Source organism: Cupriavidus sp. IDO, assembly GCF_000812465.1.
Lineage (GTDB): Bacteria > Pseudomonadota > Gammaproteobacteria > Burkholderiales > Burkholderiaceae > Cupriavidus.
The window spans coordinates 57,672-114,711 of the sequence record NZ_JWMA01000027.1 but is presented as its reverse complement, the minus strand read 5'-3'; the positions used below and the strand labels follow the sequence as shown (position 1 = coordinate 114,711).

Annotated in this window: 51 protein-coding genes (2 of these 51 only partly in view); 20 read left to right on the top strand and 31 right to left on the bottom strand. The window is 65.6% G+C overall.

What is annotated here, in order from left to right; translation table 11 throughout:
- Positions 1–591 carry the end of a glycogen/starch/alpha-glucan phosphorylase gene (locus RM96_RS08890; protein WP_039009812.1) on the top strand. 1,947 nt of this gene lie to the left of the window's left edge, so 591 of the gene's 2,538 nt are visible here — the last part of the coding sequence; its start codon lies off the left edge, out of view; the stop codon is at positions 589–591.
- Positions 592–645: 54 nt separating this feature from the next.
- Here RM96_RS08890 and RM96_RS08885 read toward each other — a convergent pair whose 3' ends face one another.
- The gene (locus RM96_RS08885; RefSeq protein WP_039009811.1) at positions 646–897 is read right to left on the bottom strand and encodes a DUF1488 domain-containing protein; all 252 of its coding nucleotides are present in this window, start codon (positions 895–897) and stop codon (positions 646–648) included.
- 454 nt (positions 898–1,351) lie between these two features.
- Between RM96_RS08885 and RM96_RS08880 the strand changes: the two genes are divergently transcribed.
- Positions 1,352–2,212: a transglutaminase-like domain-containing protein gene (locus RM96_RS08880; protein WP_039009940.1), complete on the top strand. Its 861-nt coding sequence runs from the start codon at positions 1,352–1,354 to the stop codon at positions 2,210–2,212.
- A gap of 21 nt (positions 2,213–2,233) precedes the next feature.
- On the opposite strand, the gene RM96_RS08875 is transcribed toward RM96_RS08880, so the two are convergent.
- Both RM96_RS08875 and RM96_RS38535 read right to left on the bottom strand, forming a co-directional pair.
- On the bottom strand, positions 2,234–2,548 hold the full coding sequence (locus RM96_RS08875) for a hypothetical protein (RefSeq protein ID WP_039009809.1): 315 nt from the start codon (positions 2,546–2,548) through the stop codon (positions 2,234–2,236).
- Positions 2,549–2,659: 111 nt separating this feature from the next.
- The gene (locus RM96_RS38535) at positions 2,660–3,079 is read right to left on the bottom strand and encodes a hypothetical protein (protein WP_152624069.1); all 420 of its coding nucleotides are present in this window, start codon (positions 3,077–3,079) and stop codon (positions 2,660–2,662) included.
- Positions 3,080–3,154: 75 nt separating this feature from the next.
- Here RM96_RS38535 and treZ point away from each other — a divergent pair, with 75 nt between their 5' ends.
- Positions 3,155–5,074: a malto-oligosyltrehalose trehalohydrolase gene (gene treZ, locus RM96_RS08870; RefSeq protein ID WP_039009807.1), complete on the top strand. Its 1,920-nt coding sequence runs from the start codon at positions 3,155–3,157 to the stop codon at positions 5,072–5,074.
- Positions 5,071–7,728, top strand: a complete 2,658-nt coding sequence (gene treY, locus RM96_RS08865) for a malto-oligosyltrehalose synthase (protein ID WP_052279402.1) — start codon at positions 5,071–5,073, stop codon at positions 7,726–7,728. The genes treZ and treY overlap by 4 nt, the downstream gene beginning before the upstream one ends.
- A gap of 3 nt (positions 7,729–7,731) precedes the next feature.
- Here treY and RM96_RS08860 read toward each other — a convergent pair whose 3' ends face one another.
- A complete protein-coding gene (locus RM96_RS08860; protein ID WP_039009805.1) occupies positions 7,732–8,301 on the bottom strand; it encodes a hypothetical protein in 570 nt (189 codons plus the stop codon).
- 446 nt (positions 8,302–8,747) lie between these two features.
- On the opposite strand from RM96_RS08860, the gene RM96_RS36265 reads away from it, so the two are divergent.
- From RM96_RS36265 to RM96_RS08845, 3 genes are read left to right on the top strand one after another with little or no spacing between them, the layout of a single operon-like run.
- Positions 8,748–9,122, top strand: a complete 375-nt coding sequence (locus RM96_RS36265) for a BON domain-containing protein (protein WP_238587171.1) — start codon at positions 8,748–8,750, stop codon at positions 9,120–9,122.
- A gap of 32 nt (positions 9,123–9,154) precedes the next feature.
- A complete protein-coding gene (locus RM96_RS08850) occupies positions 9,155–9,376 on the top strand; it encodes a hypothetical protein (protein WP_039009803.1) in 222 nt (73 codons plus the stop codon).
- Between the two features lie 9 nt (positions 9,377–9,385).
- Positions 9,386–9,715 (top strand): hypothetical protein, encoded by a 330-nt coding sequence (locus RM96_RS08845; protein WP_052279401.1) that lies wholly within the window; start codon positions 9,386–9,388, stop codon positions 9,713–9,715.
- 80 nt (positions 9,716–9,795) lie between these two features.
- Here the strand turns inward: RM96_RS08845 and RM96_RS08840 are convergent, their stop codons facing one another.
- From RM96_RS08840 to RM96_RS08830, 3 genes are all read right to left on the bottom strand, one after another.
- Positions 9,796–10,587, bottom strand: a complete 792-nt coding sequence (locus RM96_RS08840) for a BON domain-containing protein (RefSeq protein WP_039009802.1) — start codon at positions 10,585–10,587, stop codon at positions 9,796–9,798.
- Between the two features lie 116 nt (positions 10,588–10,703).
- The gene (locus RM96_RS08835) at positions 10,704–11,495 is read right to left on the bottom strand and encodes an endonuclease/exonuclease/phosphatase family protein (RefSeq protein WP_238587170.1); all 792 of its coding nucleotides are present in this window, start codon (positions 11,493–11,495) and stop codon (positions 10,704–10,706) included.
- Between the two features lie 84 nt (positions 11,496–11,579).
- The gene (locus RM96_RS08830; protein WP_039009801.1) at positions 11,580–11,918 is read right to left on the bottom strand and encodes a hypothetical protein; all 339 of its coding nucleotides are present in this window, start codon (positions 11,916–11,918) and stop codon (positions 11,580–11,582) included.
- Positions 11,919–12,152: 234 nt separating this feature from the next.
- Here RM96_RS08830 and RM96_RS08825 point away from each other — a divergent pair, with 234 nt between their 5' ends.
- On the top strand, positions 12,153–13,196 hold the full coding sequence (locus tag RM96_RS08825; RefSeq protein WP_039009800.1) for a Bug family tripartite tricarboxylate transporter substrate binding protein: 1,044 nt from the start codon (positions 12,153–12,155) through the stop codon (positions 13,194–13,196).
- Between the two features lie 31 nt (positions 13,197–13,227).
- Here the strand turns inward: RM96_RS08825 and uvrA are convergent, their stop codons facing one another.
- The 4 genes from uvrA to nthA form a co-directional block, all read right to left on the bottom strand.
- Positions 13,228–19,101, bottom strand: a complete 5,874-nt coding sequence (gene uvrA, locus RM96_RS08820) for an excinuclease ABC subunit UvrA (RefSeq protein ID WP_039009799.1) — start codon at positions 19,099–19,101, stop codon at positions 13,228–13,230.
- A 346-nt stretch (positions 19,102–19,447) separates the two neighbouring features.
- A complete protein-coding gene (locus RM96_RS08815) occupies positions 19,448–19,849 on the bottom strand; it encodes a nitrile hydratase accessory protein (RefSeq protein WP_052279400.1) in 402 nt (133 codons plus the stop codon).
- On the bottom strand, positions 19,833–20,504 hold the full coding sequence (gene nthB, locus RM96_RS08810) for a nitrile hydratase subunit beta (protein WP_039009798.1): 672 nt from the start codon (positions 20,502–20,504) through the stop codon (positions 19,833–19,835). Before nthB ends, RM96_RS08815 begins: the two co-directional genes overlap by 17 nt.
- Complete coding sequence (gene nthA / locus RM96_RS08805; protein ID WP_039009797.1) at positions 20,501–21,172, bottom strand: nitrile hydratase subunit alpha; 672 nt, start codon at positions 21,170–21,172, stop codon at positions 20,501–20,503. The genes nthB and nthA overlap by 4 nt, the downstream gene beginning before the upstream one ends.
- Before the next feature lie 232 nt (positions 21,173–21,404).
- On the opposite strand from nthA, the gene RM96_RS08800 reads away from it, so the two are divergent.
- Positions 21,405–22,136 carry a S1 family peptidase gene (locus RM96_RS08800; protein WP_039009796.1) on the top strand — a complete coding sequence of 244 codons (732 nt, stop codon included), beginning with the start codon at positions 21,405–21,407 and terminating at the stop codon, positions 22,134–22,136.
- An 82-nt stretch (positions 22,137–22,218) separates the two neighbouring features.
- Here the strand turns inward: RM96_RS08800 and RM96_RS08795 are convergent, their stop codons facing one another.
- The 3 genes from RM96_RS08795 to ribA form a co-directional block, all read right to left on the bottom strand.
- The gene (locus RM96_RS08795; RefSeq protein ID WP_443112248.1) at positions 22,219–23,523 is read right to left on the bottom strand and encodes a serine hydrolase domain-containing protein; all 1,305 of its coding nucleotides are present in this window, start codon (positions 23,521–23,523) and stop codon (positions 22,219–22,221) included.
- A 105-nt stretch (positions 23,524–23,628) separates the two neighbouring features.
- A complete protein-coding gene (locus RM96_RS08790) occupies positions 23,629–24,108 on the bottom strand; it encodes a MarR family winged helix-turn-helix transcriptional regulator (RefSeq protein ID WP_039009794.1) in 480 nt (159 codons plus the stop codon).
- A gap of 813 nt (positions 24,109–24,921) precedes the next feature.
- Positions 24,922–25,518, bottom strand: a complete 597-nt coding sequence (ribA, locus tag RM96_RS08785; protein ID WP_039009793.1) for a GTP cyclohydrolase II — start codon at positions 25,516–25,518, stop codon at positions 24,922–24,924.
- A gap of 260 nt (positions 25,519–25,778) precedes the next feature.
- Here ribA and RM96_RS08780 point away from each other — a divergent pair, with 260 nt between their 5' ends.
- Complete coding sequence (locus tag RM96_RS08780; RefSeq protein WP_039009792.1) at positions 25,779–26,309, top strand: hypothetical protein; 531 nt, start codon at positions 25,779–25,781, stop codon at positions 26,307–26,309.
- Positions 26,310–26,358: 49 nt separating this feature from the next.
- Here the strand turns inward: RM96_RS08780 and RM96_RS08775 are convergent, their stop codons facing one another.
- Positions 26,359–26,829 carry an Lrp/AsnC family transcriptional regulator gene (locus RM96_RS08775; RefSeq protein ID WP_039009790.1) on the bottom strand — a complete coding sequence of 157 codons (471 nt, stop codon included), beginning with the start codon at positions 26,827–26,829 and terminating at the stop codon, positions 26,359–26,361.
- Between the two features lie 153 nt (positions 26,830–26,982).
- Here RM96_RS08775 and RM96_RS08770 point away from each other — a divergent pair, with 153 nt between their 5' ends.
- On the top strand, positions 26,983–27,312 hold the full coding sequence (locus RM96_RS08770) for a hypothetical protein (RefSeq protein WP_039009788.1): 330 nt from the start codon (positions 26,983–26,985) through the stop codon (positions 27,310–27,312).
- A 1-nt stretch (position 27,313) separates the two neighbouring features.
- Here RM96_RS08770 and RM96_RS08765 read toward each other — a convergent pair whose 3' ends face one another.
- Complete coding sequence (locus tag RM96_RS08765; RefSeq protein WP_039009786.1) at positions 27,314–28,237, bottom strand: LysR family transcriptional regulator; 924 nt, start codon at positions 28,235–28,237, stop codon at positions 27,314–27,316.
- A gap of 144 nt (positions 28,238–28,381) precedes the next feature.
- Between RM96_RS08765 and metE the strand changes: the two genes are divergently transcribed.
- From metE to RM96_RS08750, 3 genes are all read left to right on the top strand, one after another.
- Entirely contained in the window at positions 28,382–30,754 is a 2,373-nt protein-coding gene (gene metE, locus RM96_RS08760) for a 5-methyltetrahydropteroyltriglutamate--homocysteine S-methyltransferase (protein ID WP_039009785.1), read from the top strand.
- A gap of 257 nt (positions 30,755–31,011) precedes the next feature.
- A complete protein-coding gene (locus RM96_RS08755; RefSeq protein WP_039009783.1) occupies positions 31,012–31,806 on the top strand; it encodes an SDR family NAD(P)-dependent oxidoreductase in 795 nt (264 codons plus the stop codon).
- A gap of 190 nt (positions 31,807–31,996) precedes the next feature.
- Positions 31,997–32,863, top strand: coding sequence for a MipA/OmpV family protein (locus RM96_RS08750; protein ID WP_039009781.1), 867 nt, complete (start codon positions 31,997–31,999; stop codon positions 32,861–32,863).
- 92 nt (positions 32,864–32,955) lie between these two features.
- Here RM96_RS08750 and RM96_RS08745 read toward each other — a convergent pair whose 3' ends face one another.
- From RM96_RS08745 to imuA, 5 genes are all read right to left on the bottom strand, one after another.
- Complete coding sequence (locus tag RM96_RS08745) at positions 32,956–33,138, bottom strand: hypothetical protein (RefSeq protein ID WP_039009929.1); 183 nt, start codon at positions 33,136–33,138, stop codon at positions 32,956–32,958.
- 143 nt (positions 33,139–33,281) lie between these two features.
- Positions 33,282–35,249: a leukocidin family pore-forming toxin gene (locus RM96_RS08740; protein WP_039009778.1), complete on the bottom strand. Its 1,968-nt coding sequence runs from the start codon at positions 35,247–35,249 to the stop codon at positions 33,282–33,284.
- A gap of 238 nt (positions 35,250–35,487) precedes the next feature.
- Positions 35,488–38,886, bottom strand: coding sequence for an error-prone DNA polymerase (locus tag RM96_RS08735; RefSeq protein ID WP_039009776.1), 3,399 nt, complete (start codon positions 38,884–38,886; stop codon positions 35,488–35,490).
- Positions 38,883–40,451, bottom strand: coding sequence for a Y-family DNA polymerase (locus RM96_RS08730; protein ID WP_039009774.1), 1,569 nt, complete (start codon positions 40,449–40,451; stop codon positions 38,883–38,885). Before RM96_RS08730 ends, RM96_RS08735 begins: the two co-directional genes overlap by 4 nt.
- On the bottom strand, positions 40,384–41,265 hold the full coding sequence (imuA, locus tag RM96_RS08725; protein WP_039009772.1) for a translesion DNA synthesis-associated protein ImuA: 882 nt from the start codon (positions 41,263–41,265) through the stop codon (positions 40,384–40,386). Before imuA ends, RM96_RS08730 begins: the two co-directional genes overlap by 68 nt.
- A gap of 370 nt (positions 41,266–41,635) precedes the next feature.
- Here imuA and RM96_RS08720 point away from each other — a divergent pair, with 370 nt between their 5' ends.
- From RM96_RS08720 to RM96_RS08710, 3 genes are all read left to right on the top strand, one after another.
- The gene (locus RM96_RS08720) at positions 41,636–42,442 is read left to right on the top strand and encodes a GntR family transcriptional regulator (RefSeq protein ID WP_238587169.1); all 807 of its coding nucleotides are present in this window, start codon (positions 41,636–41,638) and stop codon (positions 42,440–42,442) included.
- Positions 42,443–42,518: 76 nt separating this feature from the next.
- Complete coding sequence (locus tag RM96_RS08715) at positions 42,519–42,824, top strand: hypothetical protein (RefSeq protein WP_039009769.1); 306 nt, start codon at positions 42,519–42,521, stop codon at positions 42,822–42,824.
- 125 nt (positions 42,825–42,949) lie between these two features.
- Positions 42,950–43,612 (top strand): head GIN domain-containing protein, encoded by a 663-nt coding sequence (locus RM96_RS08710; protein ID WP_193752417.1) that lies wholly within the window; start codon positions 42,950–42,952, stop codon positions 43,610–43,612.
- 83 nt (positions 43,613–43,695) lie between these two features.
- Here RM96_RS08710 and RM96_RS08705 read toward each other — a convergent pair whose 3' ends face one another.
- The 5 genes from RM96_RS08705 to RM96_RS08685 form a co-directional block, all read right to left on the bottom strand.
- Positions 43,696–45,078 carry a DUF1329 domain-containing protein gene (locus RM96_RS08705; protein WP_052279399.1) on the bottom strand — a complete coding sequence of 461 codons (1,383 nt, stop codon included), beginning with the start codon at positions 45,076–45,078 and terminating at the stop codon, positions 43,696–43,698.
- Between the two features lie 79 nt (positions 45,079–45,157).
- Positions 45,158–46,144, bottom strand: coding sequence for an NADP-dependent oxidoreductase (locus RM96_RS08700; protein ID WP_039009765.1), 987 nt, complete (start codon positions 46,142–46,144; stop codon positions 45,158–45,160).
- A 16-nt stretch (positions 46,145–46,160) separates the two neighbouring features.
- Positions 46,161–47,036, bottom strand: coding sequence for an SDR family NAD(P)-dependent oxidoreductase (locus RM96_RS08695; protein ID WP_039009763.1), 876 nt, complete (start codon positions 47,034–47,036; stop codon positions 46,161–46,163).
- Complete coding sequence (locus RM96_RS08690; RefSeq protein ID WP_039009761.1) at positions 47,033–47,695, bottom strand: Dabb family protein; 663 nt, start codon at positions 47,693–47,695, stop codon at positions 47,033–47,035. The genes RM96_RS08695 and RM96_RS08690 overlap by 4 nt, the downstream gene beginning before the upstream one ends.
- The gene (locus RM96_RS08685) at positions 47,685–48,029 is read right to left on the bottom strand and encodes a hypothetical protein (RefSeq protein WP_039009925.1); all 345 of its coding nucleotides are present in this window, start codon (positions 48,027–48,029) and stop codon (positions 47,685–47,687) included. Before RM96_RS08685 ends, RM96_RS08690 begins: the two co-directional genes overlap by 11 nt.
- A gap of 294 nt (positions 48,030–48,323) precedes the next feature.
- On the opposite strand from RM96_RS08685, the gene RM96_RS08680 reads away from it, so the two are divergent.
- Together RM96_RS08680 and RM96_RS08675 are read left to right on the top strand one after the other, a co-directional pair.
- Positions 48,324–49,307 carry an AraC family transcriptional regulator gene (locus RM96_RS08680; protein ID WP_039009759.1) on the top strand — a complete coding sequence of 328 codons (984 nt, stop codon included), beginning with the start codon at positions 48,324–48,326 and terminating at the stop codon, positions 49,305–49,307.
- Positions 49,308–49,647: 340 nt separating this feature from the next.
- Complete coding sequence (locus tag RM96_RS08675) at positions 49,648–51,225, top strand: M20/M25/M40 family metallo-hydrolase (RefSeq protein WP_052279398.1); 1,578 nt, start codon at positions 49,648–49,650, stop codon at positions 51,223–51,225.
- A 128-nt stretch (positions 51,226–51,353) separates the two neighbouring features.
- On the opposite strand, the gene RM96_RS08670 is transcribed toward RM96_RS08675, so the two are convergent.
- The 5 genes from RM96_RS08670 to RM96_RS08650 all read right to left on the bottom strand — a co-directional run bounded on the left by RM96_RS08670 (position 51,354) and on the right by RM96_RS08650 (position 56,764).
- Complete coding sequence (locus tag RM96_RS08670; RefSeq protein ID WP_039009755.1) at positions 51,354–52,322, bottom strand: Bug family tripartite tricarboxylate transporter substrate binding protein; 969 nt, start codon at positions 52,320–52,322, stop codon at positions 51,354–51,356.
- 66 nt (positions 52,323–52,388) lie between these two features.
- Positions 52,389–53,729: an NAD(P)H-dependent oxidoreductase gene (locus tag RM96_RS08665; protein ID WP_039009753.1), complete on the bottom strand. Its 1,341-nt coding sequence runs from the start codon at positions 53,727–53,729 to the stop codon at positions 52,389–52,391.
- A gap of 32 nt (positions 53,730–53,761) precedes the next feature.
- Positions 53,762–55,456, bottom strand: a complete 1,695-nt coding sequence (locus tag RM96_RS08660) for an IlvD/Edd family dehydratase (protein ID WP_039009752.1) — start codon at positions 55,454–55,456, stop codon at positions 53,762–53,764.
- A gap of 1 nt (position 55,457) precedes the next feature.
- Entirely contained in the window at positions 55,458–56,384 is a 927-nt protein-coding gene (locus tag RM96_RS08655; RefSeq protein ID WP_039009750.1) for an NAD(P)-dependent oxidoreductase, read from the bottom strand.
- Positions 56,381–56,764: a VOC family protein gene (locus tag RM96_RS08650; RefSeq protein WP_039009748.1), complete on the bottom strand. Its 384-nt coding sequence runs from the start codon at positions 56,762–56,764 to the stop codon at positions 56,381–56,383. The genes RM96_RS08655 and RM96_RS08650 overlap by 4 nt, the downstream gene beginning before the upstream one ends.
- Before the next feature lie 135 nt (positions 56,765–56,899).
- Between RM96_RS08650 and RM96_RS08645 the strand changes: the two genes are divergently transcribed.
- On the top strand, positions 56,900–57,040 hold the 5' portion of the coding sequence (locus RM96_RS08645; protein ID WP_039009746.1) for a LysR family transcriptional regulator. 774 nt of this gene lie beyond the right edge of the window; the window shows 141 of its 915 coding nt (coding positions 1–141); it begins with the start codon at positions 56,900–56,902; the stop codon falls past the right edge of the window.

The window sequence follows — 57,040 nt, the reverse complement described above, 5'->3', positions numbered from 1 at the left end:
CCGGCGGCCGACCTCGCCGAGCAGATCTCGCTGGCAGGCAAGGAAGCGTCCGGCACCGGCAATATGAAGTTTGCGATGAACGGTGCGATCAACATTGGCACCATGGACGGCGCGAACATCGAACTGCGCGAGGCCGTCGGCGCGGACAACTTCTTCCCCTTCGGCCTGACTGCGCCCGAGGTCTACGCGCTCCGGGCCGACGGCTACGATCCGGCCACGTACTACCACGAAAACGCGCAGCTGCGCGCGGTGATCGACCTGATCCACCAGGGGTTTTTCTCGCGCGGCGACCCGGTGCTGTTCCGGCCGCAGTTCGACGAACACCTGCGCAACGACCCTTACCTGCTGATGGCAGACTTTGCTTCATATGTGGATTGCCAGCAGCACGTGTCGGCCGCGTTCAGCGATACACCGCGCTGGCAGCGGATGTCGGTGCTGTCGTGCGCGCGCTCGGGACGCTTCTCGTCAGACCGTGCGATTCGCGAGTACTGCGAGCGGATCTGGAAGGTGCAGGCGGTGCCGGTGCGGCTGCTGCATCGGGCCAGCGGCGCGCCGTGGCACATGGAAGAAATGAAGGAACGCCGGGGCTGAGCTCGCGGTGGCGGTGAGCGTCCGGCTTCCCTGGCGCGGCGTCAGATGCGGCGTCTAGTGCAGCGCGTAGATCTTCTGCTGGCCTTCGCCATAGCGCGCCCTGGCAATCTCCAGGATCTGGTCGCGATGCCGGTCGAAGACCGCCAGCACGTCGGCTTCATCGGGGCCGATGGCCGACTCGAAATGCTTCAGGACGTGCTCCTCCACCAGGAAAGTGATCTCGCTGGCGTTGTCATAACCCCAGAACCAGACACAGTGCTTGACCGTGTCATAGCTGCGGCTTGGATTGGGAAAAGTGAGTGCCACGTTGTCGTCCTGTATCGGGTTGTGAATGAGTGCCTTGCCGTACGGTCGCCATTACTGCCGCGACGGCGCGTCGCAGGGGTCCGCCACCTGCTCACTCATCGGATCATGCTGACCGGGTTGCCTGGTCTTGTGCGGCTCCCCGGGCTGCTGGCGGTGGTACTCCTTCGGTGCGTGCCGACGGGAATCGGGAACTACGGGCAGAGAGACATACTTCATATGTGCCTTATTCGCGAAGAAAATTCGCTATGTCACTGATTAACAATAGACTTGCCACGCCGTCATCACAACCCGTGTTACCCAAAAGGGATAGCTTGCGCTGTGAGGGCGGTCTCATCATCGGGCACCGCCTGAACGGTGTAGGATGGGGCAAGACCGGAAAACGGGAGGAAGCCATGGATCGACTTGCTGGGTATCGGGGCTTCGGAATCCCGATTCAGCCTCGGGCGGATGAATGATGAACCGCCTCCGCTACCTGGTGAATCTGTCCTACGAGATCTTCGATCCCACGGCGGACTTCCTGTTTATCCTTGAGGCCGCCCGGACCGAAAGGCAAGCGGTCGTCTCCGAGCAGCTGACGCTCACGCCGCCCATTCTCGCGGCCCGCTATACCGATCCCGTGCTGCACAACCGCATGCTCAGGATCCGCGCGAACAAGGGACGCCTTGCCATCCGCTACGAAGCCGTGGTCGACATCGACCATCGCTTCGATGACGGTAACCAGCTGTCAGAGGTGCCTGTCGCCGAGCTGCCCTTCGAGATCCTGCCCTACCTGGCACCCAGCCGCTATTGCGAATCCGACCGCATGATGGAGTTCGCGATGCGCGAGTTCGGTGCCATGCCGCCCGGCTATTCCCGCGTTTATGCGATTCGGGAATGGGTGCGCAACCATGTGCGCTTTCTCTCGCGCTCCACCAACGAGCGCACCTCGGCGACCGACACCGTCGTTGAGCGCACCGGCGTCTGCCGCGACTTTGCCCACCTGATGATTGCCATCTGCCGCGCCCTGAGTATCCCGGCGCGCATGTCCAGCAGCCTGGATTACGGCGCGGACCCGGCCATGGGCGCGCCGGATTTCCATGCAGTGGTGGAGATCTACCTGTCGCACCGCTGGTATCTGCTTGATCCTTCGGGGGTGTCGATTCCGAGCGGCCTGCTGCGCATCGGCACCGGCCGCGATGCCGCCGATATACCGTTTGCCGCGATCTTCGGCAAGGTCGAGTCGGAGCGCCCGTTTATCGAGATCCAGGCGTTGACCGACCCTGCAGCCGGGATTGAAATGCCGCTTGCCACCATCAAGGCCATCTCGACCTGGTAGCAGCCAGCGCGCGCGCCGGCCTCAGCGCTTGTCCCCTTTCATGCTCTCCGCCTCCATGGCGGCGTTCCATTCCTCGTAGGCTTCGATCGGCTCCATGGCCTGATCGATGAACGCGGCGGCGCGCTCTGCGGCAGCCGATGCCTGCGGCGATGCGCCCTGGCCGTCATCCTCGCCCGCTGGCGGCAGCAGCATGTCATCGAGCATGCCCTGCAGCTCCGAGGTATCCCATGGCTTGCCCAGCCTTGTCTTGCTGTGCATGTAGTGACGTACTTCCGAATCCTGCTCGGCAGTGAGCGGAAGTCCGCGGAAAGTCTGGTCTGCGTTGTAGTGGATCATGATGCGCCTCCCGAAATGGTCCGCGCCTTTGCTGCAGAAGTATCGTTTCCCAATGGAGAGCGTCCCCGGGTTGCGAGGGTCGCTGTTCGATACATTCTTCGTCAACCCGATTCAGGTCTTTTTCTTGGCAGCGCCGTCATTGCCGACGCGCGAATGAACCGCGCCGAACGGCGTTGCCGGCAGAGACGGCTTCTTGGGTTGCTTCGGCTTCTTTGCCTCGCGGTTGCCGCGTAACTGACTCTTGGCCATGGTGGTGCTCCTGATGGTTTGCTTGCCGGATGGCAATCCCAGCATACGCGCATAAGCCGTCGCAAAGGGAAATATCTTCAACAGAGCGGCACCGGCAGGCTTCGCTCGGGAGGCAACCATCTTCACGTTCGGGCCAGGCCGGGTATTTTCTACAAACCCGCCTGTAACAATGCCCACCCCGGCGCCGCATGGGGCGCCGCAGCAGCCTGCCAGCGCTTTTTGCCGCAACGTGTCCTTTCCCACATCGCAGACCATCCCGGATGGCATAAAGTTCGCATTCATGGATCTGGCGCACGTCTGACGCCTGCTTTCGCTGCCGTTCCCCTGAGCCTCCGATCCCCGGGACAGGAGCCGATCTTGAACGCGAATTCCTTTTTCTTCCCAACCGGCACGCGGTCCGCCATGCCGCCGCTGTCGCCGTTCGACTGTTTTGCCGCCCCCGCCACCGGCGGGGCGGGCCCGGGTCAGGCCGTTGCCTGCGACTACGCCTTCGGCCCCCACTGGCTGCCCGACGGGCGGGTGCGGTTCCGGCTGTGGGCGCCCGATGCCGCTGCACAGGGCCATGCGATACGGCTCGAGATCGCGGGCATGGGCCCGGCGCGCATGACCGAAGCTGACGGCGGCTGGTTCGAAGCAACCGTGCCGTGCTGCGATGGCGCGCGCTACTGGTTCCGGCTCGACGACGGCACCATCGTGCCGGACCCGGCATCGCGCCGCCAGGCGGAAGACGTGCATGGCCCCAGCATCGTGCGCAACCCACAGGCTGCCGACGCGTATCGCTGGACCTGTCATGGCTGGCAAGGCCGGCCGTGGCACGAGGCTGTCATCCACGAGCTCCACGTGGGGCTGTGCGGCGGCTATGCCGGCGCGATGGCAAGGCTCCCGCGCCTGGCCGCGATGGGATTCACCGCCGTCGAGCTGATGCCGCTCGCGGAGTTCCCCGGCAGCCGCAACTGGGGCTATGACGGCGTGCTGCCGTTCGCGCCCGAGGCCAGCTATGGCACGCCGGACCAACTGCGCGCGCTGGTGGACCGCGCACACTGCCTGGGCATGATGGTGTTCCTGGACGTGGTCTACAACCACTTCGGGCCCGAAGGGAACTACCTGCACCAGTACGCCAGCGCTTTCTTCCGCGACGACATACGCACGCCGTGGGGCCCCGCGATCGACTTCCGGCGCCCCGAGGTCCGCCGCTTCTTCAGCGAGAACGCGCGCTACTGGCTTGAAGAATTCCGCTTCGACGGCCTGCGCCTGGATGCCGTCCATGCGATGGAGGACGAAGGCTGGCTGGCGGCCTTGCCCACGGAGCTGCGCGGCCGCATCGGGGACCAGCGGCAAATCCACCTGGTGCTGGAGAACGACAACAACGACGTCGCACTGATGCAGGCCGGCTTCGACGCGCAATGGAACGACGATGCCCATCACGCACTGCACGTGCTGCTGACCGGCGAGCAGGACGGCTACTACGGCGACTATGCAACGGACGCGGCGGCCAGCCCGCCCGTGCGGTATCTGGCACGCGTGCTGGCCGAAGGCTTTGCGTACCAGGGCGAAGCCTCGCCGTACCGCTCGGCCAATGGCACCGCCGTGCGGCGCGGGCAGCCCAGCGCGCAATTGCCGCCAACGGCCTTTGTCAGCTTCCTGCAGAACCATGACCAGACCGGCAACCGTGCCTTCGGCGAGCGCCTTGCCACGCTGGCCAGACCGCAGGCCCTGCGCGCTGCCGTGGCGTTGCAGCTGCTGTGCCCGCAGGTGCCGCTGGTATTCATGGGCGAGGAAAGCGGCGCCGGCACGCCCTTCCTCTACTTCACCAGCCATCCGCCGGAACTGGCGGCCGCCGTGCGCGACGGGCGCCGGCGCGAGTTCGCCGCCATGCGCGCCTTCGGCGACGACGCGGGCGCGGACGAGATCCCCGATCCCAACGACCCGGCCACATTCGAAGCCTCGCGCCCGCCGATGGATATCGACAACGAATGGACGCGCTACTACCGTGAATTGCTGTCCATCCGCCACCACCAGCTGATGCATCGGCTGCCGGGCAGCCGCAGCGAGGGTGCCGATATCCTCGGCGCGGCTGCGCTGTGCGCACGCTGGCGCCTGGGCGACGGTGCGCTGCTGACGCTCTGGCTCAATCTTGGCACCGATGCCGTGAGATGCGTGGCAATGCCCGCCGATGCGAAGCTGCTGCATGAAAGCGAGCCAGGCGCCGCCGCGGCACTGGCCAGAGGCTTGCTGGCACCGCTGACCTGCGTTGCCGCGCTGGCCGGCCATTCATGAGCGCGGCCACCGATCTCGGGAATGCGAACAGTGGGTACGCCGGCACGTCTGCGCCGCGCGCCACGGCGCGCCTGCAGCTCCATCCCGGCTTCACGCTGGCCGATGCTGCGGAACGGGTCGACTACTACGCCGCGCTCGGCGTGAGCCATCTCTACCTCTCGCCGGTCTGCTGCGCCCGTCCCGGCTCAACGCACGGCTACGATGTCACCGACTTCGCGCACGTCCGCGCGGAGCTCGGCGGCGAAGCGGCGCTGCTGGCGTTGTCGCAACGCGCGCGTGCCGCGGGCCTTGGCCTGATTCTCGACATCGTGCCCAATCACATGGCCGCCGATGCCACGCATAACGGCTGGTGGCGCGATGTGCTGGCCCACGGCCGGCACAGCGAGTTTGCGGCGTATTTCGACATCGACTGGCAACCGCGCGAGCCGGCCCTGCACGACAAGGTCCTGGTGCCGATACTCGGCAATGCCTACTGGGATGTGCTCGGCCGCGGCGAGCTGCGCGTCGCGCCGGGCACCAACGGCAAGCCGCCTTCCCTGCGGTACTTCGGCCATGACCTGCCGCTTGCGCCGGGAAGCCTCGGCGCCAACGTCCGGCCCGACGATTTCGACCCGGGCCGCGCCGGCGGCCGCGACCGGCTGCACGCGCTGCTGGAGCGGCAGCACTACCGGCTGGCCTGGTGGCGCACCGCCGCAGCCATGCTCAACTGGCGCCGCTTCTTCGAGGTCAGCGACCTGGTCGGCCTGCGGCAGGAGCATCCGCCGGTGTTCGATGCCGTGCACGCACTGCCGCTAAGGCTGCTGCGCGAGGGCCATATCGACGGTGTCCGCGTCGACCACGTCGATGGCCTTGCCGATCCGGCAGCCTACTGCCGCCACTTGCGCACGCAGCTTGCCGCGCACGGCGCACAGCGCCCGGCCGCCCAAGCGCTGGCACAGCCGTGGCTGGTCGTCGAGAAGATCCTTGCCGCCGGCGAGGCCCTGCCTGCCAGCTGGCAGGTGGACGGCACCACCGGCTACGACTTCATGGAAGATGTCTGTGCGGTACTGCACGACCCCGCGGGGGAAGCGCCACTAACGGTCCTGTGGCAACGAATCAGCGGCGATCCACGCAGCTATCCGGAAATGGTCACCGCGGTCCGGCGCTACGTGCTGCAACGCCACCTGATAACCGAGTACGAAAGCCTGGGCGCCCGCCTGCACGCTCGCGCTTGCGCCGATCCGGCCACGCGCGACCTGACGCTGGCGGCCTTGCGGCAGGCGCTGTCAGCATTGCTGTCCGCCGTGCCCGTCTATCGCAGCTATCTGGACGGCAACCATGCCGCACCCGCTGATGACGCGATGCTCGACGAGGCGGCTCAGGCCGCGCGCGTCGCGCTGGCTCCGGACGAAGACGCTGCGCTTGACTTCATTCTCGGCTGCATGCGCACACAGTTGCCGCCCGGGAGCGCCGACGGCGCCATCCGGCAGCGGCTGCAGCAACTGATGCCGGGCCTGGCCGCCAAGGCCGGCGAGGATACCGCCTTCTACCGTTACGGGCGCCTGCTGTCGCGCAACGAGGTGGGCAGCGACCCCGCCACGCTGGCTATCGCCCCGGCAAGCTTCCACGCCCGCATGCACGCGCGCCGGCTGGCTTTCCCGCACGGGATGCTGGCGACCGCCACGCACGACCACAAGCGCGGCGAAGATGCGCGCACGCGGCTGGCCGTGCTCAGCGAAGTGGCCGATGACTGGATCGATGCCGTGGCCGGCTGGGAACGCGACGGCGCCCCGATGCTGGCGGCGCTGCCGCTAGCGCCCGATCCGGCTGACCGGCTGATGCTCTACCAGACGCTGGCAGGCGCCTGGCCGATGACACCGGATGCGCTGGCCGGCGACGCGGCAAGGGATGACTTCCTCGCCCGCGTCGGCGCATGGCAGCGCAAGGCCATTCGCGAGGCCAAGCTGCACGGCAGCTGGACCTGCCCCGACCTTGCCTATGAGCAGGCCTGCGAAAGCTTTCTGCAAGGGCTGGCGCACGGATGGCCCGAAGGCTTGCTGGCGCGCATCGGGCATTTTGCGCAGCGTATTGCGCCGGCGGGAGCGCTCAACAGCCTTGCGCAGGTCATGGTGCAGCTCACCGCGCCGGGCGTGCCCGACCGCTACCAGGGCTGCGAGGGCTGGGATTTCAGCCTGGTCGATCCCGACAACCGCCGGCCGCCCGATTTCGCGCGGCTGCAAGCGCAACTGGGCTGTACGGCCGGATGGGCACACTGGCTGGCACACTGGCGTGACGGGCGCATCAAGCAGCAGCTGATCCGCCGCGTGCTGGCGGTGCGCAGGGAAACCGGCGAACTGCTGTCGGAAGGCCAGTACAGCGAGGTGCCGGCGCGCGGAACGCTGGCGTCGCAGGTGCTGGCCTTTGCGCGGGCGACCCAGGGTCAGCAGGCCATCACCGTGGTCAGCCGGCTGGCGGCCCGCCATGTCGATCCCGCACTGCCGCGCATTCCGCCCGCGTGCTGGTCCGATACCACGCTGGATGTGGGTGCACCCCACCCCAGCCGCTGGACCGATGCGCTGACCGCGCGCCCGCTCAGCGCACCGTCCGGGCACCTGCACCTGCGCGACGTGCTGGCCGCCCTGCCCGTAGCGCTGCTGCTGCGCGATCCGCCCTGACGATCACGAACGCCGCGCCAGCGCCCCATCGGCCGCAATCGGCGTGAATGGCCCGTCGCCATGGGCCTGGCTCGGCGGCGCGCCCTGCTGCAGCGGCAGATAGGGCCGGATCACCAGTGCCACGTAGTCGTCTTCCTGCGGGGTGATGACGATGTACGCCAGGCCCGACATCACCAGGCCAACTTCACCCAGCTCCGTGGAGATCCTGGCCACGATAAAACGCTGCAGGATGCGTGGATCGACCGATTCGTCGATGGCCAGCGCCGCCGTGCATATCGTCAGGAAGCAGCGCTCCACCTCGCGGCAGACCACCACCACTTCATCGAGGGCGTAGCCCGAGCGGCTGGCGCGCACCAGCACCGACACGCCGGAGCTTGGCGCGGCACGATGCCACCCCGGTTTGATCTGGAAGGACGGAAGCGTGAGCCCGGAGCCAGTGTCATGCGCAACAGTATTGAAGCGCTGTGCGAAGTCTGAAGGGCTGATGGCAAGGAGCTGGTGTTCGACGGGCGTGGAAGATACCGCCACGGACGACGCAAGGACGAGGGTCGTCAGGATGCTGGCCAGATTCATAGCTGTCTCGCAACGGATGTGCCGTTCCCCCGGCCGGCTGCGCTGAAGGCACTCCTGCAGGAGTGTCCGGCATCCGTTTGTGGCGGGGCTCGCCGGTCCCGGCCGGATACCTGTCTGCCAGCATCTACCTCTCCACTATAGGCACGCATTTCCCGCACGCAAACGGCGCGCCAGTCCGCCTGGCGCGACGAAGTGACCTGCCGCGTACTCCCCCCGGCAGCCACCCGCGCGGTAGTGCGCCGCCCGTCCCCGAAGGCCGGTGAGCAGGCCCGGCATGCCCTGCAGTTTCTGCCGTTCCTGTAAAAACTACGCTGACCGCGCTGCCCGGCGCACGCCTGGCGTGCAGCCTGGGGCGGGAATGAAGCTTGCAGATGACAGACAGGATGGCAGGCCATAGTGGTCTGCACCGGAGTTCTCAGATCGCAATGCACCTGAAGGAGCTGGCCATGAACGCAACCATGCATCATGCGCGGCGCCCGGCACTCCATGCCCTGCTGGCGCTGGCCGTCACTACGCTGTGCGGCGCGGGCATGGCGGCGCCGACCGATGTACCGGAGGCCCCTTCGTCGACCGGCCGCACCGCGGCCCCGCGCGATACGCAGGCCGCCAGCGACCGCACCATCACCGCTGAAGTCAAGGCGCGCCTGGCTGCGATCCACGGGCTCAACGCCGGCAATATCCGCGTGACCACCACCGACGGCGTGGTGAAGCTGGAAGGCACGGTCCGGGACGACACGCAGCGCGCCACCGTGATGAAGCTGGCCAGGGATGTACGCGGCGTGACGGCGGTATCGGACGAACTGCGGGCCGGCACGGACTGACCTGCCGATCCGCCTTGATACGGGGAGCCGACATGGCTACGCATCGCAAGACCACGCAGGACGGCAAACGGCCGTCGGAACATCACCAGGGCCCCGACGTCGAGCATGAACGCGGCAAGCCCGGCCGCGACCGGTGCACCGACCTCGAGCGCGAGCCGGAGCACGACGTACCGGACAGGAACGGGGAGCCGCCTTCGGTGCGGCGGCCCGGACGCCGGCCGGAAGAGTATGAACCGCCGGTCGAGAACACCTGAGGAGAGCCTATGAGCAAGACCGCACGCCCCAGCAAACGGCCGCATCCACGCGCGGCAGGCAGGCACGTTGCCGCACGCGGCAAGCGTCCACACGATCCGGAGGCGGGCAGCATCCCGAGCACGCTCGACCCTGACCTTGATCTTGGCAGCGAGGATATCGAGGAAGAACTCGGCGAGCTCGACGTGGCCTCGCATGCAGCGCCGGAAGACGAGGTCCCGGAGGAGGATGTCGGCGAGATCACGCGTGCGGCGGAAAGCCTTCCTGCCGACACGCCGGTGGATCGCGCGGACCGTACCGAGGAGCGGGAGGAGCATCCGCCCCGCTCGTCTGGCAAGTAGCTGACTGCTACTGCATGACAAAGAGAGGGCGGGGCAACCGCGCCGGCCAGCGCCGCTTGCCCCGCCCTCGTTCGACGCGCCTACTCCGAAGCCAGCATCCCGTAGCGGTGAACGTGGATATGATTCACCACATCGCGCACGCCAAAAGTATCCAGGGCAATCTCCTCGATATCGTACTTGCTGCGACGGTCATTGACCTTGCCCTCCAGCGTGACCACGCCCTCGGCAACATGCACCGTGACTTCGCTCACATCCACCGTGTGGTCATGGGCGAGCCGCGCGCAGACGTCATCGTGGATGCGGTCATCCGGGCGGCGGTAGTTCTTCGGCGCCATGGCCCGTTCGCCGCGTAGCGGATCCCGGCCGGCATAACGCTCGTCTTCATAGGGCCGGCTGCGGCGGCCGCTCTCATAGTCGCCAGGCCAGCGTTGAGTCTCCATCGGCTCGGCGGGCCAGCGCCATTCCTCCACGTAGAGACCGATCCATTCGTCGTCTTCGTCCGGGCCTTCACGCACGGAACGCCGCACCGGGCGCCGATAGCCGCGCGCCTCCTCCGCGCGGTAGCGGCGCGCTTCATCGGGGTAGCCGGAACGGCCGTAGCGCCGGCCTGCATCAGGGTCATGGTTGCGCTCGTCGGTGCGGCCATAGGGATCGTAGCGGCTGTCGTAGGGGCGGCCCTGGTAGCCCGCGCCATCGCCGCGGTCGCGCTCGGACTCGAGCGGAAGGCGCCGCGCCGTATTGCCATAGCGCCCCGCCGACAGGTCCCGTTCCCGGCCCGGCCGGCTGCGGTAAGGCGGTTCGTTGTAGCCCTGCTCGTTGCCGCCATAGTGCTGTTCGGGACGTTTGCGCAGGTAGTCGTAGCCTCGTGTCATGTGACGCTCCTTGCTGTCATGCGCGGTGGGCCGCGCGGGTTGTCGGAGAGGCACACAGCCACACAGCCACGGCCGCATGCCCTGCACCGTGCCAGCGGCAAGTTTCATACCGGGAATCAAGCCGCATGCAGGCTGGCGGTTCGGGCCGGCAACGGCACCTCGAAGCGCGCCACCAGCGGCAGGTGGTCGGACGCCACACGCGCCAGCGCGCTTCGATGGCTGGACACCGATACCAGATGCGCACGTGGCGAGGCCCAGACGCGATCCAGTGCCAGTACGGGCAGGCGCGACGGGAAGGTCGCCACGTGCGGCCTCTGTTCAAAGTACGCATGCAGCCAGCGCAATGGCCGGCCCCACAGGAACCACTCGTTGACATCGCCCAGCAGGATGGTAGGCAGGCGCGGCAAGGCTGCCGCGTAGTTGAGCAACTGGCGGACCTGGTGCCTGCGCTCGCCGGGCCTCAGGCCGAGATGGGTCGCGATCACGCGCAGCCGCAGATCGCACCCGCCCCACCCCGGCAGTTCGCAGGCCAGCGTGGCATCGATGGCGCCACGCGGCTCGCAGCCTTTCACGCTCAGATCAAGCTGAGTCTGCGCCAGCGGGCGAAAACGCGTCAGCACCGCATTGCCGTAGTCCGCCGCGCCCCGCATGCGCACGGGGCCGGAAATCACGTGCATGCCGGTGCGCCGGGCCAGGAACTCGAGGGTGTGCTCGGCACTGGCCCGCGACTCCACTTCCTGCAGCGCGATGATGTCCGCGGCCAGCTCCGCCAGCACATCGGAAATCCGCGCCGGCTCGTAGCGCCGGTCCGTGCCGATCGCGCCGTGGATGTTATAGCTCGCGACAGACAGCCGGCTGATTGCCGGCTTGTGCAGCAGGGAGCGAACCGGGGGCGGCGTCGAGGTCACGGCGGCACGCAGGAATTACAACAGGCGGTAAGGAGGACGCACGCAGCACCGGGACGACCGGGCGCTGCAGCGGTCCGTTACAAGTCAGGCGCCATCCAGGAAGTTACTGCGAGGACCCAGGCGCGTGCCAAGGAACGGGCCTTCCCAGCGAGTGGCGTCGTTGTAGCGGTCGACCCGGCGCTGGATCAGCGGATCGTTGCTCACGGTGCCCTGAGGCTGCATCGCGGGGTCAGCTGGCGCGGGCGCCAAATCCTGGCGCGTGGTGGCATTGGCCCCCTGCGTGTAGGGATCGAACTTGTCGCCGGTGCGCGCACCCTGCGAGTATGGGTCGCGCGGGGCTTGCGTGGTCTGCGCGAAGACCGGCACGGCTGCCACGCTCACTGCCGCGGCGAGGATGAGATGACTCAGTCGAAGATGCTTCATGGTTACCTCCATATGGCGCTGGTGCGCGCCAGTAGGCCTGTTCAAGCGAAAGCCATGCCCAGCGGCGTGTGCCATGGCCAGTACACCGCGCTTCGCGGCAGACTTGAGGAAAGTGATGATTGCCGGCTTTCTCCGTGATACCAGGATTGGCGCTATCGCCTATGGTGTACTTGGCGGGGCAATGCTTTGTCGGCAAGGCGCCTGGCTAACTTACAACCGGCAGGAGGCCGTTCAATGAGCACAGGCAGGGTCGCGGCGATGGGAGTCGCCATGATAAGAGGCGGCAGCCGCAAGCTGCGCTCCGGTTCGCGCATGCTCCACATGGTGGCGCTGGCGGCGGCGCTGGCCTCGACACCCGCTGCACCCCGGCCCTATCCCGCGAAGCCGGTCACCCTCATCATCCCGGGCGAGCCAGGCGCGGGCATGGATACGCAGGCGCGGGTCCTGGCCGCCGCCATGGCCTCGCATCTTGGCGTGCCGGTTGCCGTGGAAAACCACGTGGGCGCCGACGACGCCATGGCCATGCACCCGGTGGCAAGCGCTGTTCCGGACGGCTACATGCTGGGGATGGCGTCGACCGGACTGGCCATCAGTCCGCTGCTGCGGAAGGAGGTCCCGTTCGATGCCGGAGAGGATTTCAGCCCGGTTTCGCTGGTCAGCACCGCTTCATTGATCCTGGTCGGATCTGCATACGGCAGCGCGTCCAGCTATGGCGCGATGATGGCCGCGGCCGCAGCCGGCGAGCGGCTAAGCTTTGGCGTGCTGGATTGCGTCACCCGCCTGGCGACGGAGTGGTTCCGGCGTGCCATCCGGGCAAGCAGTGTGGACATCATCCAGTACGCGACAGGCGCGCGGCTGACGGCCGATCTTCGCGGCGGCCATCTCCACGCCGCCCTGACTCCGGCGGGTGTCGTCGCGTTGCTCCGCCCTGTACCGGAGATCCGCCTTCTGGGTATCGCGGCAACGCAGCGGCTGCCGGCGCTGCCGGACCTCCCCACGCTGGCGGAGCTGGGGCTGGCCGGCTTCGAGACCGGGGTGTGGCTGGGACTGGTTGCGCCCGCGGGCCTGGCCGCACCGATTGTCGACCGGCTCAATGCAGCGGTCCGGCAAGCGCTGGAGGCGCCTGCCGTGCAACTGGCTATTGAAGGGCAATTGGCCACCCCGGCCGGCTCCACGCCCTCTGAATTTGCCGACCTGATACAACGCGAGGCGCGGAAGTGGACGATGGTGGCCGATGCCGCCGGCATCGTCCCGCAGGATCACGATCCCATTTCATAACGAAGCCCGGGCACGAAGGCCCGGTTCCGCTTCAGGTCGCGGCACTGCGCTCCACCACGGCATCCTGCTCCTGCCCGCGCGCGAGCACCGGGACCAGCGCTGCGCCCGTGTGGCTGGCGGCGATCCGCGACAGCTTCTCCGGATCGGCCGCGCCGACGATCGTGCCGCCGCCCGCGCCGCCTTCCGGGCCCAGGTCCAGGATCCAATCGGCTTCCGCAATCACGTCCAGGTCGTGCTCGATCACCACCACGCTGTGGCCGCCGTCGGTCAGCCGGTGCAGCACGCGGATCAGGCGCGCCACGTCGGCCATGTGCAGGCCCACGGTCGGTTCGTCCAGCACGTACAGCGTGTGCGGCGCCTTCTGGCCGCGGCGGGTGATGTCGTCGCGCACCTTGCTGAGTTCCGTGACCAGCTTGATGCGCTGGGCCTCGCCGCCCGAGAGCGTCGGCGACGGCTGGCCGAGGGTCAGGTAGCCCAGCCCCACGTCCTTCATCAGCTGCAGCGGATGCGCGATATTCGACATGGCGGAGAAGAACTCCACCGCCTCGTCGATCTCCATCGTCAGCACGTCGCCGATGTTCTTGCCGCGCCAGGTCACGGCCAGTGTCTCCGGGTTGAAGCGCTGCCCGTGGCAGACATCGCACGGCACCTTCACGTCCGGCAGGAAGCTCATCCCGATGGTGCGCACGCCCTGCCCTTCGCATGCCGGGCAGCGGCCGTCGCCGGTGTTGAACGAGAAGCGCGAGGCCGTGTAGCCGCGTGCGCGCGCTTCCAGCGTATCGGCAAAGAGCCGGCGGATGGTGTCCCACACGCCGATATAGGTGGCCGGGCACGAGCGCGGCGTCTTGCCGATCGGGGTCTGGTCGACTTCGAGCACGCGGTCGATCGATGCCCAGCCGGTGATGGCATCGCAGCCATACCAGTTGTGTTCGACGTTGAGCGGCTTCTTCGCGCCTGCCTTCGCGGCCTTCGTCTCTTCCTTTGCGGCATTGCGCGCGCGCCGCGTGGCCGGCGACGACAGCACCGAACGGCCCACCGCATCGAGCAGGTTGGTCATCAGCACGTCGCGCGCCAGCGTGGACTTGCCCGAGCCGGATACGCCCGTGATCGCCACCAGCCGCGACAGCGGAATGCGCGCGGTCACCTTGCGCAGGTTGTGCAGCGACGCGCCTTGCACGGTCAGCCATTCAGGCGGATCGGCCGGCTTGCCGGCAGCGCCGGGCTTCACCGGACGCCTTGCCTGCAGCGGATGGATGATCGGTTGCGCGAGGAACTGGCCAGTGGTCGAGGCCGGCGCCGCGGACAGGTCCGCAACGCTGCCCTGCGCCACCAGCGTGCCGCCGCGCTTGCCGGCGCCCGGGCCGATATCGATGATGTGGTCGGCGCGGCGGATAGTGTCTTCGTCGTGCTCCACCACCACCAGCGTGTTGCCTTTGTCGCCAAGCTTGCGCAGCGCGTTGAGCAGGATCTGGTTGTCGCGCGGATGCAGGCCGATGGTGGGCTCGTCCAGCACATAGCAGACGCCCTGCAGGTTGCTGCCGAGCTGCGCGGCCAGGCGGATGCGCTGGGCTTCGCCACCAGAGAGGCTGGGCGCGGCGCGGTCCAGGCTCAGGTAGCCCAGGCCCACTTCTTCCAGGAACTGCAGCCGGCTGCCGATCTCGCTGATCACGTCGCGGGCAATTTCGGCATCGCGCCCGGTGAGGCGCAGGCCATCGACCCAGCGGCGGGTGTCGGACACGGTCCATTGCGCCACATCGACGATGGCGTGCTCGTCGAACGTCACCGCCCCCGCCACCGGGTTCAGGCGCGTGCCGTGGCAGTCCGGGCACGGGCTGTCGCCCACGCCTTCCGGCTCCTGCTCTTCCGACGGCAGGCTCTGTTCGCGGCCGCGATTGTCATCGCCCAGCACGGTATCGTCATACGCGGCGCGCTGTTCGCGCGTCAGCGCCAGCCCGGTGCCGACGCAGGTGGTGCACCAGCCGTGCTTGCTGTTGTACGAGAACATGCGCGGGTCCAGCTCGGGATAGCTGGTGCCGCACACCGGGCAGGCGCGCTTGGTCGAGAACACCTTGACCTCGCCCACGTGCGCGGTGCCGTCGCCGTTGTGCATGGCGTCGTGCAGGCCGTCGAGCGGCGCCAGCAGGTGCATCACGCCCTTACCGGCCTCCAGCGTCTGCGCCAGCAGTGCACGCAGGTCGGCTTCATTCTCGGCGGACACCACCAGGTCGCCCACCGGCAGCTCGATGGTGTGTTCGCGGAAGCGGTCCAGGCGCGGCCACGGATCGACCGGCAGGAATTCGCCATCGACGCGCAGGTGCGTATTGCCACGCGCCTTGGCCCACTTGGCCAGGTCGGTATAGACCCCCTTGCGGTTCACCACCAGCGGCGCCAGCAGCCCGACATGCTGGCCGCGATGGTCGCGCAGCAGCTGGGCGGCAATCGACTCCGGGCTTTGCGAAGTCACCGGCGCGCCGTCATGCACGCAATGCTGGATGCCCAGCTTCACGTACAGCAGGCGCAGGAAGTGCCAGACCTCGGACGTGGTCGCCACCGTGCTCTTGCGGCCGCCGCGCGACAGGCGCTGCTCGATCGCCACGGTGGGCGGAATGCCGTAGACCGCATCCACTTCGGGCCGGCCCGCCGGCTGCACGATCGAACGCGCGTAGGCATTGAGCGATTCCAGGTAGCGGCGCTGCCCTTCGTGAAACAGGATGTCGAATGCCAGCGTCGACTTGCCGGAGCCAGACACGCCCGTGACCACATTGAACTTGCCGTGCGGGATATCGACATTGAGCGACTTCAGGTTGTGCTCGTGCGCATTGACAATACGCACCACGTCCTCGCCTTCCACCTCGCGGCGCGCACGCCGTGCCTGCAGGGCGGCCTGCAGCGGAATGCCTTCGCTTTCGGCGCGCTCCGCGGCCAGCGTGCCGGCTTCGCCCAGCGCCGCGTCATAGTGGATCAGCGCCTGCCCGGTATGGGACTCGGCGCAGCCCTTCACGTCGTCAGGCGTGCCGGTGCAGACCACGCGCCCGCCCGCATCGCCGCCTTCGGGACCGAGGTCGATCAGCCAGTCGGCGGCGCGGATCACGTCAAGGTTGTGCTCGATCACGATCAGCGAATGCCCGCTGTCCAGCAGCTTGCCGAAGGCGCGCATCAGCTTGGCGATGTCGTCAAAATGCAGGCCGGTGGTTGGCTCGTCGAACATGAAGAGCCGCCGCGGCATGGTGCTGGCCTTGCCTTTGCCAGGCGTGGCCTGCGCGGCCTCGGCCAGGAAGCCAGCCAGCTTCAGGCGCTGCGCCTCGCCGCCCGACAGCGTCGGCACCGGCTGGCCCAGCTTCACGTACTCCAGGCCGACATCGACAATCGGCTGCAGCACGCGCAGCACGGCGGCATCGTCGGCAAAATACGTAGCAGCCTCGCTGACGGTCAACTCCAGCACATCGGCAATGCTCAATGCGCGGGCCGGCTGGCCGGCCACGGCACGCTCGATCTTCACCTCGAGCACTTCGGGGCGGTAGCGGGTGCCGTCGCAATCCGGGCAGCGCAGGTAGACGTCGCTGAGGAACTGCATCTCGACGTGCTCGAAGCCCGAGCCGCCGCAGGTCGGGCAGCGTCCGTCGCCCGAATTGAAGCTGAATGTGCCGGCGGTATAGCTGCGCTGCAGCGCCATCGGCGCCTTGGCGAAGATCTTGCGGATCTCGTCGAATGCGCCGACGTAGCTGGCGGGGTTGGAACGCGCGGTCTTGCCGATGGGCGACTGGTCGACGAACACCACGTCGTCGACAAGATCTGCGCCGCTCAGCTTGCGGTACGCGCCTGGCGACTCGGTCGCCTTGCCGAATTGCCGCGCCATCGCGGGATGCAGCACGTCCTGCAGCAGCGTGGACTTGCCCGAGCCGGACACGCCGGTCACGCAGACCAGCCGCTGCAGCGGAATTTCCACTGTCACGTCCTGCAGGTTGTGCTCGGTCGCGCCTTCCAGCACGATGCGCGGCAGCTTCGCGTCCACCGGCCGGCGCTGCCAGTGCGAGGCATCGGCCACGCGGCGGCGCCCGCCCAGGTAGTCGCCGGTCAGCGTGCCGGCCGTGCGGATCTCCGCCGGCGTGCCGTCGTAGATGATATTGCCGCCGCGCTCACCCGGGCCGGGGCCCATGTCGATCAGCCGGTCGGCGGCCAGCATCACGGAAGGATCGTGCTCGACCACCACCAGCGTGTTGCCCGCATCGCGCAGGCGGTGCATCGCCTCGACGATGCGGTTGAGATCGCGCGGATGCAGGCCGATGCTGGGCTCGTCCAGCACGAACAGCGTGTTGACCAGCGAGGTGCCGAGGGCGGTAGTCAGGTTGATCCGCTGGACTTCGCCGCCCGACAGCGTGCGGCTTTGCCGGTCCAGCGTCAGGTAGCTGAGGCCGACGTCGCACAGGTACTTCAGCCGCGTGCGCACTTCGGCCAGCAGCAGCTTGAGCGCGTCGTCCAGCATGGCGCTGGGCAGTGTCAGGTCGTCGAAGAAGCGGCGGATGCGCTCGATCGGCAGGAGCATCAGGTCATGGACGGTCAGGCCCGGCAGCGCCTGGAGCTGCGTGCGGTCCCAGTCCACGCCGCGCGGCAGGAAGCGGCGTTGGGGCGCCAGCACGGCATCGGCGTTGTCCTTCGAGCCCAGGCGCCACAGCAGCGATTCGGTCTTCAGGCGCGCGCCGCCGCAGGTCTCGCACGGCGTGTAGCTGCGGTACTTGGACAGCAGCACACGGATGTGCATCTTGTAGGCCTTAGACTCCAGGTAGCTGAAGAACCGCATCACGCCGTACCAGTGCTTGTTCCACTGGCCGTTCCAGTCCGGCGAGCCATGGATGACCCAGTGCCGCTGCGCTTCCGTCAGCTCCGACCACGGCGTATCGCGCGGGATGTCCGCCTTGACCGCGTAGCGCATCAGGTCGTCCTGGCATTCCTTCCAGGCAGGGGTCTGCATCGGCTTGATGGCGCCTTCGCGCAGCGTTTTGCGCGCATCGGGAATCACCAGCCCGAGATCGACGCCGATCACGCGGCCAAACCCGCGGCAGGTCTCGCACGCGCCATAGGCGGAGTTGAAGGAGAACAGCGCCGGCTGCGGATCGGCATAGCGCAGGTCGCTGTCAGGGCTGTGCAGGCCGGTCGAGAAGCGCCACACGGGGCCGTCCTCGCCGTCAGTCAGCACGTAGATATTGACGCGCCCGCCGCCACGCTTGAGCGAGGCCTCGATGGCTTCGACCACGCGCACTTTCTCCGCGCTGCCGATGCGGAACCGGTCGGCCACCACATCCAGCATCTTGCGCGCGCCGGTGGGCGACTGGACCACGCGCTGCGCCTGCACGCGCGTATAGCCGCTGACGGACAGCCACTGCTGGACTTCTTCCTCGGTGGCGGATTCCGGCAGCTCCACCGGGAACGTCACCACCAGCCGCGCGTCGTGATGCGGCTGGCCCTGCGCCGTGCGGGCGAGCAGTTCGGCATAGATCGTTTCCGGCGAGTCATGGCGCACCGGCTGCGCGGTCTGCTTGTCGAACAGTTCCGCCGCGCGGGCATAGAGCAGCTTCAGGTGGTCGTTCAGCTCCGTCATCGTGCCGACGGTCGAGCGCGAGCTGCGCACCGGGTTGGTCTGGTCGATGGCGATGGCCGGCGGCACCCCGTCGACGCGGTCCACCTGCGGCCGGTCCATGCGGTCCAGGAACTGGCGGGCGTAGGCGCTGAAGGTCTCGACGTAGCGGCGCTGCCCTTCCGCGTAGAGCGTATCGAACACCAGGCTCGACTTGCCCGATCCCGATGGACCGGTCACCACGGTCATCTCGCCGGGGCGCAGGTCGAGATCGACATCCTTCAGGTTGTGCTGGCGGGCGCCACGAATTCGGATCAGCTGCTTGCTCGACACGATTTCTCTTTCGAATCAGGACGTTAAGGGGGAGACAGGCGGCTTTGCGCGAGGCACCGGGGCCGCGGCCCGGCAAGAGAACCACCTTAGCACAGGGGTGGGCAGCCATCCCGCCTGCCATGGTGGACTTCACCATGGCGCCGGACCCGGCCACGAACCACTGTACATTCATACAGTGTATCACTGCGGAAAAGAATTCGTATCGGCGAGTCGTGGCAGCAGGCGGCCACAGTTCCGGGAAGCTGGCCAGATGGTATCGAATCCATCGCCGGCAGCGTCGTCTTCCGGATGGAAACGTGAGGTGAAGGCCCTGCCCTGACGCACATCGCCCCCGCCTGCGGGCGCCTCAGGGACGCTTTCTCCTGAGCTCGATTGGCTGGCCATGGGGAGTGCGTCGTGCCGCCAGATCCCAATCGGTTCGACGCTGCAAGAGTTTGTCGCCTGCCACCAATCCTTTCGCGGTGCTGATGTGTTCCAGCGCGGTCAGCCAGTGCGCGTAGAACGTGTCGCCAAGGTCCGGGTCGCCGGAAGCCTGGGCGTGGCGAATGGCCAGATTCAGATACTCCGCCCATTCCGACCAGGTGAACATGCCGCGCTCATGCAAGGCTAGCGTCATCGCAAAGGCGTGCGCTTCCCAGGGCGCATTGAACACCAGCGCTGCATCGTCATCGCAAGGCAGTTCCGGCATGGCGATGCGCAGTTCGGCAACATTCAGCCCGGCGAACGTCTTATCAGATTGGCTCGGCATTTGGCTTGTCGAGATAGGGCTCCCAGCAGTCGACACATACGGAAGACGCGGTGGTGTCCGCGCCCCAGAGCTCGGAAGCGTCGAAACGCACGGTGTATAGCCATTGCGCTCGCTCACCCAGGCCGATCGCATTGGCATCGGGAAATACGTGCACGCCGTGCACGGCGGCAATCCGTCCTCGCTTGCCGCGGCAATAGCGCGGCAGTCGCGTGTGTGTCAGGGGATGGATCTGGCGAGTCCGCACCATGTCGCCCACATGGAATGCAGCTTCGGCTGCCGCCGCCCGGCTAACCGGGCTGCCGCGCAACAGCGCGGCAGCCACCTGGTCGGCCATCAGGATGCGAGGGACCGGAGCTGGTGCCACCTTCAGCTTGCCCGCGTCGATTTCCTCCGCCGTCGCCAGCCCGGTACTCACCAGCAGCTTCTTCAGGCCTTCGAACCAGATCTGGTAGTAGGTGCTTGCCAGGTATTGCGCCGGCGGCAAGCTCTCCCGCGCGGCGCGCATCATGTCGAGGTTCCACTGGCGCGTTGCTCCCATGGCCAGCACCAGCGCCAGCACCCGGCCTTCCCACTCGGCATGAAAAGGCGGCTCGTCGGCCTCCGGCTGCACTGGGCCAAATGCCTGCATCCCGCCAAGGTCCTGTGCGCCGTTCATGCCAGCTCCTGGTCCGATCCGCCCGGCGCCAGTGGCAACCCGGTGCCGATCATCGAGTCACGCGTCACCAGGGCAGCCAGCGCTTCCTCGGACATGCCGTCGGTCCCGGGCGGCCGCATCGGCACCACCAGATAGCGAACCTCGGCCGTGGAGTCCCATACGCGGAACTCCACTTCGGGTGGCAGCTCGAATCCGAACTCCTTCAGTACGCCGCGCGGATCGATGACCGCACGCGATCGGTACGGCGCCGACTTGTACCAGACTGGCGGTAACCCGAGCACAGGCCACGGGTAGCACGAGCATAATGTGCAGACCACCATGTTGTGCACCGCTGGCGTATTCTCAAGGGCCACCATGTGTTCCCCCTGCCTGCCGGCGTAGCCCAGCGATGCAATTGCGGCAGTGGCGTCGTCCATTAGCCATTGTCTGTATGCCGGGTCGCTCCAGGCCTTCGCAACCACGCGCGCCCCGTTGTGGGGGCCGACCCTGTGCTCGTAGGTTTCTATCAGGATGTCCAGAGCCTTGGGATCGATATATCCCTTCTCTGTCAACAGGGATTCCAGCGCGCGTACGCGCAAGTCCATCTCCGACAGCGCGCTGCCTTCGTGATGATGATCGTCGGCATGCCGATGCTTTTCCCGGCTCCTGGGAGGATCCTTGTGGCTCATCGAAGCTCTCCCTGGGAAATCACTCAACGAGGCAAGTATTGTTTGTAAGGACCACAAATGCAAACTGCCCGGATGCCTCGTCTGCCCTGGAACCCACCCCGCGAGGCTTGCCGATCCGTCCCCTCATACATGGGATCCAGCACCGGCAATGCGTGCCATCCGTGCGACGTTTTCGGCAATCCAGGTACAAACCCCCTATGCTTGTAAGCAGACAGGTAATAGTGGCCGAATCATGATCGAACCCATCCTGCTGGTCGCCACGCGCGTTGCGACATTCGATGGGCAGCAGGCGCTGACCAATGCCACCGGTTTTTTCTTCGAGCGAGACCAGCGCCTGTTCGTCGTGACAAGCCGGCATGTGCTGATTGACGAGCAGAGCAAGCACTTCCCTGACCGGATCGAGATCGAGTTGCATGTCAATCCGGAGAACGTGGCGGAGTCCACCGGCTTCTCCATTCTGCTGTATCGCGATGGCAAGAGTGTCTGGCGCGACGGGCTCGATACCGCAGGCGGGATCGACGTGGGTGTGATCGAACTCGACCGCGCTGCGTTGCCGCCGAAGATGGTCTACCGGGCCTTTACGCCCGCTCACCTGTATCGGCCGCACGACCGGATCGAAGCGGGCACCTCGTTACTGATTGTCGGCTTCCCGCTGGGCTTTCATGACACGCTTCATCATTTGCCCGTGGTGCGGCGGGCAGTCATCGCTTCCTCGTTCGGCATGCGCTTTCAGGGGAAGGGCTACTTCCTGACCGATGCCAGGACGCATCGCGGCACCAGCGGCGCACCGGTCGTCATGCGCATCCACAGGACCGATGCCGCTACGCGCGCGCTGCCATGGATGCTGCTCGGCATTCATTCGGCACGGCTGGACGTGGGCTCGCGGGACTTCGAACTGGATGAGGCGCTGGGCTTGAACTCCGCCTGGTATGCCGACATCTTGCTACCGCTCACGGAGAAATGACTCCCAGGCGCAAACGGGCAGTGCCGATATCGGCCGTTGCGGGCGGCCTGCACCTGGCTGTTCGCCGCCCCTCGCGGCCCGGTTACTGCATCAGCGTCTCCGCCAGCGCCCGGAATGCACGGAACGTGATCGGATTATTGGCGGCATTCGCCGCGACGGGATGCGATGCGTAGCGGACGATGGTCAGTTCGGCCTTGGGGTCGATATAGATGCGCTGGCCGTGTATGCCGGCGGCCTGGAACATGCCGTGGTCGTCATGCGAGACCCACCACATGTCCCGATAGCTCCAGCCCGGCAGCGCCGCGGCGCTGCCGGAGCTGGCGAACTGTTCCCGGCTGCCGCCGCGGCGGATATCGGCCACGACCGCGGCGGGCACGATCTGCTTGCCGTTGAAGCGCCCGTTGCCGCGGATGGTTTCGCCAAAGCGCGCCAGGTCGCGCAGGGTGGTATTCAGCCCACCGCCGCCGGATTCGGTGCCGATGCTGTCAACCGTGAAATACGCATCGTGCTCGGCGCCCATCGGCTGCCAGAGCCGCTCCGACAGCAGCCGGGCCAGCGACTGCCCCGAGGCCCTGCGCACGATCCACGCCAGCACCTCGGCATTGACCGTCTTGTATGCGAACACCTGGTCGTGCTCGCCTTCCTTCTGCAGGGTCTTCAGGAAGTCATAGAAGGTCGGCGGGCCACTGTAGCCGGCGGGGCGGGCCAACATGCCGCCGGCACGCGCGTAGTCCCAGACTTCCGCCTTGGGATTGGCATAGTCTTCGGAATACCGCACGCCGATGGTCATGTCCATGACCTCGCGCACCGTGGCGTCGCCATAGGCGGTGCCCGCCATCTCCGGAAGATAGCGCGTCACCGGCGCAGTCGGATCCAGCTTGCCGTCGGCGGCGAGCATGGCGGCCAGTGTCCCGACGAATGACTTTGTCAGCGACATCGCGATATGGGGCGTATGGCCGTCGAGCGCGCCGAAATAGCGTTCGTAGATGACCTTGCCCTTGTGCATGACCAGGATGCCGTCGGTATAGGTCAGCGCCAGCATCTCGTCGAAGGTCCGGCGCGTGCCGTCGGCATCGGTAAACGGCACCTTGCCGATATCCCTCTCCGCTCGCGGCAGCGGGCTTGCCGGACCGTTTCCGCGCCAGACGGCGGCGGTCGGACCCAGTTCGCGAATGTGCGAGAAGAGCCAGCGATTGCGCGGAAACTTGTCGCCGCCCGGCGTATGCGTGATCAGCTTGTCCGGCGCGGGCGGAAAGCCCTGCATCCAGCCCATGCGGACCGGGTCGCTGTCCAGCGCGGCAGCCAGCGCCGGCGCCGGCGCATTGCCTGCGGCGGCGGTGCCGGAGGCCTGCGCCCAGGCCGGCAGGCTGGCGGCGCATAGCGCCATGCATGCAAAGCGGTGCCAGAGGCGATTGGGTTCCCGACGGGTTGTCAACGGCATGTTGTCTCCTTGTTGTGTGTTGTGCATGGGTTCGCTGCCCGCTGGTACGCGCTAGTGTCCTGAATCCACTTGCGCGACCAGGCTCTGCTGGTGCTCGACCAATGCCGCCGTCAGCTTGCCGATGCAGCGGTCCAGCGTCTGCACCTCCGCTTCCGTCAGCACGGAGAGGAACATCTTCTCCAGGACATCGCCGCGCTCGTAGGTCCGTGCCACCAGCGCCTCGCCTGCCAGCGTCAGGAACAGGTTCACCTGCCTGGCGTCCGCCTCGCCGATCTCCCGGCGCAGCAGGCCCTGCTTTGCCAGCGCGGTGACCAGCTTGGAAATCACCGACTTTTCCAGCAGCACCAGTTCGATCAGCCGCGTCAGCGTGAGCCCCGGCTCCAGCCCGGCAAAGCGGAGCACGCGCAATTCCCTGACCCCGATGCCGAACTCGCGCTCATAGAAGCCTGAGGCGGCGTTCCTGGTCATATCGCAGAGGCGATTGAGGCGGAACGACATGTATTCGAGGATCGAACTGGCGGGGGAAGGCATGGGCACTGGCGTAGTGTTGATAGACGGCGAATGGATTCTAATGGCAATAGTTTCCCTCGGCAACTAATTGCGCGAGCGGACGGAAGGCGGATTGTCAGGTGTGGCTGAGGGTAGTGGCTTCGGTTGGGCGTTGTCGGAGGTCGACGGCACCGTTTCGCCCTGCCGGGCGAGTCACTTTTGTCCGAGCGACAAAAGTAACCAAAAACGCGTTTTCTGTCCTCGGCGGACGGCCAGTCTTATCGTAGTGTTCGACGGTTTTTGTACGGGTATTGGCTTCAGGGCATAGCTACGATGCCTGCCGCGTGGTAACGAGGCGGCGTGAGGCATTGACAGGCCGTCCTCCCGACCTCGTGAGAGGGGAGTGGTACGCAGCTTGAGGCCCGGAGGCATGTGCAGCCGAATCGCGCACCACCGTCGTGGTCCAAAAACTCTTGCCGCTGGCACGTCGCTTGATCAGGGTGCCACGCCGCTCTCACGAGGTCGGGAGGACAGCGCTGTTCCCGGCGTTGCCCCTGGCGATCTGCGCGGCAGGCAGTCCAGCTATGCCCTGAAGCGAATACCCGTACAAAAACACGCGCACGCTACGATAAGACTGGCCGTCCGCCGAGGACAGTAAGGCGCTTTTTGCCTCCTTTTTGGCGCCGTCAAAAAGGAGGTCGCCGGCTACGCCGGCGAAACAGCAGCGCATCCAAGAACCACAAGAACCACAAGAACCAAACCCACAATCCGGCGAAGAACCAACAAAAATGGCCCGTCGTAACAGGCCAGGCAAACGAGTCAGGGAGTTAGGCGTACGCTCAGCCTATCCGGAAATCAGTCAAGCAGGTGCCCCATGCGCGAGCGCTTGGTCGCCAGGTATTTTTCATTCTCGGCGTTGGACGGCACGATATGCCGCAATTGCTCGGTGACTGTGATGCCAGCCTTCTCCAGCGCCGCGGCCTTGAGCGGGTTGTTGCTCATCAGACGCACGGACTTGACGCCCCACTGGTGCAGCAGGTCGGCGGCGAAGGCGTAATTGCGCGCGTCGATGGCCTGGCCAAGGGCCAGGTTGGCATCGACGGTGTCCAGGCCGGTGTCCTGCAGCGCATAGGCACGGATCTTCTCGGCCAGGCCGATGCCGCGCCCTTCGTGGCCACGCAGGTAGAGCAGGATGCCGCGGCCTTCGGCAGCGATCTTTTTCATGGCCAGGTCCAGTTGCGGACCGCAATCGCAGCGGCACGAGCCGAATACGTCACCGGTCAGGCATTCGGAGTGCATGCGGATCAGGACGTCTTCGCCCGTGACATCTCCCACGCTGAGGGCCAGGTGCTCGATCCCCGAATCGGCGCCCTTGAAGGCGTGCGCCGTGAATTCGCCGAAACGCGTCGGCAGTCGCGCCGAATCGATCAGCTCAATCTCTGTGTCATTCATACCGGTATTCAATGGAAATGGGCGCCAGCTGGCTGGCACCGACCAGCAATTATGAGCGGAATTCCGGCTTCGCGCTTGCTCCTGGCCGATCCCGGGCGTCGGCCCATTCCTACAGCCGCTTCCGGCCATCGCCTACGCGGCCTCACAGGCCGCCTCCCTAGACTGGAACCAGAAGGTCCTGAGCAGGCGGCCGGAGCGGCGCGGAGATCACGTGCGCGGCCCTGCCTGCATCCAAGCAATATCCTGCAAGGAGAAGCGTCATGGCAGGCAACGTCATCACCAGCGAACAGGCCAGCACCAAGCTTGCGGCCCTGTTTGATTCCGAAGCAGCGGCCTGCAACGCAGCCGAACGCGTTTGTTACGAGGCTCACCTGAAGCGCGGCCAGGTGCGGATGATACGCCCGCATGAGCGCCACTTCGGCCGCAAGCTTGAGCCGGAAGAGCACGGCATTGTCCGCACGGCCGTGCGCTCCCACCTGATGCTGGGCGGGCTGGGGATCATCCTCGGCCTGGCCGTGGTGGGCATCCTCTACCGACAGGGCATTGAGGCCGTGGTGCAGAACCCGGGCCCGGCAGCCGGCGCCGCCATTTTCCTGGGCGCGATCTTCGGCATGCTGCTCGCCGGACTTGTCACGGCGCGGCCCGACCACCAGGCCGTCATCACGCCGGTTCGCGAGGCCGTCGACCACGGCCGCTGGGCGCTGGTGGTCCACCCGGCCTCGCCGCAACAGTGCGACGAGGCCGTGCGGGCGCTGCGCAACAGCAGCGGCGAGGTGTTGCGGACCATCTAAAGGGGTCCATCAACCCCGCGGCAGCGCCCTGCTGTACAGCACCTGCTCGTCAGGGCTGCACCGAGGGCTCGCGCTTCAGCGTGCGCAGCACGAAAGTGGAATGGCTGTGGCGCAGCCCCGGCAGCTTGTAGAGCTTGTGGCGCAGGAATTCCTCGTAGCCTTCCGTGCCCGCCACGGCCACCTTGATCAGGTAGTCGTACTCGCCCGTCAGCAGATGGGCCTCGAGCACTTCCGGAAGTTCGGCCAGCGCCGCGCCGAAGCGATTGAACATCTCGTCATCGTGCCGGTCCAGCGTGACTTCGATCAGCACGGTGTCCGGCAGGCCCAGGGCCTTCTGGTTCAACAGCGCCGCGTAGCCCTGGATCACCCCGCTTTCCTCCAGGGCCCGTACACGGTTCCAGCACGGCGTGGCGGACAGTCCGACCTGCTCGGCCAGGCGTGCGTTCGACAGCCGCCCGTCACGGCGAAGCTCGCGCAGGATGCGGCGATCGATCTCATCGAGTTTTGGGACGGTTGCCATCAGGCAGACTCCGGAGAAGAATGAACACCTTCAAAGTCTACACGACAGAGATGATTATTCTTTTTTTGTGGGCATTCTGCAGTGAATAAAGAAGCCAATTTTGGGATCTCGCTGGTAAATTTACCTGACCGATCCAGTTGCTTCCTTCGCCACATGCCAACCTCCGCCCTCCCCACTCTCCAGCTCGCCCTTCGCCTTGACGACGCCGATGTCTTCGGCGCGATGGAATGGGTGCTGGCCAACGCCCGCCGCACCGGCCTGACCCTGCAGCAGCTTGGCTTCAACGCCGGCACGCAGGCCAACCTGACGGTCAGCGCGCCCGACACCGACCTGCTACAGCTCTTCGTCAGGCGGCTGGACAATGGCATGGATGTGGAAGTGCTCCTGGCCGACTTCAGTGACGACGAAGAGGCGCTGGAAGACGTGGAAGCGGCTACCCTTCCCGCCTCGCGCCCAGCCTCGCAAGCCGCCCTGCACGCCTGAGCTATGCAGCCGCCGGCAGCAGTTCGATGCCATCGAGCTGCGCGGCGCAGGTGTCGCGCACGATCGCGACGAAGTCGGCCACATACGGCCGCTCCGCCATGGTCGATGGCACCATGGCATACAGCTCGCTCCACAGCCCCCTGGCACCGATGCGCTTGGCCAGCACGTAGTCGTGGTCAACGTAGTTCTTCACGCCCCAGTTGGGCAGCGCGGCCACGCCCCGGCGGCTGGCAACCAGCTGCAGCACGGCCACCGTCAGTTCCGCGGTGCGGCGCTGCAGGCGGATGCCGGCCGGCTCCAGCACTTCGCGGATCAGGTCGATGCGCTGCTCGGGCACGGGATAGGTGATCAGCGTCTCGCCTTCCAGGTCTGCCGCCTCAATGCGCCGCTTGTTGCGCAGCCGGTGCTCGTTGGCGATCACCGCCAGGATCTCGAAGCGGAACAGCGGCGCCACCTCCAGCCCGCGCCGCGCGGGCGGCTGCGAGCCGATCACCATGTCGGCCTTGCCGTTGGCAAGCAGCGCCAGCGGATCGGCATGGAATCCCGCCACCAGGTCCACTTCCACCTCCGGCCAGCGGCGGCGGAACTCGTCCATGACCGGCATCAGCCAGTCAAAGCAGGTGTGGCACTCCAGCACCACGCGCAGCTCTCCGCGGGTATCGCCCTTCAGCCGCTCTATGTCGCGATCTGCCGCGCTGATGGCCGCGAGCGCCTCGCGCGCCAGCGCCAGCAGCCGTTCGCCGGCCGGCGTGAAGCGCAGGCCCTGGCGGGTGCGGTCGAACAGCGGCAGCCCGTAATGCGCCTCGATCGCCTTGATCTGGTGGGACAAGGCGGACTGGCTCACGTGCACGCGCTCGGCGGCGGTCGCCAGCTTGCCCGACTCGGCGATGGCCACCAGCGAGCGGAAATGCCGGACTTCGATCATGCCGCGGCTCCATGAACGGATCGCGGCCAAGCCCGCCCTTCAGTCCTGATATGAATTTTGCTCATACATTGTTTAAAACTTGTCGCTTGATTCATTTTACGGGGAATTCGACACTGTGCGCCAGACATCTTCCGGAGCAAGACAATGGCACGCACACATATCCTCGGTTTCCCACGCATCGGCGCGCGCCGCGAGCTGAAGTTCGCGCAGGAGGCCTTCTGGCGCGGCGAAACCAGCGAAGCCGCATTGCGCGAGGTCGCAGCCGGGCTGCGCCAGCGCCACTGGCAACTGCAGGCCGCCAGCGGCCTGGACACCGTTGCCACCGGCGACTTCGCCTGGTACGACCAGATGCTGAGCCTGACCGCGCTGCTGGGCGTCCTGCCGAAGCGCTTCGGCTTTGACGCCGCCCAGCTCACGCTGGGCCAGTACTTCGAGCTGGCGCGCGGCAACCGCGAGCAGCCGGCGATGGAAATGACCAAGTGGTTCGATACCAACTATCACTACCTGGTCCCCGAGCTGGATGCCGACAGCACTTTCGACGGCGGCCCCGACTGGTTCTTCGAGGAAATCGAAGAAGCGCTGGCGCAGGGGCTGAAGGCCCGGCCGGTGCTGATCGGGCCGGTGACCTACCTGTGGCTGTCGAAGAGCCACGTGTCCGGCTTTGACCGCCTGACGCTGCTGCCGAAGGTCACGCAGGCCTATCGCCGCATCCTGGCCCGCCTCAAGGCACGCGGCATTGAATGGGTGCAGATCGACGAACCGGCCCTGTGCCTGGATCTTGGCGCCGCCTGGCTGAACGCCTACGACCAGGCCTACGCAGAGCTGGCAGGCGTGGGGCCGGCCATCCTGCTGGCCACCTATTTCGATACTGCCGCCGATCATGCCGCCCGCGCCGCCAGCCTGCCGGTGCAGGGCTTCCATATCGACCTGGTGCGCGCGCCGCAACAGCTCGACGCCTGGCGTCGCGTATTGCCGGCCAGCGCCGTGCTGTCCGCCGGCGTGATCGATGGCCGCAATATCTGGCGCGCCGACCTGCGCCGGGTGCTGACCACGCTCTCGTCCCTGCACGCGGAACTGGGCGACCGCCTGTGGCTCGCCCCGTCGTGCTCGCTCCTGCATGTGCCGGTCTCGCTGGAGCACGAGGTGCGGCTCGATGCCGAGCTGAAGTCGTGGCTGGCCTTCGCCACGGAAAAGCTCGGGGAACTGTCCGTGCTCGCCCGCGCCCTCAACCACGGCGAAGCCAGCGTGGCAGCCCAGCTGGAAGCCTCAGATGCCGCGCAGGCCTCGCGCCGCAACTCGGGCCGCGTGGTCAACCCGCGCGTGCAGCAGCGCCTGGCCGGCGTGACAGCGCAAATGGCCGAGCGCGCCAGCCCGTTCACCGATCGCATCGAGCGCCAGCGCGAAGCGCTGCAACTGCCGCCGCTGCCGACCACCACCATCGGCTCGTTCCCGCAGACCAGCGCGATCCGCCAGACCCGCGCCGCCTACAAGCGCGGCGAGATCGGCGCGCTGGAATATCTGCAGCGCATCCGCGGCGAGATCAAGCTGGCGGTGCGCAAGCAGGAGGCGCTGGGGCTTGACGTCCTGGTGCACGGCGAAGCCGAACGCAACGACATGGTCGAATACTTCGGCGAGCAACTGTGCGGCTATGGCTTCACCGAGAACGGCTGGGTGCAGAGCTACGGCTCGCGCTGCGTCAAGCCGCCGGTGATCTACGGCGATGTCTATCGTCCGGAGCCGATGACGGTCGATACCGCCCGCTACGCCCAGTCGCTGACCGACCGCCCGATGAAGGGCATGCTGACCGGTCCGGTCACGATGCTGCAATGGTCCTTCGTGCGCGACGACCAGCCGCGCGCGACCACCGCCCGCCAGCTGGCTCTGGCCATCCGCGACGAGGTGTGCGACCTGGAACACGCCGGCATCCGCGTGATCCAGATCGACGAGCCGGCGCTGCGCGAAGGGCTGCCGCTGCGCCGCGCCGACTGGAACGCCTACCTGGACTGGGCCGTGAACGCCTTCCGCCTGTCCGCGGCCGGCGTGGCGGACCAGACGCAGATCCACACCCATATGTGCTACGCGGAGTTCAACGACATCCTGCCGGCGATCGCCGCCATGGACGCCGACGTGATCACCATCGAGACCTCGCGCTCGGCGATGGAGCTGCTCGAAGGGTTCGGCGACTTCGACTACCCCAACGAGATCGGGCCGGGCGTCTATGACATCCATTCGCCGCGCGTGCCCACCGTGGCCGCCATCGAAAGGCTGCTCGACCGCGCCTGCGAGGTAATCCCGCCGCAGCGCCTGTGGGTCAACCCCGACTGCGGCCTGAAGACGCGCGGCTGGGAGGAGACCGAGGCCGCGCTGGCAAACATGGTGACCGCGGCACGGGCACTGCGCAGCCGGCTGGCCGGCAAGGGCGGGCTGGCATGGCAGCGTGTGGAGCGGACTGAGGGCGTCACGGCCGCCCCGCGCCATGCGGCTGGCTGCGTCGACTGCGCCACGCACGCCAGCTGACAAGGCGTTCGGTATTGACGACAACGCTTCTTGCTTGTCGTCCCCGCGCAGGCGGAGCCCCAGTGGCCCTGAAAGACGCTGGATCGCTTCGCTACGCTCGCCCTTCGGGCCGGCCGACCCGGAACAAGACCCTGGCCCGCCCTGCACGTCTGGCGTTTCCGTAGTAAAACTCACGGATGGCGCCCCGAGGCTGGTCACCAGCCCCGGGGCAACTGCTTCCCGCCCCTCGCGGGGCCGCCAACGTGAAAGGGATCGTCATGAAGATCGATTTGTCGGGCAAGACTGCCCTGGTTACCGGATCCACCGCCGGCATTGGCTTTGCCACCGCCAAGGGGCTCGCGCTCGCCGGGGCGCGCGTCATTCTCAATGGCCGCAAGGCAGACTCGGTATCGAAAGCCGCCGATGCGCTGCGCGCCGCGGTTCCGGGCGCGCAGGTCGGCACCTTCACCGGCGATCTCGCCACGCCGGAGGCAGTAGACGCACTGCTGGTCCAGCAGCCCTCGGTGGATGTGCTGGTCAACAACCTCGGCATCTTCGGCCCGCAAGATTTCTTCGAAACGCCGGACAGCGAATGGACGCGCCTTTTTGAAACCAACGTGATGTCGGGCGTACGGCTGTCACGCGCCTATGCGCCGGGCATGGTCCAGCGCAAGTGGGGCCGCATTGTCTTTGTCTCGTCGGAGTCCGGGCTGAACATCCCGGCGGACATGATCCACTATGGTTTTTCCAAGACTGCGCAACTGGCCGTGTCGCGCGGGCTGGCCAAGCGGCTGGCGGGGACCGGCGTGACGGTGAACGCCGTGCTGCCGGGACCGACTCTGTCGGAGGGCGTGGAGGCAATGCTGGCCGAAGAGGTGAAACGCACAGGCAAGCCGGTTGGGGAAGTGGCCGCGGAGTTCGTCAAGGCGCATCGCAGCTCGTCCATCATCCAGCGCGCGGCCACCGTCGATGAAGTGGCTAATATGATTGTCTATGCGTGCTCGCCGCAGGCCTCGGCCACGACCGGCGCCGCGCTGCGCGTGGATGGCGGCGTGGTGGATACCATCGCCTGAACGCCTCGCGCAGGCTGGCAGTGGCCGCAGAACAGGCACGGCGGCTGCCAGGCGGAGCGCGTGAGCGCGCACAATGCGCGCTTGCACAAACGTCCGGTCGGTGGAAAGATGGCGGCGACAGGCCGCCCGGCCAGAGCCTGACTGCCCGAAGTCCCTGGGCGCGAAGGCTCCATTGACAAGGCTCCACACAATGCAAACCCCAGTACGATCCCGCAGGCGGATAGCTGGCGTCGCCACCCGCCTGCTGGTGGCCTGCGCCGCCGGCAGTGCCACGCAGGCCATGGCGCAGACACCCGCGCCGCTGGCCGAATGGCAATTCTCCGCCGGCATTCCGCTCGAAAAGCTTTTCGAAGAAGCCATTCCCGACTGGGAGATCCGTCTGGGCGGCGCGGCGATGGTGCGGCCGCGCTATGACGGGTCGTCGGAATACATTCCCATCTTCGGTCCGAGCATCGACATCCGCTATCGCGACCTGGCCTTTGCTTCCATCGGCGAAGGCCTCGGCATCAACGTACTGCGCGGCAAGAACTGGCGCGCGGGGATTGCCCTGACGTACAACCTGGGCCGTCGCGCGCAGGAGGACTCGCCGCACCTGGACGGCATGGGCAATATCAATATCGCGCCCGAGGCCAAGCTCTTTGCGGAATATGCGATATCAAAGGAATTCCCGCTGGTGCTGCGCATCGACGCGCGCCGCAGCCTGGGCGGAACGGACGGCTGGGTAGGCGATATCGGCGCCTACATGCCTCTGCCGGGCAGTTCGGAAAGGTTCTACTGGTTCGCCGGGCCGACCATGACGCTGGCGGACTCCCGCTACATGAATGCGTGGTTCGGCGTCAGCCAGTCACAGGCGCGTGCGGGCCGGCCGGAGTTCCATGCCAGCGGCGGCATCAAGTCCTATGGCTTCGGCGTCAGCGCGGTCTGGTATTTCACCAAGCACTGGTTCGCCACCAGCGACGTAGCCATCTCGCAGCTGGTTGGCGACGCGGCGAGCAGCCCCATCACGCGCAAGGCGACCAACGGCGTCTTCGATTTCTCGATCAACTACGAATTCTGAGGGCAGCCAGCGCCGCCACGGCAAGCGGGCGGCAGCGGCCTCTGTGACTGAGGCCTCTGCCGCCCGTGGGCGCTTGCTGACTGGCTCGCCGCTTACTGGGCAGCAGCCTTTTCCGGCGCCTTCTTGGCCGTATGCTTGGTGGCGTGGGTCTTGCTCTTGTGCACGCTCTTTTCCACCTTGGCCGGCTCCTTCGATTCAGGCGCGGCGGCGGGCGTCTGGGCAAACGCGCCCGCAGCGAACAGGCCCAGGGTCAGGATGGCGAGTACTTTTTTCATGTTGATCTCCGGAAGGGCGCGCGGCATTGCGCGTTGCCTGTAACAACGGGGGCCGCCGTCAAGGTGTTGACGGCGTGGCGCAACGAGTGTGTAACCGATCGTTTCAGGGTCCGGTCCGGACAGAGGGGTCTGGCGCCGTGCGGCTACTTCGGGTTGGCGAGGTAAGGCGCCCAGTTCTCCCTGTCGCTCGTCGCAACCGGCACCAGCCCCGCGCGGTCCGCTCCGGCGCTCAGCACGTACTGATAGCCGCTCCCGTCTACCAGCCGGCTTCGCAGCCTCGGACCGTCCCACACCCATTTCTGCTGCAACGCGTCGCTGCACGCGCTCACCGCCAGCAAAGCCCTGTGATACGCGGTGAGGCACAGGTCCTGCGCCACCCGCGAACGATAGCGCTCCTTGCCGTCCAGCCCCCACAGCTGCTCGCGGCGGCCGGTACACGGGCGCAGCGCGACCTCCCGGGGCGCTCCGGGTCCGGCAACGGGTGGCGCCTCGATGCAGGCGTTGTTGTGGCCCAGGGACTGGAGCACCACGCTCGGCTCCGGTTCGAAGTACGGATGCGACCAGTCCACTTCCATGTCTTTGCCGAAAGACACCCTGGATGCCGTGGTGGCGCCGCGCATGGCCATCAGGAAGAAGACATTGGGGACGACCTTTCCGCCCAGGGCCATGACTTCGATCTCGCTTTGCAGGCGGAATGTCGAGATGCCCCGTTTGTCAGGCGGTGCCTGGAAGATGGCGGAGAAGCCCGGCACGAAATTCCGGTGGCTGATGGCCGAGAACTTGTCCTTCCTGAATACCCAGCTGTGATCCCAGTGCGCGCCGGTGAAATAGCAGGCACTGCCGAAGTCGCGCCGGCTGAGCCAGTCGCAATGCCGCTCCGCATACTTGCGGTCCCACACCCAGGCAGCTTCGCCAGGCCGCCTTCCGCTCTCGTTCTCTACGGTGTACTCGTATGTCGTCGTGAGGACTTCACGCTTGCTCGTGTAGGAGAACGATCCGGACACGCCGGCTTTTGGCCCTTTCATACCGACCTCGCCGCTAACGCCGACGCCCACGTCGATGCCGCTCGTCTCCCGCACGGTCTGCTGCGGGTTGACCTGTTGCGGGACATGGCCGACCAGCCGGACGTCCCTGTCATTCGTCGACACCGTGAAGCGATACTTGCTGGCGAACGGCCCGAACCAGGTGTAGCGATGCGCCCACGACTGGAACCACGTATGCCCTTCGTCCACTTTGGACGCCAGATGGATACCGGCGCCGCCCATCTCGGGCAGGACGGAGATGCGAAGATACTTGGCGTCCTCGCCCACCCCGCCGCTTGTGCTGACGGCGATCGAGCGGATCATGTCGACCTGATACCGTAGTTCGGCATTGGCCTCGCCTTTGCACGCATCGAACCGTTCTCCGCCAAAGGCATTGGCGCTGCTCATTTTCCGGTGGAGCATGCACGGCAGGCTCTGCCTGACAAATACGCTGTAGGTGTACTCCGGCCGGTATGGCTCGCCCGCCGGCAGCGCGGACTTTGCTCCGCCCTCGCTGCGCAGGCGCAGTTGTTCGGCATTGCGCCCTTCAATCAGCTCGGCGGCATAGGTGCGCGCCGTGCTGACGAGGTCTTCCGCACTACTGTCGACTATTTCCGCATCGGTAGCGGGCGAAGCACTGCTGTCGCCCGGCTCCGGCTCTCCTGCAACCGCCTGGCTCACGGCAACGGCCGCCTCCACCGCACGATACTGGGGTCCGGACGGCGACAGGCGCAGGACCAGCACCTTGCTGTCGACGCCGAGCCCGCCGATCACTGCACTGGCGTGCCGCATGCTTCCCGATGGCGCGGCCGTTGCATCCAGCACGACCACCGCACCACCCATGTATGCGCGCCGCGCGGCCAGCAATTCTTCTTCTGTCGCACCCGCCGTGACGTACCGGATGTCCTGGTCCGAGAGCGCAGCCTGGAGCGGCGTTACTGGCGTTATCGTCCACCGCTCCGCCGAGGCCTGCCTGGCCGCATCGCGCGTGGCCGGTTCTCCGGGGTCATCGCTCCCGTCGCCGCCGCACCCGGCAAGCCAGAGAGCGGCCATTGCCAGGCCGATACGCTTCGTGATGTCGCTTTGCAAGATCTGCCTCCTTTATTGTGGATTGGCCGTCCATGCAAGGCATGGCGAGCCGAGGCCGATTCTTTCAGTAGCGAACAATGATTTGAATTCAGTTTTTCCGGTCAACCATTAAATATATTCTCATCATCGCGATTTTCATCCAATTTTTTCTTAATGAATTCACAAGATATTTCCGAGGCCTTTGTTAGAAAATTAATCTGACATGGGCTGCTCGTCAGGCACCGGCATCAGCGAAACCCTAGTGAAAATCCCGACTCGCCACCAGCAGCCTGCCCAGCAGCGGACTCAGGTCCACCAGTTCCTGCGCCACCAGGTGCCGCACGTCGCCCTGCCGTTGCCAGGTACCGATGACACCAAGCAAGGTGGCCCCCAGCACTTCCTTGCGCTGCCGCTCCACCAGGTCTGGCCACAGGATGACGTTGACCGTGCCGGTTTCATCTTCGATGGAAGCAAAGATGGTCCCGCTGGCGGTGGACGGACGCTGGCGCACCGTGACAATGCCGCACGCACGCGCCCGGCGCCCGTTGCCATAGCGCGCGAGTTGCTGCGCCGTGACGAATTTCATCGCATCCAGCCGGCGCCGCAGCAGCGTCAGCGGATGGGACTTGAGCGACAGGCCGAGGCTGGCGTAATCAGCCGCCACGTCCTCCCCAAGCCGCGGCGCGGGCAGCAGCAATTCGTCTTCGGCGGGCGGCGCTTCATACAGCAGGTCTCGATGCGCTGTCTGCACGGCCGCCGCGCGAGCCTGCCAGCGGGCTTGGCGGCGATGCCCGGCCAGCGCGGCGAGCGCGTCGGATGCAGCCAGCGCATCGATGTCGTGCCGGTCCAGCTGCGCACGCGATGCCAGGTCTTCCACGCCATCAAAGGGCCGCTGTGCACGGGCGGCTTCGATGCGCAGCGCGGCTTCCTTGCGCATGCCCTTGACGCGGCTGAAGCCAAGCCGCACAGGTGGTTGCGATGACGCCTCCGGCGCCGCCAGCTCCAACGCGCAATCCCAGCCGCTGACGGTCACATCCACCGGCAGCACATCCACGCCGTTGCGCCGGGCATCCTGCACCAGTTGCGACGGCGAATAGAACCCCATCGGCTGGCTGTTGAGCAGCGCGCACAGAAAAGCGGCAGGATGGTGGCACTTGAGCCAGGCGCTGATATAGACCAGCTTGGCAAAGCTGGCGGCGTGGCTCTCCGGGAAGCCGTATTCGCCAAACCCTTCGATCTGCTTGCAGATGGCGAGCGCGAAGGACTCGGGATAGCCTTTCGTGGTCAGCGCCTTGATCAGTGCGTCCTGGTGCTGCCGCAAGTCGCCGCGCCGCCGCCACGCGGCCATCGAGCGGCGCAGCTGGTCGGCCTGCCCCGGCGAGAAACCGGCCGCGTCGATGGCCAGCTGCATCACCTGCTCCTGGAAGATCGGCACGCCCAGCGTGCGGCCCAGCACTTTTTTGATGACCGGGTTGAAGTAAGTGGGCGGCTTGCCGGTGCGGCGGAAGGCCTCGCGCCGCTTCAGGTAGGGATGGACCATGCCGCCCTGGATCGGGCCGGGCCGCACGATGGCCACCTCCACCACCAGGTCGTAGTACTGGCGCGGCTGCAGCCGCGGCAGCATGGACTGCTGCGCGCGTGATTCGATCTGGAACACGCCGATGGTCTCGGCCTTGCAGATCATGTCGTAGGTCTTCTTGTCTTCCTTCGGGATGTCTTCCATCCGCGCGGGCACGCCGGCCTGGGCCTTGTTGTCATCCGGGTTCGGGATCATCGCCAGCGCGCGCCGGATCGCCGACAGCATGCCCAGCGCCAGCACATCCACCTTGAGCAGGCCCAGCGATTCCAGATCGTCCTTGTCCCACTGGATCACGCTGCGGTCTGCCATGGCGGCGTTCTCGATCGGCACCAGCCGCGACAGCTTGTCCCGCGCGATCACGAAGCCGCCCACGTGCTGCGACAGGTGGCGCGGAAAACCGCGCAGCTGCTCGGTCAGGCTGGCCCATTGCTGCACTGCCGGCGACTCGCGGTCCAGCCCGTAGCGCGTGATGCGGTCCAGGAAAGCCTGCCCGCCGTCCCACCACGCCTGGCCCTTGATGACCTGCTCGATCACGCTGGCATCGATGCCCAGCGCCCGCCCCACGTCGCGCAGCGCGCTGCGCGAGCGATAGGTGATCAGTGACGCCGCCAGCGCGGCGCGGTCGCGGCCGTACTTTTTGTAGATGTACTGGATGACTTCCTCGCGCCGCTGGTGCTCGAAGTCGACATCGATATCGGGCGGCTCATCGCGCTCGCGCGACAGGAAGCGGCCGAACAGCAGGTTGGCCTGCTCAGGACTGACCTCGGTGATGTAAAGGCAGTAGCAGACCAGCGAATTGGCGGCCGAACCGCGCCCCTGGCACAGGATGCCCTCCCCGCGCGCAAAGCGCACGATGTCATGCACGGTCAGGAAGAACGGCTCGTACTGCTTTTCCTCGATCAGTTCCAGTTCTTCCTTGAGTTGCTTCTCCCATTCCGGATCCATGCCGTTGGGAAAGCGCACCTTCATCCCGGCCTCCACCTCCTTACGCAGGTAGCTGATCGGCGTTTCGCCCGCGGGCACCAGCTCTTCGGGATATTCATAACGCAGCATGTCGAGCGAGAAATCGCACAGCCCGGCAATCTCCAGCGTCTGCGCCAGCGTCGCGGCCGGGTACAGGCGCGACAGCACCTGGCGCATGCGCAGGTGCTGCTCGGCATTGGGCGCCAGCGCCATGCCGCATTCGGCCAGCGGCTGGCTCAGCCGGATGGCGGTCAGCACATCGGACAGCGGCTTGCGCGAGCGCACATGCATGGTGACCGCGCCGGCCGCCGCCAGCGGCACGCCGGTCTGCGCCGAGACCGCCTCCAGCCGCGCGCGATGCAGCGCGTCGGCATGGCCCTGCAGCTGTTCGAGCGCAATCCATGCGCGCTCGCCAAAGACATCGCGGCACCATTGCGCCTGCTCGCGCAGCAACTCCGGATCGGCGCAGTAGCCGGGCAGCAGCAGCGCCAGGCAATCCGGCATGCCCTGCAGGTGCGATTGCTCCGGCTGCGGCGCCGACAGGTCTTCCGGATGCAGCAGGTAGCTGCCCTTCTGCGCGCGCCGGCGGCCCAGCGTAATCAGCTCGCACAGGTTGCCGAAGCCTTCGCGATGCTGCGCCAGCAACACCAGCCGCAGCGGGGGCTGATCGCCGGTGCCAGGCTGCGGCGTCAGGCTGAAGCGGCTGCCGATCAGCAGCGAGAAGGCGTCGGCGCCCCTGGCCTGCGCCACCAGCCGCTGATGCCGGCCGGCGTGCGAGTCATCGATGGCCTGGATGTCGTCGTGTTCGGCGTCGCCAGCCATGTCCACGCCATCGATGTCGTCAGCATCCTCCCCCAGTGCCAGCCGCGCCGCGCTGCGTTCCACCGCATCGTTCAGGCGCTTGCGCAAGGTCTTGATGGCGTCGTGCGCACGCGCGGTGCCGGCTACCGAGCATTCGTCGGTCAGCGCCAGGCCGGAATAGCCGAGCCGGAAGGCGCGCTCGATCAGCTCGACCGGGTGCGAGGCGCCGTCCAGGAACGTGAAGTTGGAGATGCAATGCAGCTCCACGTAATCGGGCAGCGCCGGCAGCAGCGAAGACAGGACCGGAGGCGTCATGCGAACAACCCGTGCAGGAACCAGCGGTACTCGCCGCCATCGTCCTGACCCGCGTGGCCGGGACGCTCGCGGTAGATCCAGCAGCGCAGGCCATCAGCGCGCTCGGCGATGAAATAGTCGCGCGTGGCCAGCGCGCCGTCCCACCAGCCGGCTTCGATCCGCTCGGGCCGGGTCAGCAGCGCCAGCGGCCCACCATGGCTCGGGCGGTGGCGCTGCACCGGCAAGGGCAGCGGTTTGTCCAGCAGCCAGAGCGGGCGTTCGGGCAATGGCGGCATTGATGCGCCAGCCAGCTTGCCGCCCGCGGCATCGTCGACCGGGCACCAGCGGTTGGCGCGCTCGGGCCGGTGGTCGGCCAGCGGCTGCGGCTGCAGCACGTTGTCGCGGCCCAGCCGGGCCATCAGGGTGTCGAGCAGGCGGCCCAGCTCGGCCGGCGTGCCGCCCGGCTCGGGGAACAGCGCATCGCTCTGCGGCAGGTACGCCTCCATCGCCTCCACCCGCAGCGCCAGCCCCGTTACCGGTGCATGGAAATTCAGCTTGCCGAGCTTTTCGCGCAGCAGGCGCGACAGGTGCGCCGGATCGCGGCTGGGCTGCGCCAGGCCGATGGTCACCGGCGTGCCGGCGATATCCGCGCCGAGCCGGTAGCGCTCATGCTCGAGCACCAGCACGCAGCGCGTGACGCCGGCCTGCTGCACCGCCAGCCAGCCGGCCAGCGCCAGCAGCAGGCGCTGCGCGCCAACCAGCACGCCTTCGGCCGATTCGATGCGGCCCGGCAGTTCCATACGCTGCACGAACGCGGGCGGCGCGGCAAACCAGGCAAAGCGCACCGGCGCATCGCCATAGGCCTGGTCCAGCCGTTCCAGCAGCGCGGGCCCCAGCCGGCGCGTCAGGCCGGCCCGCGGCAGGCGCCGCACCTCGCCCAGCGTGCGGCAGCCGATGCCGTCGAGCCAAGCCGGATCGGCCAGCATATGCAGGGCCTCCACCGGCAGGCGATCCAGCAGGCGGCCCATGCGTGCGGTCCGCACCGCCCGCCGCGCAGGCCGCACGATGCCGCGCCGCGTGCGCCGCATCGGCTGCCGGGCGAGCCATGCCGCGCCGTGCGCGGTGGCGCCGCATCCCACCTGCGCGAAGGTGCCCAGCTGGCGCACGCGCGCGCGCACCGCGCGGCACAGCGCGCGGTGGCCGCCAAACAGGCGCAGGCTGGCCGTGACATCGAGCATCACCGTGGCCGACTCCGGGTCTTCGTCCAGCGTCACGTTGGGCGTGAAATGCAGCAGCGTCAGCGCGACCGCGGTCATCAGCGCTGCCTCGGCCGCGGGGTCGCGCTCCAGTTGCGCCACCTCGGCCGACAAGGCCTGCACGCCGCCGCGCCGCATGCCGTAGCGCACGCCCAGCGACATGGCCGGACCGTTGGCCAGCACCACCCGCTCGCGCTCCATCACCGCCACCGGCAAGGCATGGTGGAGCGTGCCGGGGGCCACGGGAGCGGAAGGAGCGGACTCAGGCCAGCTCGGCTGCAGCGCGTCCAGCGACAGGCGCGGCAGATGCACCGCGATCCAGTACGACATGGGCGGAGCCTCCCGCAACATCAGAAGAAACAGCCGGAACTGGCCAGGCCCCTGCCCGCGTGGCGGCCTCCATGCCATCCAGGCGCAGCAGCAGCGGCGTGTCTCGCACCGGCCCGCGCCGCTTGTGGAAGACGATCGACAGCACATTGCCCGGCAGCGGCGACAGCAGCAGCCGCAGCACCGCCGGCGACGACTCGCGCAGCGCCGTGGCGGGGCGCAACGCCCACACCGCCGCATCGCCGGCCTGCGCCAGCACCTGCAGGCGGCGCAACGCCTCCGGCCGCGCCACCGGCAGCCACACCAGCACGGCGCCAAAGGCCTGGCTGCGCAGCATCTGCTCGGCCGCCCACAGCATGTCGGCCTGCCGCGCAGCCTTGCCCGCGCCGGCCGGGGAACGCACCCAGTAGAGCTGGCGCGCCGGCAAGCCGGCCGCGGCCAGTCCCATCGCATTGGGCAGGCAAGGCGGCCCCACCAGCCCGATGCGGCGCCCGGCCGCGCCCAGCGCGCGCAGCGCCGGCAGCAGCAGGCGCAACTCACCCGCCCCGCTCTGGGCCGTCAGCAGCTCGGTCAGCCCGCCCACTGGCCAGCCGCCCCCGGGCAACTCGGCCGCCAGTTCGGCATAGCCGGTCGGACACACCGGCAGGCTGCCGGCACGGCCCAGCTGGCCGGCCCGCCACAGGCCGGGATAGCGGTGCTCGAGCGCGGAAAGCGCCTCCTGCCGCCGCGAGGCCGGCAAAGGCTCCGCGGCAGCATGCGCAGGGAACAGGAAACCCTCCGCCGCCGTGGGCAGGGCTGCGTGCGGTTGCGCAGTCATGTGAAGTTGGAGTCCCTCGACGGAAGCGCGAAGGACTAGGATGTTTACGATACCTGTATATTTATACAGTATCGAGGGCGAGCGCAAGAGGGAGAGGCAGGCGGTGTCGTTTTACGCCCGGAAGATCAGCATGCTGGTCATCACATCGACTTGCCCACCAACAGGCCAGCTCGCGCCGGCGGGAGAAGGAGAGCGCGCATTCTGACCCGACCATGCAGCGCTAAGTGTCCTACCGCACGCCCACCGCAACGCATACTTGAGGGACCCGGCGACGATCGACTAGCTTGAAAGCCTTGGGCCGCTTCGATGAGGAATCATGATGAAGAGGGTCATAAGGCGCCTGGCCACGATTGTTGCCGTGGGCTTCGCAATGGGCCTGTTCGCCGTCAGCGGTGCGCGGGCCTCCGACATCGTCTGTCAGTCACCTGCGGGCGGATCCCTGGTCCGCTGCGAAGACCCGCATGGCAACGGGATGAGATGCACGCTGGCGACCGACACCCCCCGCCCGCGCACGCGCCAGCAGCACCTGATCTGTGGTTCCACCACGCTGCCAGTGCGCTACGAGCGCATCTATGCCGAGCAGCAGAGGATGCTGCGCAAGGGCACCATTCGAGACTCAGACATCGCGGCCTGGCGCGCCCGGCGCGATGCCTGCGACTCGGTACGCTGTCTGGAAGGCATGTTCGCCAGGTTCTGGCGGGAGCGGGATTCGATGCGAAACGCGCCGGGCCGGCCCGCCTCCCCGCCACACGCCGCTTCGGCCATGTCAGACCCGGCCAGGCATGAGCCGGCACCGACGACTGCGCCGACGCCGCGCACGCAAGAACAACCGACGTCGACCGAGTCGCTGGCCATGCAGGTCAGACCGGAACTCACCGCGCTCACTCGGCCGACCGCAACCCCCTTTGAAACACCGGCTGCCTGGCAAGCGGCAGCCCGCCCCGTTGCAAAGGGCATGAACAGCAGCCCGGACAAATCCGGTCCGGCCGCGCTTGCCCTGGAGAGCCTGTTTTCCGGGCTTGCCATCCTGGGCATGGGTGTGGGTTTCCTGTGGAATCGCCGTAACGCTTGTGCACGGGATTGGCCGCCTTCCACCATCCCGGCGGCCATGGTTATCGCCTATGGCCTGCTTTTTGTGAACGCAGTGCTGCTGCCGTTCACGCTTGGCTTGAAGTAAGCGCGCTCGCCATGGGAAGGCACTGGCGCGCTCGAGTCTGCTGGAAAAGATCATCGTTCAATCAAGGAGGCTGAACATGCGCATGCTTCTCAACATTCGAATTCCTCACGAGCCATTCAATGCTTTTGTGCGCGATGGCACCATCGGTGACGTGATGGAGAGGATTCTGGCCGAGACGAAACCGGAGGCCGCCTACTTTACCGAGCAGAACGGAACACGCGGAGCGATTCTCGTCGTCAATCTCGACGAACCATCGCAGATCCCCGCATTCGCAGAGCCCTGGTTTCTGATGTTCAATGCCGATTGCGAGTTTCGCGTGGTGATGGCGCCTGAAGACCTCAGGAAAGCAGGACTGGGAACACTTGGAGCGAAATGGCAATAGCAACCATGGCACGGCAGCACGCGGCATCTATGCGGACTAACGACAGGACCACCGTGAAGCAACGCGTCAAGTTGTGTGTTTCGATGCTTGCGGCTGTCTCCGGCATTGCGCAAGGCGACAGCACCGTGATCGTCAATGGCTCGCGCGTTGTCGTGACGGGCGACTCGGTCGCCGTCGTCAACGGCAAGGTCTACGGCGGTGCCGATATGGTGAAAGCGAAGGGCCCAGTCGTCAGCCAGCGCCGCTCACTCCCTGCGTTTTCCGGCATTGACATGATGCTGAGCGCGGATGCGACGTACCGGTTCGCTCCCGCCCCGGGCATTACCATCTCGGCCCAGTCCGACATCATGTCGAAGATCAAAACGACCGTCGAGGGCGGCACGCTGGTGATCGCCTCCGATGGCTCGTTTACTGCGGACCAGCCAATCAAGCTGCTGGTCGAAGGACCGGAGCTGTCGCGCGCGGTCGTCTCTGGCTCGGGCAAGCTTGTGGCCAACGGCCTGCACGTCAATGCAGTCATGCTCCAGGTATCCGGTTCAGGCTCGATCGTGGCCGACGGCACTGCCAACGAAGTCAAGACTACGGTGTCGGGCTCAGGCAGTGTGGAACTGGCGAACCTGCGCGCGAAATCGGTTTCCGCTGACCTGTCAGGAGCCGGGCTGGTCTCGGCCTATGCCTCTGAATCCGCGCAAGTGGAGTTGAGTGGCGCTGGCAATGTTCGTATTTCCGGCAATCCCGCCAGACGCTCGGTAGACCGAAGCGGTGCGGGATCCGTACGGTTCGAGTAGCCACGGAAATGGCGGGTGAAGCCGGCCGGCCCATATCGACCCAAATATCTGGTCGATATGGACACAATCACCCGGCACCGGCGTCAATGCCCGGAGCCCCGAATCGAATCGGGTGAAAAATACGCTTCGTTGAATTGGGGGCTGCTGTTCAGGCGTACCGACTTACCTTCGTTGGTCAGCCGGTCTGCGAGATAGGAGCCCGCGATGAGATCGTGATAGAACGCAACTGCCGGGTAGTAGCGGCGGGCATCGTAGGCGTAAAGAGAGGCTTGCATATTGGTGCGCCACAACTGGCCGCGGGCATCGTAGTTGTCAGCAAGCACGGCCATCCACGTGTCCTCGTCCAGATACAGTACGCGCCTGGCGTACTGATGCCGGAAGCCTTGCTTCAGCGTGGCTTCGAGAACCCAGACGCGGTGAAGTTCATAACGGACGAAGTCGGGGGTGGGATGGTTGGGGCCCAGCAGCTCGGCATACTTGACCGCGGGATTGACCAGCTTGTAGTTGTGGTAGGGAATATAGATCTCCCGCTTCCCGACAATCTTCCAGTCGTAGCGTTCGCCGGAGCCATTGAACAGGCGATCGTCATCCACCGTCCGGAAGCCACCCGGGCCAAGCGGCTGGTCGAAGCCAAACTCCGGTGCTTGCCGCACGCGGCGGGTGCCGGGATTGTACTGCCACGTCCTGGCGGTATCCGAGCCTTCGCGATCCCAGTAATTGTGGGAGACGATGATACTGCCGCGCTCCCGTAAAGGCAGATCGGTTTCAACGCGCGCGAAGGTTCGGTTGATGAGGGGCGAGCCGTCTTCGAATGCGGTGCCGTTCACCGGAGACCAGATGTCATATTTCCACTTTCCCCAGGCGATCTTGCCGTCGCGATACACGACTGCCTGGTCGTAAACCGCTGCCTCCTCGGCGATGGCGGAGGAGAAGCGCAGGTTCCACATCAACTCCAGACCACTCTTGGGTATGGGAAAGGGCGCGGTGGGCGGATAGTCCTTGAGGCCGTTCGCGTCGGTCGTCAACTGCGTCCTCGGTGCGTGGTTGTGGATCGCCTTGTAGAGGGAATCACCATAGCGAAAGTCGCGATGACTGGGATAGATCGCCATCCTGAAGGTTGCCGGGTACAGCCTGAACATGGCGAGCTGGCCGTCGCTCAGGTGAGCACGGTACTGTTCCAGGTTCTGGCCCGTGACCGTTGCCAGCGGCTTCTCCGCTGCGTAGGGATCCGGATATGGGTCCCCCGCCCGGAATGCCAGGCCTGCGGGCGCGGCCTGCCACTTTCCGCTCCACGGCGGGATGCTGCCATCCTTGTTCCCGGGCCGCTCGGCACCCATTGGCGTGAGCGGGCCGTCCAGGCGCCTGACTTCGTCAGGGGTCATCGCGGCAAAGGAAGGTGCGTTCATCTGCGAGGCGGCAATCAGCGCACCGGCTATTGTGTAAGGAAGAAATCTCTTGTTCCTCATCGTCTCTCCTCCATCTTCGATGGTGTGATGTCTTTTGGCTTCTAATGGCCAGGCAGGCCGAACGGCTTCTGGCCGCGCGCTAGAAATTCCCTGGCTCAGCGACTCGTAGCACCAGTTTGGTAGCTGCCTTGCCCGACTGGACCAGATCAAGCGCGCGTCCGGCATCGTCCAGCGGCAGGCACTCGATGCGAGGCGGTCGCAACCGCCCGGTCCCGAGCAGTGACGTGATCTCGCGTAGCCGTGTGCCGCTGGGCATCCTGCTGAACGCCAGGGCGGTCCGGACGCCGCGCCGGGCGGCTTCGGCAGCATCCGGGCCGTTGTCGCCCCTGACCAGTGTCAGGATGGCCACGAGGATGCCGCCGGGCTTGAGAAGATCCATGCCATTCGGCAGGGTGCCGCTTCCAACGGCGTCCAGTACCAGATCGGTGCCGCCTGGCGCCCATGCCCGCATGGCGGCAGCGATATCACCGCCCCGGTAGTCGATCGCCAGACGGCAGCCGAGGGCCATCAATTCGTCGCGGCGCGCTGCACTGCAGGTGGCAGCGACGGCTGCACCGGCCGCGTTCGCCAGTTGGACAGCGAACGTGCCGACCGCGCCTGCACCGCCATGGACAAGCACCGTCTGGCCCGGCTTGAGTCCGCCTTCGTCGAAGAGACCCGTCCAGGCGGCCAGCGCCGGCGTGGGGACTGCCGCGGCTTCGGCAAATCCCAGGTTGTCCGGAATGGGCACCACCGAATCCTGGCGGACGGCAACGTACTCGGCATAGGATCCCCATTTGCCTGCGCCGGCATCGGTTTGCGCGAACACGCGCTCCCCCGGAACAAAGCCGCTCACCCCGGCCCCCACCGCTTCCACGATGCCGCTGACATCGAAGCCGATCACGAACGGGAAGCTGTATTGCATGAAGTGGCTCAGATAGCCTTCACGGCATTTCCAGTCCGCAGGATTCACACCGGCACAGGCCACACGGATCAGGACTTCGCCTGCAGCGGGTTCGGGCACCGGGACGTCGGCGATTCTGAGTACGTCAGGCCCACCTGTACGGTCGATGACGGCAGCACGCATGCTCTTCTCCATAAGCTTATTTTTCGGACAGGCCGGACTGGTTCAAGCCAGGATGCGCCCATGGCGGGACAACGGGCGGGGGCAGCTTGCCGCGCCCGTCGAGCGTACGGACGTCCAGCCCGCAAGCCAGCGGGAAGTGCAGGCTATGCGCAATGTGGCCAGTGCGCTGGCGAGCCGGAACGCTGCATAGCGCGAGTGCCGTTTCCACCAGGTACTCCACCAGCTCGGTTGGATAGCCGTCCGGGATATAGCGCTCACTGCCCGGCGTGCGGATTGCCGTGCTTGGTGCTACGGAATTCACCGCGATATTGTCGGCCTCCAGTTCCGCCGCGAGTCCCTCGGTGAATCGATTGATGGCGGCCTTGACGGCGGCGTAGGCCGTCACCCCGCCCGTCTGGTCAAAGTCGTGATAAGGGCGTGAAGGCGACAGGGCGGTGACAGATCCCAGGTTCAGAATCCATCCCGCGCCGCGTGCGCGCATCAGAGGGATGGCTGCCCGGGCAAGCACAAAGGGGACACGCAGGTAGTGCTCGATCGTTCTGTCGAAGACTCCCAGGGACATCGATTCGATGCGGCTGTATTCCGCCATGCCAGCATTGTTGACCAGGATGTCGAGACCGCCTGCTGCCTTTGCGGCCTGCTGCACAAGGTTGCCACGTTGCACCGGATCCTCGAGGTCGGCCGCCAGTGCAATGGCACTGCCCCCTTGCCGCCTGATCTGCGCGACTGTCTCGGCCAGCGTGCCACGCTCGCCCTCATGGCCAACGTGCCTTGCCGTGACGACCACCAGGGCGCCCTCCGCCGCGAAGCGCTGCGCGATGGCGCAGCCGATTCCGCGGCTGGCACCGGTAACAAGCGCAATCTTTCCTGTCAGTTTCCCGTGTCTGGTCATGGGGCGTCACCCTCTCTACTGGTGTGGTTGGCAATCAGGCTCGTCGTGAGCGGACAAAAGGCATGGGAGATTGCATCGACCGTCCATTCGGGGAACTCGGGGTCAAACCATCGGTCGACCCGCCCCCAATGAAACGGGTGCATCAGGTACTCGCCCAGCAGGTCGTCCACGCTGGCGAACTCCTGTTGCCAGACATGGGTCCACGCGCCGGGCGACAGGACACGGGCAAGTCGCCAGTTGAGAATGCCAGGCATGTAATCCGGCATCCGCAACAGATCCCGCTCCAGGCTGCGGACCTGCCATTCGGGCGCCTGGGACCGGACACGGAACATCAGCGTGCGCCAGATCCCGTGGCAAAGTTGCGGGGCACGCATGCCGCCCCAGATCGCGGTGTATGTGACGCTATCCACCTGTGCCACGCCTTCCAGGGCAGCAGCCAGGCTGGCAGCCTGATCAGACGAGTCGGGCGATGTCGGGGCGGATTGCAGGTCGAGCGTGTAGTCGCCAGCTCCCCAGCTTCCCGCAAGGTTGCGGCCAACTGCCGCGTGGCAGATGGCTGGCAGTTCTCTGACGCGGGAAAGGAGTGCCTGTTCCTGTGTTCGCGCGTCCGCCCCGGCGATGCTGGCGCACAATCGGATCTGCGCTGTCTCAAGCTGCATCGCGAGACTCCTTGCGCCGTGGCAGCACCGGTGTCGCATCGGTCATCACATGGCGGCGGCGGACTTCGCATATCGCGTCGACTGCCGACCAGAACGCGAGGACCGGGGCGTCGACGCTGGCGCGCATGGCGTAGTAGGCCGGCGCATCCGGCACTTGCCACAAAAGCCATAGCGTATTGGGCGCATCTTCCAGCGCCACGGGCGGCGAAACCCAGCGCTGCAAAAGCGCCAGGCCCCTGGCTGCGCTACCCGGCAGGTATTTGCTCTCCAGCAGGCCAAGCACGGTGGGCAGGTGCGCGGAGGCGAGCACGATTTCATCGAGCACGTGGATCATCGTCGGGCCTCGCTCGGCGCAGGCAGAGCGCAGCAAGGCCGCGATGCCGGAATCCGGGATCTCCGGGAGGGGAACGCTGTCATGGGTTGTCCCGTATATGCAGATGGTTGATTGCGTGGCAACCTCCCTCGCCCAGGCCGTGCGCAAGCATTTTTGCGCGCTGGAAGTGCCGGGATCATTATGGGAGGCCCGGCAGCCACGGATCCCTACCCGGACGATCAACAATCGCTACCGAAGCAATCAGGACGAGCACCCATGAATGCCCACTTACCGGGAAATCCCGTTCCGCACGGCATGGTGCAGCGCTTGCTGGAGGAACTGAAACGGCAAGGCGTCGAGGTGCCGCCCGCCACCGGCGCTTCCGGGCAGCCGCGGCCCGCCCAGTTCACCGCGCTCTATCGCGCTTCGATCGAGCGGCTGGAAGCCCTGGTCGCCAAAGGAAACGGCCACCCTCCGATGCGCAAGCAGGAAGTGGATTTATTGTGCCGTTGTGTATTGAGTTGCCAGACGCTCAGGGAGGCGATCTGCTGCGCGGCCGATTTTTGCGCGATGCTATATCCGCGCGCCGGTGCCCTCAGTCTCGGACTGCGTGGAGACCAGGCGGTGTTTCACATGGACTCCCTGCGACGTGTGAAAACCTCTGCGGCCTGCCTGGTCGACCTGACGGGACTCTTCTTCTATATGCTGCTGTTTGGCTGGCTGATCGGCCAGCCGGTGCGTCCAACCCACGTCTTCCTGGCGCACCCCCGGCGCGAGGACGCCATGCCGTTCCTGGGGTTGTTCCATGCCGCCGTGTCCTCCGGCGCCCAGACCTACGGATTCGAATTCGATGAGGCTTTTCTGGATCGGCGTGTCGTGCGCCAGGCGGCAGATCTTGACGCGTTCCTGGAAGATTTCCCTTACCGGCTGATCGGTGCGCCGGTCGAGGTGGTACCGTTGAGCCAACAGGTGCGCGGGATTCTCCATGCAGCGCTGGCGCACGGTGCACGCCTCCCGACGCTGGCTGAACTGGCCATGCACTTCGATGTGAGCGAACCGACCATGCGCCGCCGTCTCGCGGCCGACGGCAGCAGCTACTCGGTGCTGCGCGAGCACAGCCTGCAGGAGCATGCCGAGCGATGCCTGTGTACGACGAACTGGTCGGTGGGAAGGATCGCGGAGCAGCTTGGCTTTGCCAGCGAGGAAGCGTTTCGCCGGGCATTTCAGCGCTGGACAGGCCGCGCACCCACCCGGTTCAGGCGCGAGACCAGAGGTGATCCTGTGAAAGGTCGTCGATAAAGAGAACCGGGAAGCCGGTGGCTCTCAAGGTTGGCTTATCCCGCAGCCAAACGCGGATTCCAGCACCTGGCATTGCAGCAGAACCGGCCACCGATTGGCCTTGTCCCATTCGGCTGAAATTGGCCGATTGTATTGAAAAACCCGGCGGGCGTGGTTTCCGGTGAGACATGCGTAGTATGTTGCTCGACCCCATCAGCGCCGGCCTCGCTAGCACACTGTGCTCACCATTTTTTGCGCATACGGCGCGAACCATGCTTTCCTGCCTTCGCGTTGACAAACTCACACCGTTTCTATGATCCTTCGTATTCTCCCAATACTGTCAGCCCCCAGAAGGAAAAACATGAGGAACTTACCCGCGTGTCCCGCCGAGCCGACGCCTCGCAAGAATGCACGGGGGCGCCGTCTGTCGTGCTTGATCGTCGCATCGTGGCTGGGCGCCGGCGTGGCGCACGCCGCCGCACTGGCGCCCGAGGCGGCGCAACGCCAGGCACAAGCCAGCTATCGCGAGTACTTCGAATTGCTGACTATGCCGAATGATGCCGTGGTGCCTGAGGACATTCGCCGCAATGTCGACTGGCTCGAACAGGCGTTCCGCAAGCGCGGCTTTGCGACGCGGCAGCTGACCAACGATGGTAAGCCGATGCTGTATGCGGAATTCCCGGGGAAGAATCCCGCGCGCAAAACCGTGCTGTTCTACATGCACCTGGACGGCCAGCCGGTCATCGCATCTCAGTGGGCGCAGAAGAGCCCCTGGACGCCGGTGCTCAAGCGTAAAGCAGCAAACGGAAATTGGGAGGAAATTGATGCCTCGCGCTTGTCAGCCGGGCCGGTCGATCCGGAGTGGCGTGTGTTCGGCCGCTCGTCGGCAGATGACAAGGGACCAATCATGATGATGCTGACTGCCATCGACGCGTTGAAGGCGGCTGGCGACCAGCCGACAGTCAACATCAAGGTGATCCTCGACAGCGAGGAGGAGAAGGGCTCGCCCTCCATCAGCAAAGTCATGCTGGCAAATCGCGAGCTTCTCTCCTGCGATGCGATGGTGATCCACGACGGCCCAATGCATGCGACGAACCGCCCCACCCTCATCTTCGGCAATCGCGGCGCTGCGCGGGCCAAGCTGACCGTGTTCGGGGCCAAGGTTCCGCTGCACAGCGGCCATTACGGCAATTTTGCGCCAAATCCGGCGCAACGGCTGGCCAACCTGCTGGCTTCGATGAAGGACGACAGCGGACGCGTGACCATTCCGGGCTACTACGACAAGGTCCGGCTCGGCGAGGCGGAGCGCAAGGTCATGGCGGCTGTGCCGGACGACGAGGGTGCGCTCAGGCGACGCATCGGCATCGCGCAGGCCGACAAGGTCGGCACGAATTACCAGGAAGCAATGCAGTATCCATCGCTGAACGTGCGCGGTATGGGCGCCGCCGCCATCGGTGACAAGGTAGCGAATATCGTACCCGACAAAGCCGAGGCAGAACTCGACCTACGCACCACGCCTGAATCGGATGCCGCCTACCTGGGCAAGCTGATCGAGCAACACATCGTGAAGCAGGGATACCATCTTGTGCAAGGTACCCCGACCGATGAAGACCGCGCACGTTACGACAAGCTCGCCAGCTTCACTTACCAGAGCGAAGGCGCCGATGCAGCTGGTTCGCCGATCGACTCGCCCGTAGCGAAATGGGCCTACCAGGCGATTGCAGACACCTTTGGCACCACGCCGGAGCCAGTGCGCATCCGAATGATGGGCGGCACCGTGCCGACCGCAACGATCGTCGAAGTCCTCCAAGTGCCTTTCGTCATCATTCCCCTGGTCAATGCCGACAACAATCAGCACGCGGCAAACGAGAACTTGCGGCTGGGCAATTACGTTAGTGGCGTGCGAACGGTCTACGGGCTGCTAACCCAGCAGTTCTAGCGTGTGCTACAAGCGTGTGATGAACGCGGGCCGGCAGAACTGGGGCCGTGGCGTTGACAACCACGCCCCCCAATGCGAGGGGTATCAAAGGGTTGCCTTCATCGCTGCTGCCCCCTCAGAAGTTATTGTTATTCAGCCGTGATTTTCCCATCCTTAATCACCTTCGCCCAGGTAGCAAGTTCTTGGGTCACGAATTTGTCCAGAGTCGGAGGGTCCATGTAGGCAGCAAAGCCACCCTGCTCCTCAATCTTCTTCTTGTACTCCGGGCTTTCCACGATTTTCCGAATCGATGTGGAGAGCTTCTTGACGATGTCCGGCGGTGTGCCTGCCGGAGCGATTACCGCGAACCAGGACTCCACGTTGTAACTTGGCAGGCCCGCTTCAGCAGAAGTTGGGACATCGGGCATCGAAGGATGGCGCTTAGGGCCCGTGTAAGCCAGTGCCTTGATTTTTCCGGCCTTGACCTGACCGATTACCGATGGCGGTGTCGTCACGAACATGTCGACCTGGCCGCCAATGAGGTCGCTCACCACCGGGCCGGCACCCTTGTACGGGACGTGTGTTACCGGGACCTGCGCTTGATTGCCGAACATGACGCCCGCGATATGCTGGATGGAACCATTGCCCGATGACGCGAAGAACAAGCCTCGATTGTCCTTCTTGCCAAAGGAAATCAGGTCGCGCAGGTTCTGCGCTGGAATCTTGCCGCTGACAGCGATGACATGCGGGGCACGCATCACCAGCGCTACGGATGCGAAGTCCTTAGGTTTCCAACGCGCCTGGGGAAAGAGCGCCGGATTTCCCACGTGATAGCCGGAATACTGCATCAGGAGCGTGTAGCCATCCGGCTTGGCTCGTGCGACAGCTTCCGTGCCAATGTTGCCGCTGGCGCCCGGCCGGTTCTCAATCACGATGGGCTGCCCCAAGTCCTTGGCGAGCTGCTCGCCGATGAGCCGCGCAACGATATCGGTCGACCCGGCGGGTGCGCTCGGGACAATCATCGTGACAGGCTTGCTGGGATAGGCGTCCGCAGCGAACACCGGCCATACAGCCGCCAGTACGAGCGCCGTTACAGCGGCCTTAACGCTCCATTTCATTTTTTGTCTCCTATTGATGTATATGCCGGAAGGCATTGCCATCCCGGCCGTGTCACCGGTTGTCCGTCACTTCTGGAACAGCGCTTCCATCTCTTTCCGAACGCGGTACGCCGGTTGCTCAGCGTCGATGAACACGTCCTCCCACGTTAGGGACTGGTCCTTGGGTACATCGCGACGCAGCTTCAGGTGATGGGCCAGACCCAACGGCAGACTGCCGACACGGAGCGACTCCTTTGCAGGGAAGAGCTTGCCAAATACCGTGTAGCCGCCTTCGCCATCGAGCATCTCCCCTGCTTTCAAATCCCGCTTTGCGGTTGCGACAACATCTGCATTGAAGTGCTGGCCTACGCCGGTGGGCTCGCGGCGCAGTCCCACGCTCGCCACGGAGACGCCGAGCTCCAGGCCGATGAGGTGCCATTTCTTGTACTGCACCATGCACTGGCCGTTGGGGTCGGTGAAGACCTGGTATTCCTTGAAGCAGCGGCGAATGTACTCGGTGGGTGCCTCAACGCAGACCCAGACACCCTTACGGATGTCGTAGCCCACGGACGTACCATCGGTGTTCAGCGATGACACCACGTCGACTACCCCCTTTTCCGACAGCACACCGCCATCCGACTTGAGCCGCATGACCGTGGGAATCTGCTCGACGGAGGCCGGTGCAAAGGTGATACCTTCCGCCTGCACCTGAAGACCGGTGGCATTCGCAATGGCAGTGCTTTCGATAGCCGGCTTGGAGCCATCGAGGAAAGCATTGAACATCTTCGGGTTCATGCCACCGATGCGCGCCTGCTCGGCCGTCACGCCCCAGTGGTCCCAGACCGTATCGGGCGTCGATTCGCGGAACTTGGGCAGCCACTTGTGGCCACGCCCCGCGGCGACGATAGGGAACCCGCACGTGCGAGCCCAATCGACCAGTTCGCAAGCCAAGCCTGGTTGGTCGCCATAGGCCAAGGAGTACACCACTCCAGCCTCGCGGGCACGGTGGGCCAGCAGCGGGCCGCAAAATGCATCGGCTTCGACCGTTACATTGATGACGTGCTTGCCGTGCTTGAACGCTGCGAGACAGTGGTCGACCGCAGCAATGGGGTTACCCGTACATTCAATGATGATGTCAACGCCAGGATGCGCCACAAGCGCTTCCCAATCATCGCCGACGTGCGTCGAGCCTGTGCGTACCGCGTCGTCCAGCGACGCTGCCTTAGCGCGCCCAGGTTCCCAACCCACTCGCTCAAGGCTGGCGTGGGCGTTTGCCGGCACAAGGTCGGCAATCCCGACCATGTGCACGCCAGGAGTGCGAGGTACCTGCGCCAGGTACATCGAGCCAAACTTCCCTGCGCCAATGAGGCCAACGCGCACGGGCTTTCCTTGCTCGGCACGCGCGAGCAACTGAGGATAGAAATTCATGGTCCAATCCAGTAAGGTGGAAACTAAATGCGTCAGCTACGGGACTGGGCGAGGAAGTCCAGGTCGCAGCCTTCAGGGGCTTGCAGTACGGTGCGCTGATAGAGCTCCTGATAGCCGCCGCGTTTCTGAGGCAGTGGCTTGCGCTCGGCAAGACGGCGTGCGATTTCTTCTGGCTCGACCAGCAACTCGATGCTCTTTTGAGACACCGACAAGCGAATCCGGTCGCCGTTGCGCACCGCTTCCAGGGGGCCACCGGCCGCCGCTTCAGGAGACACGTGCAGAATGATGGTTCCGTAGGCGGTACCGCTCATGCGTGCATCCGAGATACGCACCATGTCCTTCACGCCAGCCTTTGCGAGCTTTGAGGGAATGGGAAGGTAGCCGGCTTCCGGCATCCCCGCGGCCAGCGGACCAGCGTTCTTCAGCACCAGGATGTCGTCAGCGGTCACGTCGAGGTCGGGCGAATCCACCCGGTTTGCCAGGTCTTCCAGACCCTCGAACACCACGGCACGACCTTCCTTCTCAAAAAGAGCCGGCGTTGCGGCAGCGCGCTTGAAGATTGCGCCGTCGGGTGCAAGACTGCCATGCAGCGCAATCAGGCCGCCCACATTGCTCACCGGTTCGTCGAAGGACCGGATGACTTTTCGGTCAACCCAGCCAGCTGGTTCGTCAAGGCGTTCGCGGAGCGTTCGGCCGTCAACGCTCAGGCAGTCCAGGTTCAGCAAGGGCCGCAGTTCGCGGAGCACCGCTCCCATACCGCCTGCGGCATGGAAGTCCTCCATGTAGCCCTCACCCACCGGTTTAAGGTCGACCAGTACCGGAGTTTCATCGGAAATCTCGTTCAGACGTTCCGGGCCAATGCGAATGCCGAGGCGACCGGCAATGGCAGTCAAGTGAATGATTGCGTTGGTCGAACCTCCCAGCGCCATCAGGATACGAAAGGCATTTTCGACCGACTGTTCCGTCATGATTTGTGAAGGCAGGATGGGCGAATGTGCAAGCCGTACGGCTGCCTTGCCGGTCTCCTCTGCGGCCACCAGGCGTTGGGAATCCACTGCAGGAATTGCAGCCGTACCCGGCAGCGACATGCCCAGGGTCTCGGCGATGCATGCCATCGTGCTTGCGGTGCCCATGACCGCACAGGTGCCCGCGGTGGTAGCCAGACGTGTCTCTACGGTCTGGATTTCGCACTGGTCGATTTCCCCAGCGCGGAACTTGCCCCAAAACCGGCGGCAATCCGTACATGCGCCCAGTCGCTCACCTTTGTGCCGCCCTGTCGACATCGGGCCGGTGACCAGTTGGATGGCGGGGCGATTGGCAGAAGCAGCGCCCATCAGCTGGGCCGGCACAGTCTTGTCGCAGCCACCAATGAGCACGACCGCGTCCATCGGTTGCGCGCGAACCATCTCCTCGACGTCCATGGACATCAGGTTGCGGTACACCATGCTGGTCGGGTTGAGGAACACTTCACCCAGCGAAACGGTGGGGAACATGCGCGGCAGGCCGCCTGCGGCCAGCACGCCGCGGGAAACGGCGTCCACGAGTTGCGGCATGTAGCGATGACAGTTGTTGAAATCGCTGGGTGACGCAGCAATGCCGATTACCGGTCGGGACAGCAGTTCACTTGAAATGCCCATCGAATGGGCCATCGAGCGGCGCAGGTAACGCGCAAAGTCGCGGTCACCATAGTTAGTCAATCCATTGTCGAGGCCAAGGGGTTCAGCCATGTTACTTCTCCGTGCGGGGTGCTGCGGCGCTGAACTGCACGGCTAGCATGTCTTCAAAGAATCGAGTCATCGAACCCTTGTCGCTGGCACCGTGGCCCGCCAGAAGGCTCATCTGATAGGTGGCGGTAGCGGCTGCAAGCACCGGCATGGGGATGCAATGGCGAGCGCCTAGCTCGGCGGCGCTGACCAGGTCCTTGTAAGCGGCCTGGAGCGGATAGCCATCGCTGAAGTGGCGCGCCAGGATGCGAGGGAGGAAGAACTCCGACGCATAGCTGCGTCCCGTTCCACTGTTGATGACCGACGCAATCTTCTCCGCATCAAGCCCCATTCGCCGCGCCATCGGCAGAATCTCTGCAAGCGCCGCGCAGTTGATGTCAAAGAGCAGCTGGTTCACGAGCTTCGTCAGCTGTCCACTGCCGGCGTCTCCCATGAAGAGGATGTTGTTGCCCATGCGCTCAAGCCATGGCCTCACCGTCTCGAACGTCTCCTTCGCGCCGCCACACATGACGGTGAGCGTGCCGGCTTCCGCGCGCGATTGCATTCCCGACACCGGAGCATCCAAAAACGCGAGATTGGCCGTGGCCAGACGCGAATGAATATTCAGCGTGGCGCCATGCTCCATGGTGCTGGTATCGACAACGATGGAGCCAGGACGAAGCAGGCTTGTCAGCCCGCCGTCACCAAACAGCACGTCTATCACTGCAGCGGTACCCGGCAGACTCAGAAACACAATTTGGGCGTCTGCCAGGCCAGCCAGAGAGTCGGACGTCGTGGCGCCGGCTGCCTGCATTTCGGGATAGGCGTCCTCTACCTTCGACGTGACGCGCAGGTCCGTGTCAGCGTGAATCAGATTGAGCGCCATCCGCTTGCCCATCTGGCCAAGGCCAACGAAGCCCACGATGGTGCGGTCGGATTTTGCGGCGGTCATGCGTCGACCCTCTCGGAGATTTCAATCAGATTCAGGTCGGGGTCGCGCAGGTAAATCGAACGAATGCGGTAGCTGGCGCCGGTGCGAGCGACCGGCCCCTCGATGATGTGAACGCCACGGCCATTAAGTCGCGCGATGACTTCATCCAGCGGAATCGCCGCAATGAAGCAGAGGTCCAGAGCGCCCGGTACAGGCAGATGGGCTTTCGGCTCAAACTCCTTGCCCTTCACATGCAGATTGATTTTCTGCTCGCCGAACTTGAAGGCTTTGCGGCCTTCGCCGAATGTCTCGAGGGTCATTCCGAGCAGCCCAACGTAGAAGTCGACACACGCTTCCTCGTTGCTGGTCGTCAAGACAAGATGGTCCAAGTGATGAATCACCAGCGTCTCCTTCTTGCAATTTTGCGAATGACCCGAATGTATGCGCGCAGAAAGCACGGGTGGAATTCTTAATTTCGCACACATCCTTCGCATTTTGCGAAGCCGCGACCTGACGGGACTTGCTAAGATGTGGCTATGTCACCGGAACTCATCAATCCCGCACGTGTTGATTTCGTCACACTCCGCCTGTTCTGCGCGGTGGCGCAGACGGGCAGCATTACCAAGGGCGCGGAGCGGTGTAACCTGGCACTTTCAGCCGCAAGCAGGCGGATTTCT

Bases quoted from the DNA above. Each gene is read 5' to 3' on its own strand.
- RM96_RS08880 (WP_039009940.1), top strand. From the start codon at position 1,352: ATGAACCGCCTCCGCTACCTGGTGAATCTGTCCTACGAGATCTTCGAT.
- RM96_RS08875 (WP_039009809.1), bottom strand. From the start codon at position 2,548: ATGATCCACTACAACGCAGACCAGACTTTCCGCGGACTTCCGCTCACT.
- RM96_RS38535 (WP_152624069.1), bottom strand. From the start codon at position 3,079: ATGAATGCGAACTTTATGCCATCCGGGATGGTCTGCGATGTGGGAAAG.
- treY (WP_052279402.1), top strand. From the start codon at position 5,071: ATGAGCGCGGCCACCGATCTCGGGAATGCGAACAGTGGGTACGCCGGC.
- RM96_RS08860 (WP_039009805.1), bottom strand. From the start codon at position 8,301: ATGAATCTGGCCAGCATCCTGACGACCCTCGTCCTTGCGTCGTCCGTG.
- RM96_RS36265 (WP_238587171.1), top strand. From the start codon at position 8,748: ATGAACGCAACCATGCATCATGCGCGGCGCCCGGCACTCCATGCCCTG.
- RM96_RS08850 (WP_039009803.1), top strand. From the start codon at position 9,155: ATGGCTACGCATCGCAAGACCACGCAGGACGGCAAACGGCCGTCGGAA.
- RM96_RS08845 (WP_052279401.1), top strand. From the start codon at position 9,386: ATGAGCAAGACCGCACGCCCCAGCAAACGGCCGCATCCACGCGCGGCA.
- RM96_RS08840 (WP_039009802.1), bottom strand. From the start codon at position 10,587: ATGACACGAGGCTACGACTACCTGCGCAAACGTCCCGAACAGCACTAT.
- RM96_RS08830 (WP_039009801.1), bottom strand. From the start codon at position 11,918: ATGAAGCATCTTCGACTGAGTCATCTCATCCTCGCCGCGGCAGTGAGC.
- RM96_RS08825 (WP_039009800.1), top strand. From the start codon at position 12,153: ATGAGCACAGGCAGGGTCGCGGCGATGGGAGTCGCCATGATAAGAGGC.
- RM96_RS08815 (WP_052279400.1), bottom strand. From the start codon at position 19,849: ATGCCGAGCCAATCTGATAAGACGTTCGCCGGGCTGAATGTTGCCGAA.
- nthB (WP_039009798.1), bottom strand. From the start codon at position 20,504: ATGAACGGCGCACAGGACCTTGGCGGGATGCAGGCATTTGGCCCAGTG.
- nthA (WP_039009797.1), bottom strand. From the start codon at position 21,172: ATGAGCCACAAGGATCCTCCCAGGAGCCGGGAAAAGCATCGGCATGCC.
- RM96_RS08800 (WP_039009796.1), top strand. From the start codon at position 21,405: ATGATCGAACCCATCCTGCTGGTCGCCACGCGCGTTGCGACATTCGAT.
- RM96_RS08795 (WP_443112248.1), bottom strand. From the start codon at position 23,523: ATGGCGCTATGCGCCGCCAGCCTGCCGGCCTGGGCGCAGGCCTCCGGC.
- RM96_RS08790 (WP_039009794.1), bottom strand. From the start codon at position 24,108: ATGCCTTCCCCCGCCAGTTCGATCCTCGAATACATGTCGTTCCGCCTC.
- ribA (WP_039009793.1), bottom strand. From the start codon at position 25,518: ATGAATGACACAGAGATTGAGCTGATCGATTCGGCGCGACTGCCGACG.
- RM96_RS08780 (WP_039009792.1), top strand. From the start codon at position 25,779: ATGGCAGGCAACGTCATCACCAGCGAACAGGCCAGCACCAAGCTTGCG.
- RM96_RS08775 (WP_039009790.1), bottom strand. From the start codon at position 26,829: ATGGCAACCGTCCCAAAACTCGATGAGATCGATCGCCGCATCCTGCGC.
- RM96_RS08770 (WP_039009788.1), top strand. From the start codon at position 26,983: ATGCCAACCTCCGCCCTCCCCACTCTCCAGCTCGCCCTTCGCCTTGAC.
- RM96_RS08765 (WP_039009786.1), bottom strand. From the start codon at position 28,237: ATGATCGAAGTCCGGCATTTCCGCTCGCTGGTGGCCATCGCCGAGTCG.
- metE (WP_039009785.1), top strand. From the start codon at position 28,382: ATGGCACGCACACATATCCTCGGTTTCCCACGCATCGGCGCGCGCCGC.
- RM96_RS08755 (WP_039009783.1), top strand. From the start codon at position 31,012: ATGAAGATCGATTTGTCGGGCAAGACTGCCCTGGTTACCGGATCCACC.
- RM96_RS08750 (WP_039009781.1), top strand. From the start codon at position 31,997: ATGCAAACCCCAGTACGATCCCGCAGGCGGATAGCTGGCGTCGCCACC.
- RM96_RS08745 (WP_039009929.1), bottom strand. From the start codon at position 33,138: ATGAAAAAAGTACTCGCCATCCTGACCCTGGGCCTGTTCGCTGCGGGC.
- RM96_RS08735 (WP_039009776.1), bottom strand. From the start codon at position 38,886: ATGACGCCTCCGGTCCTGTCTTCGCTGCTGCCGGCGCTGCCCGATTAC.
- RM96_RS08730 (WP_039009774.1), bottom strand. From the start codon at position 40,451: ATGTCGTACTGGATCGCGGTGCATCTGCCGCGCCTGTCGCTGGACGCG.
- imuA (WP_039009772.1), bottom strand. From the start codon at position 41,265: ATGACTGCGCAACCGCACGCAGCCCTGCCCACGGCGGCGGAGGGTTTC.
- RM96_RS08720 (WP_238587169.1), top strand. From the start codon at position 41,636: ATGGGCCTGTTCGCCGTCAGCGGTGCGCGGGCCTCCGACATCGTCTGT.
- RM96_RS08715 (WP_039009769.1), top strand. From the start codon at position 42,519: ATGCGCATGCTTCTCAACATTCGAATTCCTCACGAGCCATTCAATGCT.
- RM96_RS08705 (WP_052279399.1), bottom strand. From the start codon at position 45,078: ATGAGGAACAAGAGATTTCTTCCTTACACAATAGCCGGTGCGCTGATT.
- RM96_RS08700 (WP_039009765.1), bottom strand. From the start codon at position 46,144: ATGCGTGCTGCCGTCATCGACCGTACAGGTGGGCCTGACGTACTCAGA.
- RM96_RS08695 (WP_039009763.1), bottom strand. From the start codon at position 47,036: ATGACCAGACACGGGAAACTGACAGGAAAGATTGCGCTTGTTACCGGT.
- RM96_RS08690 (WP_039009761.1), bottom strand. From the start codon at position 47,695: ATGCAGCTTGAGACAGCGCAGATCCGATTGTGCGCCAGCATCGCCGGG.
- RM96_RS08685 (WP_039009925.1), bottom strand. From the start codon at position 48,029: ATGATCCACGTGCTCGATGAAATCGTGCTCGCCTCCGCGCACCTGCCC.
- RM96_RS08680 (WP_039009759.1), top strand. From the start codon at position 48,324: ATGGTGCAGCGCTTGCTGGAGGAACTGAAACGGCAAGGCGTCGAGGTG.
- RM96_RS08675 (WP_052279398.1), top strand. From the start codon at position 49,648: ATGAGGAACTTACCCGCGTGTCCCGCCGAGCCGACGCCTCGCAAGAAT.
- RM96_RS08670 (WP_039009755.1), bottom strand. From the start codon at position 52,322: ATGAAATGGAGCGTTAAGGCCGCTGTAACGGCGCTCGTACTGGCGGCT.
- RM96_RS08665 (WP_039009753.1), bottom strand. From the start codon at position 53,729: ATGAATTTCTATCCTCAGTTGCTCGCGCGTGCCGAGCAAGGAAAGCCC.
- RM96_RS08660 (WP_039009752.1), bottom strand. From the start codon at position 55,456: ATGGCTGAACCCCTTGGCCTCGACAATGGATTGACTAACTATGGTGAC.
- RM96_RS08655 (WP_039009750.1), bottom strand. From the start codon at position 56,384: ATGACCGCCGCAAAATCCGACCGCACCATCGTGGGCTTCGTTGGCCTT.